Raw genomic sequence first — 46219 nt, forward strand, 5'->3', positions numbered from 1 at the left:
AATCCATCCACAGGATTCGATGTTGCCTTTACGCTCTTGGAAATGCTCACTTCCAAAGATAATTGTAAACATGTGAAGGAATTGATGGGCTTCCATTAGGAATGTCTTCGAAACCCACATGATATTTAAATGTTGATTTCCGCTCAAGAAACTCGCTTTCCGCGGGCGGTAGGGGAGCCTCCTCGCTTGCGCCTGCGGGGTCTCCCCTAGACGCGCTTTTCCCGCAGGAGTCTCGAACACCCGCTCCAATCAACTTAAAATTTAGATAAAAATCATACCCGAGGAGTTGTAGGTGTTTCTTTGGGTCAGTTGGTTCGGGAACATTCCCCCTTTCTCCTACAGTGTTGAAGAAACCAAAGCAATTAAAGAAAGTACCACGTATCGTGGGGTGCGGAATTTTTAAATTCTGCACCCCTTTTTGTCTACAAACTGAGGTTTCGATAGAGGATTTTTCAAAAAAGGAGCAAAATTAAGTAAGCATAACAATTTCGCTATGCTTACAGCATTACTATTTATCAGGTGTTTCCAATGTGCCTTCCTCACTGTTTTTGAGGTAAACTTCAGAAATTCCATTCATGCCTTCCAATAGTTGTTCTTTAGTATAGTCCATACTGCCAACCAGTTTATTTTGCCTCTTATCATTATTCTCTTCTACAAATTTTGATTCTGAATCCGCCACATTTTTCACCTCCATCAATTTAGGATGGCGAATAAAGATGGAAATATGTATGATGATGATAGATACGAACTCTGGGATAAAATATAGATTTTCGTAAAGTATTTCAGATCAAACATAGACCATTCATTAAATTGGTCTATCAAATATGCAGGAAAAGCGCATTTTATGTATATTTTTAAAAAATCAGCTGTTTTCATGAAGCTAAAGGGATATACTATAGGATAGCTTTCATTACATTTTTAAAAGTAATTTTTGTCACACTTTGTGTAATTATTTACAAGTTTTTCTAATTACATCAACAAAATGCTTATTGCAAAGGAGAATTGGATATGTCAGAAACGATTACCCAATCACAAACTGAACAAATTAATGCCCGCCAAAAACAATTAGATGTACTGGACCAATTATTAAAGCCTGAGGTTCAGGAATCATTGAACACTTTAGTTGAGCAGTTACCAAAACTGACTGAATTAGTGAATATTTTAACAAAGTCTTATGATTTCGCTCAATCGGTTGCGACTGATGATGTTTTGAAAAATGATACGGTCAGCGCCATTTCGGAGATCGCGACACCTGTAGTCCATTCAGTGAAAGGGCTAGCGGCTAATGCCATCGAAGCTAAGGATCGTGCTGAAGTGAATAATGATGTGATCGGTCTTTTTGGTCTGTTAAGGATGATGAAAGATCCGCAAGCACAAAAACTTTTCCGTTTCGCCCAAGCTTTTCTTGAAGTCTCTTCAGAACGTAAAAACCAAAAATAATTTCATAAACTTTCAATCAGTAAGGACGGGGGATTAACTATGTCAAAACAAATCGTCATCTTAGGTGCAGGTTACGCAGGATTACTATCTGCCTTATCCGTACGTGAATATTACAGTAAAGATGAAGTGCAGGTTACAGTGGTGAACCAATTTCCAACGCACCAAATCATCACCGAATTGCACCGCCTTGCAGGCGGATCTATTTCTGAACAAGCCGTTTCGATTCCTTTGGAAAAACTTTTTAAAGGAAAAGATATCGACCTTACCATTTCAAAAGTGGAGTCTTTCTCAGTCGATAAAAAAGAAGTGAAACTTGCCAATGGTTCCACTTTATCTTATGATGCCCTAGTTGTTGCTTTGGGAAGCCAAACAGGATTCTTCGGCATTCCGGGACTTGAGGAAAACAGCATGGTCTTGAAATCCGTTAATGATGCAAACAAAATTTACAAACATATCGAAGATCGCATCCGTGAATATGCACAAACGAATAACGAAGCGGACGCTACAATCGTAATCGGCGGCGGCGGATTGACTGGTGTCGAGTTAATCGGTGAAATCGTGGATCATTTCCCTAAAATCGCCAAAAAATTCGGAGTGGACTTCAAGGACTTGAAAATCAAGCTTGTGGAAGCTGGTCCAAAAATCCTTCCAGTCCTGCCTGATCACTTAATTGAACGTGCCATGTCCAGCTTGGAAGCACGCGGCGTTGAATTCTTGACAGGTCTGCCTGTAACGGGTGTTAAAGGAAATCAAATCGAATTGAAAGATGGACAAACGATCGAAGCCAATACGCTTGTTTGGACAGGCGGAGTCGCAGCACTTCCTATCGTAGGCGAATCAGGCCTTGAAGTGGATCGCGGCAAAGCAACCGTTAATGAGTATTTGCAATCCAAATCCCATAATGACGTATTCGTTGTCGGAGACAGTGCCGTTGCTTTCCCTCCAGAAGGCGGCCGTCCATACGCTCCTACTGCACAAAATGCTTGGCAAATGGGTGAGCTTGTTGGCTACAACCTATATGCAGCCTTTGAAGGCAAGAAACTAGAAGAATTTTCACCTATCAACTCAGGTACACTTGCGAGCCTTGGCCGTAAGGATGCAGTGGCAACCGTTGGGGCCAATAACACTTCCCTTAAAGGTCTGCCGGCTACATTGATGAAAGAAGCAAGTAATGTTCGCTATCTATCACACATCAAAGCCCTATTCAGCCTGGCTTATTAATTTATTATAGCCGTGACGTGACATCTAGTTCATTTACATGTCCGCGGTACATGCCCTTTCTTCCCGATCATCGGGATTAAAGGGCATTTTTTTCATAAATTTATTAAAATGCCTGATCATGATGCAATGATTGACGAAAGATGTTAGCAATGGACAGTACTCCATTTTGTTGCTTTTCCATTCTATAAATCTTCTAGGATTAGGCAACTCTCCTAAATCCTCTCCGTTAATTTTTATTAGCCCGTTTGTCGTTAACTAACGCTCAAGTTTGTACCATTGCGCATATCATAAAATTAACCTTATTAAAGGAGGGGTCTGTATGCCGAAAGGGAAAAAAGGAAAAGCAGCTTCATCTGGCAGTTCATCTACCGGTAGCACTTCTACTGGCAGCAAGTCCACTGGCAGTAAATCCACTGGCAGTAAGTCCACTGGCAGTAAGTCCACTGGCAGTAAATCCACTGGACAAAAATCTACTGGTAACACAACTACTGATTGACGAAAGATGTTAACAATGGACATACTCCATTTTGTTGCTTATCCATTCTATAAATCTTCTAGGATTAGGCAACTCTCCTAAATCCTCTCCGTTAATTTTTATTAGCCCGTTTGTCGTTAACTTACGCTCAAGTATGTACCATTGCGCATATCATAAAATTAACCTTATTAAAGGAGGGGTCTGTATGCCGAAAGGGAAAAAAGGAAAAGCAGCTTCATCTAGCAGTTCATCTACCGGTAGCACTTCTACTGGCAGCAAGTCTACTGGCAGCACATCTACCGGTAGTACTTCTACTGGCAGCAAGTCTACTGGCAGCACATCTACCGGTAGCACTTCTACCGGTAGTTCTACTGGTAGCACATCTACCGGTAGCACTTCTACCGGTAGCACATCTACTGGTAGCACATCTACTGGCAGCACATCTACTGGCAGCACATCTACTGGCAGCACATCTACTGGCAGCACATCTACTGGCAGCACATCTACTGGCAGCATAACTACTGGCTGCACAACTACTGATATCTCAACTACTGATATCTCAACTACTGGCACAACTACTGGTATCACAATTATTGGAATCACAGCTACTGGCGACACAACTACTGGCTGCACATCTACTGGCAGCACAACTACTGGCGACACAACTACAACAACTTCAACTTCAAGTTCAACTTCAAGTTCAAGTTCAAGCTCAAGCTCAAGTTCAAGCTCAAGTTCAAGCTCAACTTCAAGTTCAAGTTCAAGTTCAAGCTCATGCTCAAGCTCGTCCACTGGACGTAGCAAAAAAAGAAGAAGAAGATAGATAGTTAAATGTAAAATGCTTCAGCTTGATTAATCCCTGATTGATCAAGTGGAAGTATTTTATGATATTACGGCTTCATTAAGGTCAAGACTGTCCATAAAACATCTTTTACAAGAAAGGAAGGTGAGTGTATGTCTTATCATATTCCATCTTATTTCTTAATGATAGAAGAAGAAGATCTAGAAGATTTACGTGCGGACATATGGAGCGATGACCCCATTCCCGCCTATTTGAAAGTAGAAAACGACATTTATGATATCGATATTGCCTATCGGGGCTCTTATACCCGCAAATTCCGAAAAAGATCCTATTGGATTGATTTCATCGAGCCAGATCGATTCTTTGACGCCCACAAAATCCATCTCAATGCCGAATACAGAGATCCTTCCCTCATTCGCAATAAACTCTCACTCGATTTCTTTCAAGACCTTGGTGTCCTATCCCCTCAAAGCCAACACATCAACCTAATCCGAAATGACACGTTTAAAGGTGTGTATTTACAATTGGATTCCGTCGATGAGTTTTTTTTAGAAAAAAGAGGACTTCCTGCCGGTCCGATTTATTATGCTGTCAACAATAATGCCAACTTTTCATTGGAAAGGGATGGGAAAGCGAAAGATTCCCTTACGTCAGGCTATAAACAAGCGTTTGGCAAACCCGCAGATGATGAATATCTAATCGAATTCATCAAAGAAATCAACACCACCCCACTTGCAAAGTTTCCTGAAGTAGTCTCGCAGCATCTTGATATCCATAAATACTTACGCTGGCTGGTTGGAGTCATTTGCACCATGAATAACGACGGTTTCACTCATAACTATGCACTATATCGCAATAATAAAACGAAGTTATTTGAAATCATTCCTTGGGATTACGATGCCACTTGGGGACGCAAGGTCAGTGGCGGGATCATGGAGCACACATATGTCCCTATCGGAGGGAAAAAGACAAACCACCTTATCCATCTGCTCTTGCAGGTTCCAGAATACCGTAAGTTCTACAAAGACCTCTTGGTTGAAACATTGGAAACCACATTTACTGTGAAGCATATGGAAAATAAAGTATTACAACTGCACCAGGGCATACGCCCCCACATCCTTCTTGATCCATATAAAAAGAATAAGATTGATCTATTCGACAATGAACCTGAATTCATCTTCGAATTCATTCGCAAACGCAGTGATTACTTAAATAATCACCTTGGTGACCTAGATGAAAAAAATGCGACAACACAACTGAAAGCCAAACAGGACCAAAAAAAAGGCGTTGCTGCCGTGTCACCAATCTGCATTAAAAATACGGGAAAGTATGGCAGGGGAGTATATGCTACAAGGGATATTAAAAAAGGTGAACTCATTGAGGTATCACCTGTCATCATTTCACCCAAACATGAATGGAAATATCTAAAGAAAACCGCACTCTTTCATCACTGTTTCTATTGGGGAGATGACGATGAAACTGTCACTGCCTTAGGAAATGGATCACTATTCAATCATTCATACACTCCAAATGCGACATTCGATAATAATTTAGAAGATTTAACGATAGACTTTTATGCACATAAAGATATAAAGGCTGGCGAGGAAATCACGATCAATTACAATGGTGAACCTGATGATAAATCCCCGTTATGGTTCGATGTCATCGAGTAGGCTTTTTCGCTTCCATTTCATTTTGAAAGAATCCATTTTGAAGGAAAATTGATCAAAATGGATTCTTTTTTTTATGGCTCTTTTCGTAAAGATTGTTGTTTTTAAAACGAAACTATTTAAGGTTGATTGGAGCGGAAGTGCGAGACTCCTGCGGGAGCAGCGGGACAGGTGAGACCCCACAGGCGTTTACGCCGAGGAGGCTCACCGCCCGCCCCGCGGAAAGCGAGCATCTGGAGGGGAAATCAACCACACCGCACTACTTGGTAAATAGCAACAAAGTATGCGAAAACAGCCTTTTTTATTCAGTTTTCTTCGCAAATGCAAAGACGCTTTACCTTTACATTTTAGTCGGCGCTGAAATTCCCAATAAACTTAGCGCATCCTTTAATACAATGGCTACGGAAAAAGAGAATGAGAGCTTCATTTGTTTCCATTCATCTTCAACTAAAATTTTTGAATGTGCATAATACTTATTGAATGCGCGTGATAACTGCAAGCTGAATTTCGCGACTTGTGATGGGTCTGCTTGTTCAAATGATTTTTGGACAATGACCGGGTACTGCTCAAGCAGTTGGATGACTGACCAAGCATATTCTCCTAAAGCGTCAAAATGGATAACCTGCTCTTTAAATTCACCTTTTTCCAACAATGATGAAATACGCGCAAATGTGTACTGTACATATGGACCCGTTTCTCCCTCAAAATTCATCATTTGCTCTAATGAAAAGTAAATATCATTCATGCGATTATTTTTTAAATCATTAAAGATTACCGCTCCGACACCGACCTGTCTTGCAACCAGTTCTTTCTGTTCAAGCGCTTGATTTTTTTCTTCAATATTGCGCTTCGCAGTTTCGATTGCCTCTGCCAAAACATCCGCAAGCAGCACGACTTTCCCTTTACGTGTCGACATTTTCTTACCGTCTTTTAACATCATGCCAAATGCTACGTGCTGTAAATCATTTGACCAATCGTACCCCATTTTTCCAATGACGTTAAAGAGTTGTTTAAAGTGCAGGGATTGTTCATTTCCTACAACATAAAATGTTTTCTTCGCCTCATACTTTTCTTTACGATACAATGCTGCGGCTAGATCACGCGTGGCATAAAGTGTCGCACCGTCCGTTTTCGTAATCAAACAAGGCGGCATATCTTCCAATTGCACGACATAGGCACCTTCTGATAGGGTAAGTAAACCTTTTTCATTTAGTTTCTCAACAACAACATCCATTTTGTCATTGTAAAACGCTTCGCCGGAATAGGAATCAAAACGGATGCCTAATAAATCATAAATTGTATCAAATTCTTTTAGAGACGCATCCCTGAACCATTTCCATAGCGCCAGTGCCTCCTCGTCCCCATCTTCAAGCGACTTGAAGCTAGCGCGTGCTTGTTCATTCAACGATTCATCCATTTCAGCTCTTTCATGGAACTTCACATAGATTTTCAATAATTCCTGAATCGGGGAAGCTTCGATTGCCACCTTGTCTCCCCACAGCTTATACGCGACAATCAATTTGCCGAATTGCGTGCCCCAATCCCCTAAATGATTAATACGCACGGCATTGTAGCCATTTTTTTCAGCAATGTTAGCCAGTGCATTTCCTATGACTGTTGAGCGTAAGTGCCCCATGGAAAAAGGCTTGGCAATATTCGGGGATGAATAATCAATCACGACATTTTCCTGTACAGACTGCTTTCCGCCATACTTATCCTTTTCATTTAATATCGTTTGCAACACATTTTCCGTCACCATCTGTTGATTGACGAAGATGTTCAGATAACCACCCACTACGTTCACTTCTTGGATCAACTTACTGTTTAATTGTTCAGCTATTTCAGACGCAATCACTTGAGGTGACTTTTTTAACTTTTTTGCAAGAGTAAAGCATGGAAAGGCGACATCACCTAACTCCATCAATTTAGGCTTTTCCATTAATTTTTCTATTTCACTTGTTGGCATTTCATTGTTCAAAGCAGTTGAAATTAAGGCTGCAATTGGTTTATTCATCGTCATTTTTCCCTCCTAAACAAAAAAGCCCCCGTCTCTAAATAAGAGACGAGAGCATAGTTTCCCGTGGTACCACTCTAGTTGCCACAAATTGTGACCACTTTCAATTGTTAACGAGGTGACTCCCCGATGTTCTCTACTGGACGTTTCAAGAAATTTCTCCAAAGTGCGCTTCATTCATCCGTCCTGCATTAGGCTCACACCATCCCTAACTCGCTTTCCATTTCAAAATGAACTACTCTCTTTATCATAGAATTTTCAATATTATAATTTAATCCATCGTACACAATTAAAAAAAACGTGTCAACAGGATTTAGGAAACAAATCCTAACCAGCCGGTAACTTCATTTTATCCTTGATGGTCGAAAAATATTTCCTTACGGTCCCTATTGTGTCGCTTTGCTTATTAGACGCTTCCATTTTTGATTGACCATCGGCTAACAGGCCTAACACACCCATTTCCCGGGCATTATTGTTGGAAGACTCATCCATAAGTTCAGGGGAGTATATTCGCTTGCCATCCATTATGCTGCGAATCGAGCAGGCTAACTCTTCACTCGGGCTATCCTTCAATAAATAACCATCTACATTAGCTTTTAAAGCAAGTTGAAAATAACCGGTCCTTCGAAATGTCGTTAAAATAATCACTTTACATTCAAATGACTTTAAAGCTTCAGCTGCCTCAAGCCCGCTCTTTACAGGCATCTCCATATCCATGATACAAACATCCGGCTTTAATTGGTGCACAAGAGTAATCGCTTCTTCTCCGTTACTGGCTTGCCCGGCAATTTCTATATCTTCTTCAAGATTGAGTAGAGAACTAATTGCCTCTAACAGCATTTGCTGATTCTCTGCAATGACAATTCGGATCATTTAAGTTCTCTCCTTTATTGAGTCGTTATATGAACCAAAGACTCCCCCAAATCCAAGGATTATTAAGGGAGTCTGGAATGATTCATGAACGTTACAATTCAGATTTCACTTGAACGGAAACACTTTTTTTCGTTAAATATTTTATGTCCTTAAAGCCAACAAAACTCTTGTTTTTCTCATCCCATAAACGGAAACGGAGTGAGCGCAAGCTTGTCGCAAGAGTGATCGTTGGAACGTTCTCTAAAGGCTGCGTATTATTGTGCGCCATTTCCAATCTATAGTTAGGTACCCTTGGACTTAAATGGTGAACATGATGGTAACCGATATTACCAGTAAGGAACTGCATCAGTTTTGGAAGCTTATAAAAAGAACTTCCTTCCACTGCTGCCAATACATATTCCCACTCCTCATTTTCTTCAAAATAAGAGTCCTCAAATGTATGCTGGACGTAAAACAGCCAAATGCCCACTGAACCAGAAATCATGAAGATGGAACCTTGTACCAGAAGGAACGACTGCCAGCCTACTGCCAAGCAAAGCAATGCCACTAAAGCGACGATTATTACATTCGTCAAATACGTATTCATTTTTTCCTTCTTTCTAGCACCTTTACGGTTAAATCTGTTTTTAAGAAGGAAAACATAAATTGGTCCCAAACCAAACATAACCAATGGATTGCGATAAAAACGATAGGCAAAACGAAGTTTAAGCGGTGCAGCCAAATACTCATCCACCGTAAGGGTCCAAATATCCCCAGTACCCCGCTTATCTAAATTACCGCTTGTTGCATGATGAACAGAATGCTCATGTCCCCATTGATCAAACGGGAATAAAGTCAAAACACCCATGATCGTACCGACTATTCTATTCGCACGGCGGCTTTTGAAAAATGAATGATGCGTACAATCATGAAAAATTATGAATATTCTTGTCAAAAAGCCAGCAGCCAACACAGCTGGAATTAAAGTTAACCAATAAGAAACGGAAAGACTTATATATGCTAGGTACCATAAAATGATGAACGGCCCTAACGTATTGATGATCTGCCATATACTTTCCTTTGTCGTTGATTTTTCAAAAGGAGCAATTTGTTTTCTCAAGTTTTTAGTATTTTGTATGGTCATTAATCAATTGCACTTCCCTTTATTTGTCGTTATTTCTTATTATAAAGAAATCAACCTGATTTTATTAGTACCAGGTGTCATGACTAGAAGATGACAAATGTCATGTACAAGATATTTTCGACGGAAAACAAAAAAAACTGTCAAAAACCCCTTATTTGACAATACAACAGTAAAATGATTTTAGGGAGATGTTAATTCTCGACTAATGCTACTTATGATAGGCCTAGACTATAAGGATTTACCAATTGAAAAACTGTAAAGGGGGATTAGATTGGATAAGGAAATGGAGAGAATAATTGTAAAATCATTTTTCACCAAAAGGCTCCAAGATAGAGTTCTGTTCGAATTGTCTTCAGCCAAGAAGCGCAAAGATGCCTTAAGTCGTCTTTGTCATACTTACAGAACAACTCTTCGTGAAGAGTATATCATTGATATTCCAAAACCGAATTCAGATCCAGTAGATATAGCTAAGTTACTGAAACAGAATGGTGCTGAGCACTCTTGTTATATAATATCCTGGGATGAAGATATTGATGGTAAGGAGCTACCCTTATTATCCGCCTAGAAAAAGCTGTTGGGATGGGAATGCCTTCAATCATATCCTGTATACCAAATAAACTCGCTTATTTTGAAGCTGAACAAGAAGTCCTTCCATCTCCAAGATTTTTACTTAAAAGAAACCATATATAATTGCATACACAAATAGATAAACATTAATCTTTAGTTACTCTCCTTTTAAAAATAAATAAAGACCATAATCCGTCGAAATGGAAGCATAACCCATTTTACGTAACATGGCTGTGATATTGCCACGGTAATATGTTCCATGATTCACGACATGTGGCACCAGATTAAGCTACACTTGTTTTCATCAGGCCGCCAGATGGATGGGACGTGTCCATGTTTTCTTTTTGTCGGAATAATTCGTCCTACATGCAAATAATTCGTCCTACATCGAAATAATTCGACCTGCCAAAGTGTGGGGCTACAACAGCAGAATCGTAATCCTATTTAGATGATTCCCTATTTTCTTCTATTATAATAGGGCCTTTCCACAATGTACCTCTATTTTATAGCTATTCCCCATAGTAAACTAGTGAAGTTAAATTTTACAAAGGGGAATAAAATAATCGTGAAAAAATTCTTTGGATGTTTTATTATGTTAAGTCTTCTTTGTATGTGTCTCTTTCCAACCAGTGGTAATTCGTCAAGTAAAACCCAATACATAGGTTCTGTTAAAGTGGACAATACAAAAGTTTTTAGTTCTCCTAAATTAGGTTCTACTCTATTAAAGACCTTAAAGAAGGGCGAGGAGTTTCCCATCATTTCCTCTGCCGTTGGGGATTCCGCGGGCCCTATTATTCATAAAGTAAAGACTGGAAACACATTATGGAAAGTGGCCAATCAATATGGAGTTTCAGTAAGTGAGCTGCAAAAAGAAAACAAATTAACTTCTTCCGAAATTACTGTTGGCCAAAACCTGAAGATTCCCCAGAAATATAAGATCCATAAGGTTGTATCAGGAGATACTTTGTGGAAGATTTCTTCAAAATATAAGGTAACCACCAGTGATTTGACGAAATTAAATAACTTACATGCGGTTACCATTGAAGTTGGCCAAAAATTGAAGATTCCGGATTATTACTACCAGGTTCAATTGCTTGATGGTAAAAAGGGATGGATAAAGAAATCCCAGCTTCAAAAAAAGGCGCAAAAACCTATCGTCATGGGCTGGACGCATAATGTATCGAAAGAAAACTACACCCAACAAATTAAACAACCCAATTTACATGTAGTTTCTCCTCGTTCCTATACGCTGACGAATTCCGGTAATTTCGTTTCCGTTTCTGTGGATGCAAAATTCGTCCAAAACGCTCATAAACAAGGAAAACAAGTTTGGCAACTTATCGGTAATCAATTTGACCCTGTTTTAACTGATTCCATACTGGGCAATACAAAAAAACGCCAGAAATTAGTTTTAGCTTTACGGGATTCACTTGTTGAAACTAAAAGCGATGGAATAAATGTAGACTTTGAAAACATCGACCCAAAAAACAAGAAGGACTTTGTACTTTTCATAGGCGAACTAAAAAAGGCACTAAAACCACATGGAATTAAAGTATCTGTGGATGTCACCCGAGAAAACGATGACCCTTTTTGGTCAAAAAGTCTGGATAGGAAAGCACTTGGCAAAGTAGCAGACTATATAATCATAATGGGTTATGACGAGCATTGGGGAGGAAGCCCAGTAGCCGGGTCCGTATCCTCGTTACCTTGGATTAAAGAAGGAACTAAGCTTTTAATGAAAGAAGTACCTGCCCAGAAGATCATATTGGCCGTACCATTTTATACGAGAGAATGGGTAACCGATTTATCGACCAAAAAGGTGAAAAGTCATGACCGTACCATGGCTGAAGTCAACAAAATCATTTCAACTCATAAACTTAAAAAGGTATGGGATAAAACGACTCAACAAAATTACGTGGAATATACTTCCGAAGGGAAAAAGCATCAAATTTGGATAGAGGATAAAAAATCGATGAAGCTCCGTATTGACCTGGTAAAACAAAATCATCTAGGCGGTGTATCTGCTTGGTACATTGGATCAGAAACCCCTGACATTTGGGATGTCTATCATTTTAATCAATAGTTTAAAAGAAAAACCCTAAAGGAAAAAGGCCTCACATTGTGTGTGGCCTTTTCAGCTTGACATCATTTTTAGGGGATTTAGAAGCCTTAAGTGAATAGATCACCCCAATAAATATTAATGATATACCTAAGATTTGGAACCCGTCCGGTTGAAACCCTGAAATCAGGATATCTAGAAGGATGGCCACTGCCGGATCTACAAAAATCATAAAAGATACTACATTTGTAGGCAAATGACGAATACTATTAAAAAATAAAAGATACACAACGCCTGTATGGATGATGCCAGTAAGTATCGTATAAAGCCATTCGGAAGAATGTAGTGTTGTGTAAACTGAAAAATCAACAAAAGGAATCAGTAATATAAATCCAATGAACATTTGCAGAAAAGTGGTCGCATATACACTGGTCTTTGTAATGCTCTTTCCTAAAAGCATGGTAGCCGCATAGAAAAATGCAGCAATAATCCCATAAATGATGCCTTCCCAATCAGGAGATGATGATCGAAATCCATCTGTTCCCATAATAAATAATGTGCCAATGAAACATAGTGAAATTGCCAGGATAGAGAATATGGTCATTTTCTCCCTAAAGATGAAGCTCCCAATAATAAGTACAATGATTGGGGCTAAATGATAGAGCGAAATGGCAATTGTCACGGAAATCTGTTCAAATGATTTAAAGAGGAATATCCAGTTTAATAAGTTTGCCACTGCGCAGAAGATGATTAGCATCACTTCTCTAAAATTCCATACTTCGTTCTTGAAATGCCCTGTAATTATCCAGGCTGTACATAAGAATATGGCAGCACAAATGCAGCGAACAAATACCAATTCCAATGCTGGGAGTCCTGATAGTTCCGAAAAGAAACCGACAGAACCAAAGATTGTCATCGCTAGTGAAAGTTGAAGAAGTGCAATTTTATTCATTTCATTTCTCCTTATGAAATCACACATTATTTTATATTCATATAGCTAATACTGAAAAGTAATCCATCCGGGAATGGGCAGTAAGACCTTCATGCATATGAAGAAAAATCAAGAATCCCCTTTGAAAAAGGAGATTCTTTTTGTGCAGCTTACTAGCCCAAGAATAGATCCAGCAGATTACTGCCTGCAGATGATTGCTTATTATAAAACTCAGAATAACCGCAATTCTTGCAATACACAACCGTAAATTGATTATTCTGGACATCGAACATTTTTGACAATCCTGTTCCAGTCATTGCTACGTCCTTCTTGGCAGCATCATTGCTTCCGCATTTCATACATCCCTTTTCATTCATGATTCTTCATCTCCTAATTTATCCTAAATTCATTTTAAGTAACTATTTTATTAACAATTCTTCCTAGTAAAATCAATATATCTTGTTCCTTGAAAGGTTAAAGTGCCGACATCCCCTTCTGCAAGAGTACCAAACTCCTTTCCTGAAATATGGAATTCTGATCGGTCGCCACTATCAAATTCAAATGTAATATAATATGTCGTAGAGGAGCCTTGAGAGTGGACATTGTGATTGTGATCGTATGAATGACCATTCCTTATGATATTTGTTCGTTTGACTTTCACCATTGCAGGAACAGATAAACGAGGAGATTCCTCGTTCTTCTTCCATTGACTAAGACCCGAGGATATATTAACCATGATCATTATAATAATAATAACAAAAATAATTCCGATAAATACCGGAGCACCTGTGAAAATCCAATCCCCGCTTCCACCAACATCGTACATTTGATATTCCTCCTACCATGATGACATAATTTACGAATAAAATGGAAATAAGTTTCAGTTCGCGTTCAAAAAAATGGTAAATTAACGCAGATCAATCTATCACCATCTAAGAAATTGGAAGTACAGTTCAATAGAATGGGACCTTTTTATAACTCTCGCTTTCGGATTGGCTCCCTTTTTTATTTCCAATAGATTTTAAAGTAGGCAAAGTATTTGAAAAATAATAGATTAGATGACGATAAGATTCTAATCATTCCTTCCCGGTAAAAAAAACATTAAATAACATCTGCATGATCTAATCTTATTTCTGCAACCCTTCCACCTTGAACACACCAAAATTCTAAAGTAATATTCAGTTTATGGTCAATGTAACCGATAATATCTGCTCCCTGTTCATAACTTTTATAATAATGATCCCCGTACTTTGAAAGAACTTCTGCTTTCTTACTTCCTAATTTAATTCCTTTGCTTGTTTGAAGGGAACTTTCGAAGAAATCATCATCCGTACTTGAAATGATTAACCGCATAATTTTCCCTTTATCTTCGTCTGAATTGAAAGTGGCCGTTTCTAACCCGCCTTTCCAATAATAATAATCATATGAATAGTGATTATCTTGGTCGATGGGTTTTCCATATTCTCTAATAAATTCTGGACTCGATATGTTATCCCAGACTTTATATCCCCCGATAGATTCATCAGACAAATCTGTTGATTTTGTCAATTTCTCAGAGAATGCCGAGTACACATAGAAACCTAATGTTGTTCCAATAATAATGAGTACAATTACTAACTTACGTTTATAATGCATTTTTCCCATCTCTAAAATCTACTCCATCCATATCGGAAATGAAAATATTGACAATACCGATTTCCTTTTTAAACTTTAACCTGACTTGAATAGGCCGAATATTTGGGCGTGAAGTCATTTTCAATTATCGTCCCTGCTGTAAAACTCAAAAGGAGGTACTAACTAGAAAACAGGAAGGAACTGATCCCCATTATGAATCCTCCGCCAATCCCGATTGCTACGCCACAAACCGTCCATTGTGATATGTAAATACCTATTAGAAATAAAATGAATCCTATAAGTCCAATTAACAGAACCCTTTTTTTATTCATTTTGCACCCCTATGGCCAATTAAAATATCCTTATACTATCTTATACGGATAAAATTGGATAAAGGTTTCATTCTATTACCAGATTCGATGATTCATTGAAAGAAAGTCGAGTAAATAAAGTAGGTTCGAATACCCAGCGTTTTTTTGCCCATGATAAAAAGGCTGCCGCAGCAACCTTTATCTTTAAGAGATATTCAATTTATTATATTTCTCGGCGGCTTCAAAAAGAAAAACCGAAATCAGCCACTGATTTCGGTCGTTCTCTTTATTTAATTAGTGATATCTTTTTTCTGGAAGAAGAAGAAAGTTAGCGCTAAAAAGATAAGATAATAGATGCCCAGTACACTCATTGAAAATCCAAGTGTTGCTCCATCAAACATTTCCATGGTTCCGGTAATATAGCCCCTTAAATCAAGATGGGGGAATAAGACGAATTTTAACCACTCGTATTTATCGATAAATGATTGAATGACCATATTTAACATCGAAGAAGAAAATAGGATGAAAATGGATATTCCTACTGCAAGTGCTTGGTTTTTAAATAATGTGCTAAGCATGAATGCGATGGTCGTGATGACCAAGAATCCTGGTATCCAGTAAACGATCATGTCAACGAAATAACTGCCGACTACCACCGGACTGAATTCACCGTAAGATAAAGGATCTAGAATTTTGTCTGAATACGAGCCATTGCCAAAGAATATGATTCCGATCAGATAGCTGAATATAAGTAGGCACGCAAGTAATAACGCTGCAAATAACAGGGAAGTAATATATTTGGAAAGTAGAATCTTCCAACGTTTATAAGGCCTGATCAACAGTTGTTTAATGGTACCATCCGAAAACTCCGAGGAAACTAGCGAGCTGCAAACAATAACCACGAATAAAGTGACAAATGATGTTAATGACGTAGTCCATTCCGCCATATATGTCCAATTAGTGTTTAATTCAGGGTTTATATTATCAGCTAAAAGATGCTTATTTAGATCAATGTCATCCATGATCATGGCTTTTTCATCGTCACTGATATCCTTAGCTTCCAATGCCTTTTGCTGTTCTTTTATATCTGCCTTTAACTCTTGCTTCCAATCTTTACTTGTTTCGTCGGGACTTAATTGATAATCGATGACTGCAGCCCCTATTGCTGCCAATAAAAGAAAAACGATGAATATATAAGTTGATACTTTTGAAAAGATTTTCATCCATTCATTTTTTACTAAGGACATCATACTGACTCCCTCATTTCCTGCTCAGTGATTTCAAAGAATTTATCTTCCAGAGATTTTCTGGTAATGCCAATTTCATAGACATCCAGTTTATTTCCATTAAAGCTCCTGTTTATATCTGCCGTTTGTTCTCGAGTGGCCGATACGGAGATTGTCTTCGCATCATATTTTAGAATCGAAATGTCCACAAACTGTTCTTGAAGGATTTTTTTAGCTAGCTCCCCATCACTGACAGTAAATGAAACTTCATTGATCGTTTCGGTTTTTTCATCTAATATATTTTCTTTCGTATGTATCAGTTTTCCCTTTTCGATAACGGCAAAACTATCACACATCAATTGCATTTCCGATAGTAAATGGGAAGAAATCAATATCCCGACGCCTTCACTTGCCAATACTTTCAAATAATCACGAAACTCACGAATCCCTTGTGGATCCAAGCCATTCGTCGGTTCATCAAAAATCAATAACGACGGCTTATGTAAAATGGCCTGTGCCACGCCAAGGCGCTGACGCATCCCTAATGAATATGTTTTAACCTTCTTATCGATGGCATGATCCAGTTTGACAAGCTTTATGACCTCTTCTATTCTCTCATTGGATATGTCATTGGATGACATTCGGGCATAATGCAGGATATTCTTTCTGCCTGTCATGTACTTATAAAACTCCGGGTTTTCAACAATGGCCCCCAATTGATTCATCGCACCTTCGAAATCTTTATCGAGGTCACTGCCATTTATCATGACAGTACCGCCCGTACGGTTGATAAGACCAGTGATCATACGGATGATTGTGGTCTTACCAGCCCCATTCGGACCAAGCAAACCAAATATTTCATTACTTTTTATTTCAAAGCTAACATTGTCTACAATGGTTGCTTTTCCAATTTTTTTAGTTAAGGATTGAACCTTAAGAACCGATTCAGACATATAATACCTTCCTTTTTTTATATTTTCCAAAATCACACAAATTCAATTTTACCATATTATGCATATTACTACTATACTGTTATTCTTCCATTTGGATAAAAGCACCCATTGAATCAGCTGCAATCAATAGATTTGAATTTAACCGTTCTTACCGATAAATTCCAAGGTGATGGCAGCCTCTCCGACATACCCTTTTACAAAATGCCCAATGATGGTTTCCGTATGCCGCTTCCCTTCTCTATCCTTATAGTGCAATAACATTGAACTCACATTAAAGTCTTCAGTCGGCGTCATCCTCCTCCCCCATAATTCCCATTATCGATAACTCTGCACTGACTTTTTTAGTCGAAATAGCTATGTATCGTTTCTTTTTAATACGTTTCCGAATGAATAAAGTTACAGGATTTTTTTATATTAAAAGGAAAATTTATGTTATTCATAAATAAAGCAACATATAGGTACAGCCGATAGAAATGGCCATACCCAATGCAAAAAGAAAGATTCTTCTAATAATAGAAGGGAAAATTCTATAAACCATCATTACAATAAAATCGATGATATTCGTTGGTGTTCCTGAGCCGAACTCTTTGACTACTTTCTTATCACCAAAAACGGCGAACCACATTACAAAAAGACCACATAAAATGAAAATGAAGGAAAAAATCTTAAACCACATTCGATGTCACCCGTTTCCTTATAGGTTAACGATATTGTTTTAGTCTTATCTTAACTGGGTTTTAGGATTCAAGTTTCAAAAGAAATTCTTCAACCACTATACCTCTTGCATGGGAATCCCCTTTGTCCCTACCTAATCCTTCAAATTTGCATTTTCGAGCACCCGGAAAGATATTAGAGGACGAACCTTTATTTTCATCAAAAAATTGAGCAATATGCTTCCCAATCCAGAACTCACTTCTGGGTTAATGAATTAGCAGATTACTAGTGGAACTTGTCCTTGAAGTAAACGGCAATGAGGCAGCCATTTGTCTATTGATGAACTTGCGGCCAATATAGTTTAGTCTCGTACTCTAGCAAAAAAAATCACAACGCTCAAACAATATAGCCGCCCTTTAGTTCAATAAGGAAATCCAAAATCAAATATTGATTTCGGTTTATGACGATTAAACTTTATTGTACAACTTTATTATAAAGCTAAACGAACCAGCGAAGATAGAAGATTATAAACAAATAGAAACTACTGATATTGTTAAAGACCTTTTCGGTTAGGGTAATTTTTGAAATAAAAACGAATATTATTTTCATTTTTTTTACTGCGATAGGCTATATAAAGTTACTAAAATTGAATGGAATAATAAAATAAAAAAAGCGCATTCTTCTTCTGATTTTCTCTTAAAAAAAGCTTTTTTCATATATTTGAAACGGGGTGAACATAGTTGGCTTTAATCAAACCTTTTGTAGCTACTATAAGAATAAAATGACACATGGAATAATAGAAATATTGATACCTCGCCCTAATACAGCCACGGTAACTAAATTAGGAAATGATTCTACAGGTTCTATTGGTGGATCGCCTTTTAAAACGATTAATGGGGCTATATCTGCAATTAACAGGGTAGGGGCTACTGGAATGACCATCCTTGTATATCCAGGAGTTTATGATGAAACCGTAGTAATGCCTCCAGGTAATTCATTAAGAGGTATTGACCCATTAACTGTAACAATCCGACAACAAAATGTAACATCAAGCACTACCCTATTAACTATGGGAGAGGGTACAAGAGTAGAAGATCTTAATCTTATGCTAACCTCAACAAATCATGTAAATTTAATTGGGGTTGCTTTTCCCGGAACCACTTCACAAACAGCCAAGTTAAGAAGTACAACAATAATAGTCGATAATTCAACTGCATCAACAACTGGAACCTCTAATGTTTACGGTATTCATTCATTTGGGACAGGAAACCCGGACGGGAGTATAAGTGCGGTAAAATCTGTAAACACTGTAGTTAAGTCAACTGGTTTAGGAAATAAAAGAGCATTATTGGTTAATACAAATGCACATACTATTCATTGTCGAGATATAAATTTAATAGTAACCCGTGTCTCAGGGGCTGGTTCATATATTGGAGCTGAAGTTAATCAAGCAGGAGCACAGCTAGACTTATTCTTAGCGTTTGTTCAAGGTGTTACAGCAGATATATCTCAAATAGCAGGAACTATAACTCTTGGTTCTACTAATCTGCAAAATTCAAATGCCAACAACTTAGGATTTACTGCACTTTTACAACCTTCCACAATTATTTGGGCAGATCAAGGTCGTTTACCCAATAATGCAACCCGTTTCTATCGACCTGGGACAGCTCCTGTTTCTACTACAGAAGTTTTTATCCGGCTAAGTCAAAAAGCCATTATAAAATCATTAAGTGTACGATTATTAACAGGACCTGGCACTTCAAGTACAGATACTTGGACAGTTAGAAAAAATGGTGTTAATACACCTCTTACACTTTCAATAACTGGTACACAAACTGCTGGTATAAATAATAATGTTTCTGTTACATTCCAAGCAGGTGATAGTCTTTCATTAGAAGTCACGACAGGAGGGGTTACAAATACAACCGATTCGGTAATCCAAGTTGATATTTTCTAAAATAAATATGAGAAATCAAAATCCACTTATTTATCAGATCATTTACCGTTCCCAAAACAGAATAAAATAATAGACTAGAAAAGGACAAGTAGTTTTTTAAAAAAAATTGTCCAATATATTTGAGAAGAGGTGAATCTAAATGGCAATTATCAAACCTTTTATGGCTTCCAGAAAATTTAGTAGCACAATAGGTGCTGGTACAGGAACTGGTGCTACATTTGCAATTGCGGCAACAGCCTTTACGGATGATGCTGGTACACCTGCAACAGCCTTCCCAGGGTCATTTGCTTATTATGTTTTATATATAAATGCGCAGCCTCAAACAGCAGATACCTCTACCCTCACGACTACAACTATAACTATTCCAGGTGGGGATGTACTAGATGACGCAACTCCAATTCTTATTGAAATTGTAGTCAACTAATCCTGTTTCATAATCAGAAAGGAATGAATTCTTTTTGAAAATTCGATTCCTTTCTGACTATATTCACCTTTTTTATTCTTACTTAAGAAACCTCGATCCCTCCCGTTTTCACCCATAAAAAATATATACGTACTTATAAAGGATTTAATTGATTAATAATTATAAACTGAAGAATAATCGGTGAACCCTTATGGGGGGATTCATCTAAAATTAATTTTCCTTCTTCAACTGTGTAACAATTTTGGGGTTCAAGAATCCCATTAATAAACAAATTCATATACGAAACTTCGCTTGGTGACAATATCTGAGTTGTTCCGTATTGTGGTAAACCATCAATGTTTGTATATTCAAGTTTTTGTCCATCAGAATAGGTAAAATACATCAGATTAGTAGTTGCTATTGGTCCTTGAATTGGAGGCCCTGCTGGACCTTGTGGACCCGCTGGACCTGTTTGACCATCCGAACCTTGTGGACCCGCTGGACCTGTTTGACCCTCCGGACCTTGTGGACCCGCTGGACCTGTTTGACCCTCCGAACCTTGTGGACCCGCTGGACCTGTTTGACCATCCGAACCTTGTGGACCCGCCGGACCTGTTTGACCATCCGAACCTTGTGGACCCGATGGACCTGTTTGACCCTCCGGACCTTGTGGACCCGCTGGACCTGTTTGACCCACCGGACCTTGTGGACCCGTTCGTCCCACCTGGCCTCGTGGACCATTTTTTCCTTGTGGCCCCTCTGGTCCTTGTCGGCCCCTTTTTCCTTGTGCCCCCTCTGGTCCTTGTCGCCCTCTTTTTCCTTGTGCCCCCTCTGGTCCTTGTCGCCCTCTTTTTCCTTGTGGCCCTCTTTTTCCTTGAGATGAACAACAAGTTTTCAATTTCTTTTTCCTATAACGTATTTTTTTCAAACTAGAAAATTCACATTTCATCTTCATTTCATCATTTCATCCTTTCACCCTTTCATCCGATTCTTTTTTTAATTTATTCGTAAATAAAAGGGAATCTTTGATTAAACCCTTAGAATAAATTATTCCTCAGGGTCTTCCAGGAAGGCTAAAAAGATGGAACCACGGCTAAATCAAGCTAACTACACTATATGTTTCCATTCTCCATGAGTAACTTGCCTAAACTCAATATTTTTCCCATTTTGGCCTACTCAGGATTTCGCCAGCATGACTAGTAAGTTTTATAACATAGTCAAGCTCTTTTCCATCATAGATTAAAGACCTAAAATGATGATTTTCAAAAGCCAAAGTTTCCGTCACGGAACCTGGAACGATGTCCCACTTTAATCGAGCATTTAGCGCCGAATGAAGCCCATTTAATGAATCTTCAAATGCTATAGCTTCTGCGGATTGAATGTTTAAGACTTCAATTTTGCCCTCGATTCGATTTCTTCAATATTGAAAATGATTAATCTGTTCCGATATGCTTAACAGAATGTTCAAGAGGCAAGTCAGATTTACAAAACCCATGTTTCTTTATAAGCCTCATGACAAGACATTTCTGTGTCTAAAATTAAACCACCAAACTTGAAAATAACTGCTTTAATCAAAATAATTTCTTCCTTACAAAACAACATCCAGGTTATTAAGGAGGAACACGATTGCTGATGCTTTTTTTGAACTCTATCTTTTCCTGATCTTTTTAATAGAATCCAGAATTCGCTAATTACTAAGGATATGGTAACCCGTTCTCCGCCTCATTTCTTTTCTTCCTGTTACATGTTTTAACAATTCTTTAGTGCCTTCGCGGTGTTTTTCCCTATCTGCGCCTAAAAGAGTGATCGTTTAACGAATAGTTTAATTGCAGGAAACAACGAGGAGGATAAACATGAAGAAAATTATAATAACGATCCTAACGGCTTCTGTATTCATTCTAGGAGTTTGCATGCCAACTAAAGGCGAAGCCGCTACTTTGGATCGCACACTTTCATTTGGAATGAGTAATAGTGATGTTAAAGACTTACAGGAATTATTAATGACAAAAGGGGTTTTTCCCTATCATGAAGCAACAGGTAACTACGGATCGATTACAAAAGAATCCGTAAAGAAGTTTCAGGAAAAATCAGGACTAAAAGCCGATGGAATAGCAGGAACACAAACGAATCAGAAAATCCAGGTATTGAAAAGCGGGGATATAGGACGACCTGTAGCTGAACTGCAAAGGTTATTGAAAGCCTGGAATGTTTACACATCAACTATTGATGGCATTTATGGTACAGGTACAAAACAAGCCGTCATCAGCTTTCAAAAGCAAAAAGGATTATCCGCTGACGGTATAGCCGGTGCACGGACCTTCAGTAAATTAGAAGAAAGAGCTAGTTTAGCAGGCTCAGCCGTTAAAGAACTGACGGTAACAAGCACCGCATATACAGCCAGCTGCAAGGGATGCTCAGGCACCACAAGAATGGGCGTTGACCTAAAAAAATATGATGATGCCAAACTGATAGCAGTCGATCCGAACGTGATTCCGCTTGGATCCATCGTTGAAGTCGAAGGCTATGGACAAGCCATTGCTGCAGACACGGGCGGAGCGATCAAAGGAAACAGGATCGATGTATTCATCCCAAAAGAATCGGATGCTTTAACGTGGGGAAGAAAGCAAGTTAAGGTGAAAGTAATTAAATGATGCATGACATAAACATCGTTTCAATATAAAAATAGATACATAACCAAACCGAAAGAGCATTGGAATCAATCCATGCTCTTTCGGTCTGGTCAAACCAACTTGTACATGATAATATCATCGACGTATTCATGTTCGCTCATCTTAAATTCCTTGATTTTACGGCCTTCTTCCGTAAACCCCAGACTTTTATACAGTGATATTGCTCGATGATTTGTTGAAAAAACTCCCAAACTCACCTTTTCAATGAACGGGTTGGCTTCTGCCCATTCCAATAATGCTCCAATAAGCTCTTTTCCAATTCCCATTCCTCTGAAATTTTTTCTAATCATGACCCCAAATGAGCCCTTGTGAGACATTCTCTTTCTATTTTCCGTTTGAAATACTATCCATCCAATCACTTCACCATTCATTTCGGCCACGATGATGGTTTCTCGTTCATTTTCCAATAACCTTCGTATCCAATCTCTTTGTTGTTCTAGTGTTTTATCAAACTCCTCCGATACCGCAATAAAATACTCTCCTTCGGAAATAACGGAATTATGAACATCCAAGACGGCTTCTGCATCTTCCAATTCACCGGTCCTAATCATATATGCAAGGCCATTATTTTTCATTTCTGACATTCCAATCCCCCTTATTTTTAAAGACTGCCCCCACTTGGATTCATTGACTGTGAAAACCTTAATAAATAACCATCTGGATCTTGAACTAAAATCTCTTTTTTTACAAAAACCTCCTTATCGCTTTCATAATGGTTTTCCATCATTTCTCTAAATAATTTTATTCCATGCCTTTTTAAAGCAGCCGCCAATTTTTCAATATCATCAATATCAATTTGAAAATTAATTCCTCTGCCTAATGGATATATTAATTCTCCCGTATCCCAGCTTCCATTTATTTCTTCTAGCATAATTTGCGATTCTCCTAAAGAAAGAAAGGCAAATTTATCATCAACACGTTCATATTCTAAATGAAACCCCAAAACTTCAAGGTAAAAATTTTTCGATTCACTTATATTCGATACTGATAGTTCAGGTACTAGGGCATTGAACTTCATAATCAGTTAAAGCCTCCTTGTCAGTGACCCGCTTAAATGTTCAGATACATCAATCTATCAATAAATCAGGTTCGAATTGAATTGAACAATAGGACGGCCTTCGATGATTCTTTTTTCGATTTTTTGAACGGTTTTATATAATTGATCATCCGCATTCTTCAAATCGTACTTTTTATGAAAAAAATTATATAACGTTAGATCCCTCAATTTTAAAAATAAAGGAATCGTTTCGTAATCTGCAGGTGCAAGTTTATTTTCCGTCTCATAACCTTTTATAAATTCCCTCATGAATTTCGCTGCATATCCATCGAGATTTTTTACACCTTCACGTTCTAAACTCCACATAAGATAATACAGAGGTATGGCCAAGTCGCTAGCTAACCAGTGATAAGAACAGTCATCAAAATCAAAAACATGAATCTTGCCTTCATGAAAATGGAAATTGCCATTATGTATATCAGAATGGATCAATCCAAAATTATCTTGATGAATTGGAAGTGCATTTAACTTATTCATGATTAATTCTTGCTGGTGCATCACTTGCTCTGGAACATCAGATTGATAGAGCTCGGCATCCAATAATTCTTCTTCATGCCAATCGAGCCTTTTATATTCTGTTTCAGGCTTGTAACTTTTTGTTTTTTTATGCAGGTGGCCTATTGTTCTTCCCCACTCAAAAAATAAATGTCCGTCGAAATTTTCATCGGTGACTTCCATCCTTACACCAGGGGCTTTTTCAAATAGGCAACAATAAAATTCCGTGCCATCCAGACCCTTTACAATTTCAACTAAGTTATTTTCTATCGAAGGGATAACTTTCGGTATTTCACTTCCATTATTCTGTAAATGCTCTATCCACTTTAACTCAGCAAGCACTTGGTCTTTTGAGCGATGTGATTGGTGCGTCATTCTTAAAATGTATGGTGTTCCATCCCTGTGAACCTCAAATACGTAGTTCTCTGCATCTCCAAGTTTTACTGAACTCTCTGAACTTACTAGAAAAAAATGCCCAGCCAATTCCACCAATGCATTAGAAAAAATCCGCTCTACCGATGCTTCCATTATCTTCACTCCCATAAATGATTAATCTTACTTATGCTTTATACGATATCAAGATGCCTTTTCCCTTTATTTGTATATCAGGTATATTTTAAATTCTTATGGCAACAAGGCGAAAGATATGTTTATAGTGTCGAAGCGATTACAGATTATCGCCTTTTATCAATGGAACATTGCATGTACCGCGTAAACGGTTCAATAATATCTCATCTGTAAGGTCCAATAGTGATAAAATCAAACAAATAGAGCTATGAAACCTCATATATAAAATATGGAATGGGCTAATAACAGGCATCTTAAAAAAGTCATTAGAATAAAGGGGAAAGATATGAATGACAGAATTAATCGATTGGAAAAATAGTGCTCGCGGGCATAAATTTATAGCTTCTTTTAGCGGTGGAAAGGATAGTGTCTTAGCCTTATATAAAGCAGTGAAGGTTGGCGAAGCTGTTGGACTGATTGTCATGATGGAGGAAGAAGGGAAACGTTCCAGATCCCATGGAATGCCTCCGGAACTCATTCATGCCCAAGCTAAATCAATAGGTTTGCCCGTTTATACTGCAGCTGCAAGTTGGACAGATTATGAAAAAGTATTTATGTGCCTTTTAGAAAAAGCTAAAAATCAAGGAGCAGAAGTGTTAGTAACCGGGGACTTGGATATGCCTGCTCATGGCTGTTGGCACGAAAAGGTTACGAAGAATGCTGGGTTAAAGCTTGGGATGCCTTTATGGGAAATGAACCATCGTGAAGCTGTCGAAGAGTTCATAAATCTAGGATTTGTAACGATCATTGTAACTGTTAATTTATCACTTGGAATGCAAGAGGACGATTTAGGGCGAACGTTAACCCATGAATACGTGAAGGAGCTTGAAGCTCGTGGTATTGACCCTTGCGGAGAAGGTGGAGAGTTCCATACCACGGTAATAGATGGGCCCATTTTTAGACATCCTATTTCAGTTCGTAAATGTGAGATCATTAAGGACGGAGAATATGCTTTTTTACCTTTGGAGCTAGATCAGAAATTAACATAAAAAAGCGACAGTTTTCACCCAGGATTACATGGCCTTGCCACTCAATTTTCAGGGTTAAAACTACTACGGTTGTGAGGATACCCCTCACAATCTTTTTCTGTTAATTTGCTATTTAGCGGAAAAGCTAATATGAATTTTCTCCATATCGATCAAGGATTTGGCATGATTCTTCTGCTTCAAAAAAAACGCCCTATGGGGCGTTTAAATCAAGATTCCTTTTCTTCTTCATTCGCTATTTTATTGAATTTCAAGATGGATTCTTGGATTACTGGATTATTGAATTCTTCTTGGATGGCTGATTGTACAAATGAATCTTCAACATTCGTTTCGTCCCACGCATTAGCCATGTAATCTGGATCATTGTTCGAATGCTCTTTGCTATATTCTGAACCTTGCCGACTATTTGATTTACCGTTTTGTTTCTCATTATTTGACAACTATTTTCACCTCATATTAGAGTTCGTAATATTTAAAGTCCCAAGACTGCTAAAAGCCTTTCACTATTTCTAAAGATCCTGGTCCCTCATTGAAATGGGTGATCCAGTAGAAGTATGCTGATTTACCCAGTCCAGCGACACTTTTGAAACGGCGGGCCACTCAGGTATTTGGGTTTTATGTTGTTCCACCCAGCTCATGCAATATTGCGGGTCTATATTGCTTTCTTCGGATTTTGCCAAGAATGACTGAATTGTAGTTTCCGTACAGTTTTCCCATGATCCACATGTATCCTGCCAAATGTTTTCCATTTTCATTTGAATATTTTCGTTAGACATACGGGTTCCTCCTTAAGATAAATGGCTCTTTTATATATCTTAATTAAGTATGTCCAAGGCTAAATAAATCATTACAAAAATTTTAAATAAGGCTTTTCAGCGAAAGAATGAATTTACAGTTGAATAAACTGATTCCGATGAACCCAATAACTGCTTATGAAAGGAAAATTATTGCCTTCTTCAATCTCTTTTACACCCTTATACAGCCAATTGTATTGAAACAAACCAAAATATGGAAAAACGACTCCCGTTATAAAAAACAAACTAGCTTTTCCAACTTGCAATAATCGTGCGAATTTCTATATGTTGTTGAATTTGATGGGTCTCGATCATTTATATTCAAATTTTAATCGTTTACTCGTGAGTTTCAGCAATTTACTCATGATTTTTAGCGATTTACTCGTGAGTTTTAGCGATTTACTCGTGAGTTTCACGCTTTTACTCGTGAATTTATTTTAAATGATCTAATTACTAAAGATGTTTATAATCCAATACATAGTGGGTGGACAACGTGCCTTACATTCACTCCATTTCCTCCATCAATGCAAAAAAAAGCTGATTACTCAGCTCTTTTCCATCGCTATTTCCACTCACAGCGTTTTTCTAAATGAGAAGCACCATTTATCATAATCTAATTTCTCTTCATAGAAACGGTGGGCATCGTTTCGCTGGATTCCAGATTCCAATGCCACATATGCAGCTCCGTTTTCTTTTGCCCAGTTATGTATATAATTTAATAACTTCTCTCCATATCCAAATGAACGGTGGGCAGAATCTGTTACAAGGTCATAAATAAATACGTGACGTTTATTATAAAAGTTAACTCTCAGGCTTAAACCAGCTAAGGATACAACCTCGTTATCCCTATATAAAGCAAACAAACGGTACCCATCTTTCCTCATTTCTTCAAGTAACTCCAGATATGTTTTTTGAGTTAAGTCAGTACGCAGCTGATTCATGATTGGAAAGGCATCTAACCATTGTTCTTTATAAGTTAATTCTTGTATTGTTTCTATCGAATTCACATTAACACCCCTGATGTTGACTTGGAATAAAGATTGATGAAAAGTATGCTGCAAACGTTGATTTTATATATAGTAAAAACCCACTCATTTTGAAAAAAGATTGATCATTTTGTGAACCTTAATGAACTATCCTGCTTCGTTAGTTCACTAAGAATCGCTATTTACATTGAAGGTAGATATACTCTCCATTCTTTCCAAGCTTTAAGATAGCCACTTAAGTCATGTGGGTGAACCCTAATACAAATGCCTATACGTGTGTATAATTGAAAAATAACTTCCTCCAAAAGCCTTTCTTTATTAAATGGGACATCTTGAGTCAATAATGAGAAAGATGACAACAGCGTCTCTAAATTTAAATCGTCTGGAGAAGAGCAAAAAGCATACGTAAAATCATAAATTTTTGGACCGATTAAAGGCATAGGGTCAATAACCCCATTTAATTCGTTGCCCTTATATACAAAATTATGAACACCAGCATCTCCATGAAGGTAATACTTCTCTTCTTGATGTTCGTATGTTTTCAATTTATTAACCAATAACTCTACTTTTTTATGATCATCACTTGGTAATAAATCGCCTATATCCTCTTGGGCGAATTCCAAACTACTTAGATTGTAGTCCGCCCATGAATTTCTATGTATTCCATTTACTCTTCCCCAGTTTTCTTTGTTTACTTTTTTGTATTTATTTAATAGTTCCTTAATTAAAATAGTCATCCATTCTATTTTAGAACCTCGATTAAAATGAGTTTCTCCAGAAATATAAGAGTATACTATAAATTCTTTTTTCTCGTCTGTATAAAGTACATTAGGCAACAAATTTACATCTTTATAAGTAAGGAGAAAAGCCTCTGTTGCAGCTATTAGTTTAGGTTTGTCTATTTTAATTACATATTTCGGTATTTCATTAATATGTAGAGTATATAGAATTCCATTTGTAGTACCACTTTTTAATTTCTTTATGTCTATATCATCATTTTTTATTAAGCCTTGGTTTATAAGACCATAAATAATTTCATTTATTTTCTCCATTTATTTAGTCCTCTCGATTAATTTTGGTAAGTCTTTATACTATGTAAGTTCGCTCTTCTTATGGCACTAACCTGCCCCGTTAGTTTAAGTACATTTCTTCACAATCTTTATAGTGATATTAGCATAAATATCCAATAAAAAATCATCTCACCTCTAAGAAACCTATAGAGGTGAGATGATTTTAATCAAACTTTATTACAAATTATCAATCTTTATTATAAATAATCAAACTTTTTTACAAAGCTACCCCTGAAAGTTTTATTAATATTAAATTCAACTTCTCTCACCTTAATTCCTTCCTTACTGAATTGCTTAATATTGTTGTAATCGCTCGCAGAAGTAATCTTATGGGAATCATGATGTTTAACCGTACTTTGTAACGGCTAAAGTATGACTAGATCAATAGTTTAAGAGGAGGAGATTTTCTTTGAATATATATGAACAGCAAAAAAACGGACAGCCCGGACAAACACAGGAAAGACAGCCTGGCATTGAATCTGAGATGAATCCACTTCCGATTCAGCCAAAGGATTACATAGGAAGCGGTAAGCTAAAGGACCGCGTTGCCTTGATTACAGGCGGAGATAGCGGCATCGGACGTGCGGTTGCCATTGCTTATGCAAAGGAAGGCGCCCATGTGATTGTGAATTATTTAGATGAGCACAGTGATGCCGAGGAAACAAAACAGCTGATTGAAGCGGAAGGCGTTCGCTGCCTCTTGCTTCCAAGTGACGTTTCCGTGGAGGCGAATTGTAAGGAATTGATTACGAAGACGTTGGACGAGTTTGGAAAGCTGGACATCCTCGTCAATAATGCAGCGGTGCAATACCCGACGGAAAACATTGAGGATATCACGGATGAGCAATGGGACAAAACGTTCCACACCAATATTTATTCAGTTTTTTACATGAGCAAGCATGCGGTTCCACATATGAAACAAGGCAACTCGGTCATCAACACAACATCGATCAACCCATATAGAGGACATGCAACTTTGATGGATTATACAGCGACAAAAGGGGCAATCGTCGGATTCACACGCAGCCTTGCACAGAATGTGGCTAGAAAAGGGATCCGGGTCAATATGGTAGCACCAGGCCCGATTTGGACTCCGCTCATCCCGGCGACGTTCGACGAACAATCCGTTGCCGAGTTCGGTACCGAGGCACCACTTGGCCGCCCTGGGCAGCCGGCAGATCATGCAGGCGCCTATGTGCTGCTGGCATCTGATGAAGGTGCTTATATAACGGGACAGTGCATTCACATCAATGGCGGAATCACGATGTCTTCATAAAACCCAAAACGACCGAAAAGCACCATGCTTTTCGGTCGTTTTCATTTCCATTGCTAATTCGAAATTTAATTTCCTATGCCGGGCGAATTCATTAAAACTATTCTCCAGCCATCCGGATCTTCAATGGTAACACCGGATTTTTCCCAATATGGATTTTCCGGAGAAACCGGTTCATACCCCATACCCTTCAATCTATTCATTATATCCTCAATGGTTTTACGTTCAGGAATGTAGAAGACAAGCAGATTATCTTTTGATGGGGCAGGACAAGGACTGCCATCCTTATGCTGGGTAAACTCCAGATGATAGCTGAAATCAGGAAGCCCGATCATGATGCCGTCATATCCCTCATGCCCTTCAAAAGAACCGATTTTTTTCAAGCCTAATCCTTCACAATAGAAGTTTACAACCTTTTTTAGTTGATCAGTAGGACGTGCAACCCGGATTTGTGCTACTTTCATTTCATTTGGCCATTTACTTTCCATTGTCCCATCCCTCTCTGTATTGAATTACGGCGGAAACCCTTATTTGTTAATCGAATTTTCTTCTTTCAAGTTAATTTTACCAATATTCGTGCCTAATCCTAATGCAATGGCAGCACCTAAACAACTGAAAAGACAGCCAGCAGCCAAGTAAATGGATGGATCTGATTCACCAATCATTACTGAAGCCACACCTCCAATTGCTGGAAATAGGGCAACCATGTATCCACTTTTCGCCCCGCCTATTTTCTCTACAAGCTTGAGGTAAAATAGCCAAGCTCCAAAGGAGGCGAATATAGTTAAATAGAACAAAGCAGATAAATATGAAATAGATGTCGGTATACTGACTGCTTGTCCTTTTATGAACACAATTGCCCCTAAAAGAATTCCTCCTGCTGCAAATCCAAGTACATTAGCATAGATTGGGTTTACTTTCTTCTTAGCATTTCTAGCTGAGCATGCATCGCCCATTGCAGTAAGAATGGTACCAAGAACGGCTATCATGATTCCTTTTATATCATTAAATCCATGAATGTCATTCAAACTTGGGTAAATAACAATACAAACAGCCAGTACACCAATTACCCCTCCAATTAAGATACGCGAATGTAATTGTTCTTTCAAAAAAAGACGAAGGGCTATAGGTGTTAAAATAACTTTCAATGAAAATATCAATGTAACCATGGCCGCTGAACTTAAGATAGTCGCGTAATAAAGACATAAATAGCTTAAGGCAAAATTACATATTCCAAACACAATAATAAATGGAATATCCTTTTTCATGGGTTTTCCTTTAGGTCTGAGAATGCATAAAAGAATGAAAAATAGGATTGCCGTCATACTTAAACGATATGTTAAAGATAACTCTAAACTCACAGGTGTACCTTGAATCTTTACTGCAATAAAATTAAGCCCCCATACCAATAAACAAAATATGTACATAAAGTTTGTCATAATATAATGACCATTTTGCGATATTGCCCACTTTCTATCAGGTTATTAAACTCGTCGTAAATGATTTTCCCATCCATAATTTAGCCGCCTTATATTAAAAATCACATTAATGTAACAATAAAGTAAATATTACCAATTCAAAGAGAATTGTCAATATATAAAAATACCTTCCGAAAAAACCCTCCAGTTAAAATCCCCTTTAAATCCACACAAAAAAAAGGCTGCCGCAGCAACCCCTTTTATTGAAGCTTTTCCAATGCCATATTAACAGTATCAACGGCATGGATTACGGCCGTATCAAATAATGGCACTTCTGAATCCTCTTGTTTTACCAATAATCCAATTTCGGTGCAGCCTAATATTATTCCTTCCGCTCCATCATCAATCAACCCCTTGATGACCTTTTTGTAATAATCTCTTGATGATTGTTGGATTTCCCCTAAACATAATTCTTCATAAATTACTTGATTGATCACTTTTCTATCCTCTTCATTTGGTATCAAAACCTTGATACCATTAGCCTCAATTCGTGTTTTATAAAAGTCTTGCTCCATCGTATATTTAGTGCCAAGTAAACCAACCGTGCTGATTTTGAACTTTTTAATTTGTTTTGCGGTTGAATCAGCAATGTGTAAAATCGGTAAACTGACTTTTTCTTCAATATATCCGACCACTTTATGCATCGTATTTGTACAGATGACAATCATTTCGGCACCTGCCTTTTCCAAAGACAGAGCTACATCGGCTAATAATTTACCGGAACTTTCCCAATCCCCTTCAGCTTGATAGCGTTCGATCTCTTCAAAATCCACGCTATATAAAATGCACTTGGCTGAATGCAATCCTCCCAATTTGGCTTTTACTTCTTCATTAATGATTCGATAATATTCCAGCGACGATTCCCAGCTCATTCCGCCAATAAGGCCAATAGTTTTCACAAATATTCCCCTTTTCATCGTTTAATTATCAGTCGAAAAACTCCATATGTGCTTTTTCTTGTTTGTAGTAATCTATTCTGTTTTGTAAAGTACCTGTATGAAACTCGAACTTATGACCATCTGGATCAGTGAAATAAATGGACTTCTTATCTTTTTCATTCCTTGGACGTCCTGACAGGATGCTTACATTCAATTCCTTTAGTTTCTCGTACATGTTCATAAAGTCAGCTTCTTCTATGGAAAATGCTATATGTGTGTACGATTGGCTTATTTCATTACGGGGTATATCCTTTTCTGCATTCAGGGCAAGCCACATTCCATTCAAGTCAAAATAGGCAATGTTTCTCCCCTTAACTAACAATTTTGCATCAAAAACATTTTGATAAAACTCTATGGATCTCTCTAAATTAGAAACTGAAAATAAAAAGTGATTCAAACCTTTTATAGACACTCTACCACCTCATATTATGGTTGCTTTTTTTTTCGCCATTAGACGCTTATAAAGAGAATCCTGAAAATGACAGCAGGATTAAGGATAAACCGGTCATTGTGAGGATACTGTATCTATACCAATCGCCAAAGAAGGTTCCACCATGCAAAGTGATGAGGAACGTCGAGTAATCTGGATTTGTGGATAACACTTTTCCCGTACTCACATCTATTTAAACACCTTGACCGTTATTAAAGCGAACCTGGTCCACATTTGCACTTGGTCTATATTCAATTCTAAATACCGAATTCGCACCATTTTTCAGCTTAATTCATACAGCTTTAAAGATTTCGACAATGTTCCATCACATCCCTTGACTATTTCCCAAAATGGTAATATTCATACAATTATAAATTTTTCTTCATAACCACCCGATCTTCATTTACAACATAATCATTTTTCAAATAAAAAGTATAGTAGACTTTTTCAGGATAAAAAAATCCTCTTTCATTTTCTAATTGAAAGAGGTTTTTTTAAAATATTAGGACAAATCGGAGACTACTTTTTCTGTTTTGAATGCGTTTTGAAGATTGCCAATCTCTTTAATTTCACATTCCATTCGGTCACTCCGTTTTCAGCTCCTATAGGGCTTTCTGTCAAATAGCATTTCCCGCTTTCAGTTTCATCACATTTGAAAGATATGAAATCATTTTACGTAACGAGATAATCATTAGCTCTGTTCCGCTGTATTGCTTCTCTTTTCCATTCAATCTAGCATTAATCCGAACTTTAAAAGGATCTAGTTCTGTTTCAAGGACTTCCCTAAGGGGTAATTTTATTTTTCCATTTCTGCCCCTTCAACTGGTTGATTATTACGAAACTTTATCAGTTACTTGTCCAGGTATATCAACAATTACGCTGGATTCGTTTTTAGTTTTCGCGACTATTAGCCCAATCAAAAAGCCCACTAATCCTGTGCTAATCCATCCAACGCCATGCTCGAAAAATGGAATGAATCCAAATGTATTGTTAATTGCATTTGTTAAGATATGAGCTTCTTTTAAAGCATCAAGCAGAGCAACCATTCCTACTCCTGCTACTGTACTCACATACACAGACTGATAGCCTTTAAACATGTTATTGGTAAATATTAAAGCAATCAAAGCAATTGCCAATGGATAAAGCAGTAGCAATATTGGAGAAGCAAGTGTTAAAACAGTATTCAATCCAAAGTTTGTAATAATTGTTCCTATGATTGCAAAAGCTATAATCCATTTTTTATAGCTAACAGACGGAACAATTCGTTCAAAGTATTCAGAAACTGCTGCCAGACATGCTACATTTGTTGTAATTCCTGTGAGGAAAATAATTGTTCCTATGATATAAATTCCATAATTCCCAAACAGAGCAATAGCACTCTCAGCTAAAACTTCTCCCCCGTTTTCTTTTAACCCAATTGCATCTACACTGGAAGCACCCATCCAAGCCATTGAAACTTGTAAAGCAATTAACCCAATTATTGTTATGATTCCTGCTTTGATAAATAGCTTGGAAACTTCTTTTTCAGATTTTCCTAACGAACTAATTGACTTAATGAAAATGCCGCCAAATATAAAAGCAGCTAGTACATCCATTGTATAGTAGCCTTGCGTAAACCCTTTTAAGAAAACGCCATCTATGTATTCTTCTCCAGGAGCCCCTATTTTGCCCATCGGTGTTATAAATGATTTTATAATCAATACTGCTAGCAATATTGAAAAGATGGGGGTAATAATTTTACCCAGGTTATCTACCAACTTTTTTGTATCCCAGGTAAGCAGGATCGTTAATAGAATAAATAACACTGAAAATACAAGCAGATACAGCCTTTCATTTGCTACATTTTGAATTAAGGGATTTAAACCGATTTCATAAACAACAGAGGTTGTTCTGGGAATAACATAAATAGGTCCCAAAGTTAGAAAAAGTAACATTGAAAAAAATGTTGCAAAGCGTGGGTGGACCCTTCCTGCAAGTTTTTCTACAGTACCACCACCACGAGTTAGAGCAATGATAGCTAGTAAAACTAGCCCAACGCCTGTTATCAAAAAACCTCCCATGGCAAGCCAGGTGTTTGTTCCCGCCTGTTGACCTAACATCGGAGCAAATATAACGTTCCCCGCTCCTAAAAACATGGCAAAGAGCATTAAACCAATAGACAGCACTTGTGAAAAGGACACTTTCTTATCCATTGTTATTCCCCCTTAATACTTATTAAAGCTGCGGGAACGGCTGAAAGAGCCCTTCCTAAAATATCCTGTGAATAGATGGCTGTTTATTTCTTTATACTTTAGTTGGTTTCTTCTTGCTTAATCTTCCTAATAGAAAGGCACCCGCTCCGATCCCGATTAGGGTGTTCGTTTTTTTGTTGAATGTCTGTTTGGCTACTAAGTTAAGGTTTTGGGGACGCTCCGCCAAACGGCGCATAAAGTATCCATACCAATCCACTCCAAACGGAACGTAAGTACAAAAATTGTATCCTTCCTTGGCTAAACTCAACTGCATATCTTTTCGGAATCCGTAAAGCATTTGGAATTCATATTTCTCTGTTGGTATGTTATTCTCTTTCGCGAACTTTTTCACATGATTAATTATTTGGTGATCATGTGTAGCAATGGATGTAAATTTACCATGCAGGAGATGGTACTCGATTAACTCAATGAAATTTTTATCGATATCTTTTTTGTCTTGATAAGCGACATTTTCAGACTCTTTATAAGCGCCTTTTACGATTCTTAACCGGTAATTTTTATATTTTGTAATCATATCTTTCGCATTATAAAAATAAGCCTGAATAACCGTTCCAATATTACTATAGTCTTTGGAGAGTTCATCAATTAAATCAAATGATGACTGAAGATGCCCATGGTCTTCCATATCAAAATTGATAAATACATTATATTTGTACGCGTTTTCAACAATTTCCGATAGATTTTCAAGGCAGAAACTATAATCAATATCCTGGCCCAGTTGAGTAGGCTTTAAGGAAATATGGGCATCTAATTGATGCTGATAAATAGCTTCAATAACGGCAAGAATCTTTTTTTTCGCCTGCAAGGCTTCTTTCTTTTCAAATACAAACTCACCAAGGTTATCGATTGTTGCCGAAATTCCATTTGCATTCAATTCTTTAACACTCTTCACCATTTCTTCAATATTCGTCCCTGCTACGACAGACTGGGCACCAAGTTTAAGCCCCCATCGTTTTGCACCGCTATTAAGTATCTTATTTTGTGAAAGCATAATAAAAAAATCTTTTGTTATTGTCAAAATAGTGACCTCCATCATTTTGAACTGGACTTTTTACCAATTCAGTTATATTTAGCGTTAATCCCAGAATTTCAAAGTTCTAATATTGTAATCTGTTGCTTCTAGTGCTTGAAACAAATTCTCCTAAATAATCCATTGTACAGACCATGCCTTTTTCATCTAAAGTTTGAGATGTTTTAATAGCACTTTCGATAGTCTCTCCTGCAACCACATGAGAAGCCCCCTTATTGGCTTAGAGAACTTTCGAAACGGTTGCTAACATCCTTTATCCTATAAAAGGCAGCATAAAAGCTGCCTTATTTCTTAAATTGTTTCACTAATCGTTTTTGCCTGCATGTGTAAAATAAGATAGTCAGGGCCTCCTGCCTTCGAATCTGTTCCTGACATGTTAAAACCACCAAATGGCTGGTAGCCAACAATTGCTCCTGTGCAGCCACGGTTAAAATAAAGATTTCCTACATGAAATTCTTCTTTTGCTCGCTTAATATGATCAGGATTATTTGAGAGTAACGCTCCAGTTAGCCCATAATCCGTATTGTTCGCTATTTCCATCATGTGATCAAAATCGCGGGCTTTACAGAAAGCCAAAACAGGACCAAAAATTTCTTCCTGCATAATGCGCGCTTTTTCATCTACATCAGCAAAAATTGTCGGCTGAATAAAGTAGCCTTTAGAGTCGTCCCTTTCACCGCCTGTTATCAACTTGCCTTCTTCTTTTCCAATTTCAATATATTTTGTAATCTTGTTAAAAGAAGCTTGATCAATAACTGGCCCCATGTAGTTATTCATGTCTTCTGGATTACCGATTGATAACGTGTTTGTTAAAGCAGCTGCTTTCTCTAAAACTTCGTCATAGACATCTTGGTGTACAACCGCACGTGAACCAGCCGAACATTTTTGCCCCGAGAATCCAAATGCTGAGTACACAATCGAGGATGCTGCTAAATCTAAATCAGTATCTTTATCTACTACAACAGTATCTTTTCCACCCATTTCAGCAATCACACGCTTCAACCAGATTTGGCCTGGCTGTACTTTTGCGGCACGTTCATAAATACGGCAGCCAACCTCACGTGAACCAGTGAAAGATACAAAGCGGGTTTTAGGATGATCAACAAGGTAATCACCTACTTCTGCACCACTTCCTGGAATGTAATTGATTACTCCTTCAGGAAGGCCAGCTTCTTGTAATAGTTCCACAAATTTAGCTGCTATTACAGGTGTATTATTCGACGGCTTTAAAAGAATGGTATTCCCTGCTACGATAGCTGCTGCCGCAGTTCCAGCCATAATCGCCAATGGAAAGTTAAATGGGGAAATAATGATCCCTACACCAAGTGGAATATAATTAAAAGTATTTGCTTCTCCTTCTCTACTTTCTACAGGAGCCCCCCCTTTTAATTGCATCATTTGGCGTCCATAAAAAGTCAGAAAATCAATCGCTTCTGCCGTGTCTGCATCCGCTTCTTTCCATGGCTTTCCGGCTTCCTTCACTAGATAAGCAGAAAATTCATGTTTTCGTTCACGGAGAATCTTTGCTGCACTAAATAAAATATTCGCCCGTACTTCAGGATCTTCTTTTTTCCAAGTATCGAAAGCAACTAGCGCAGCATGCATCGCCTTTTCAGCCAACTCTTTATTTGCTTTGGAAACACTTCCAATTACTTCTTCCTTATTAGCTGGGTTAATCGAAATGATTTGTTCATCTGTTGTAATCGACTCGCCCCCGATAATTAGGGGGTAGCCTTTACCCATCTCTGATTGAACAACTTTTAATGCTTGATTAAATGCATTTTTTTTTTCTTCAATCGTAAAATCAGTGAATGGCTCGTGCTTATATTTTTCTTGTAATGTAGTATTCATAGTCATGTAGTTTTCTCCTTTTATAATAAGTTCGTAAACAGGCTTAATAAATAATGTGGAAACCTCATCAAATTTTGGTCAAGTGAAGCAAGCCATATAGGTATACTTCACTGTCATCGGCTTCCTGTGCATTAAGCATTTTCCAATACAAACTGTTGATTTAAGGTAAAGCCTTGTTGATATGGATCGGTTTCTTCTAAAGCAAATCGATGTAATCCGGTAACCCAGGCTGCCCCTGTAATCTCAGGAATAATGGCATCGAAACCTGATACTGTCGTTTTCCCAACTACTTTACCTATAAACCTGGAATCGATAATACTTTCTTGAATAATACTTTCACCAACATGAAGATCCAGGGTTGCTAATTTGGCTGAAGTACCTGTACCGCATGGGGAACGGTCAATTTGTCCATTCCCAAAAACAACAACATTACGATAATGATTCTTCTCCTTTTTTAAGCTGAACTCTATAAGATCCACCGTGCAAATATTGGGGTTTTGAGGATGCTCAAAATAAAATTGCTCATTAAGTATTTGTTTTATTCTCATACCAAGTTTAGATAAGACAAGAGTTTCGCTTGTTTCTAATTTCAAATTAAATTGTGACGCGTCTACAATAGCAAATATGCTGCCGCCAAATACAATATCTAATTTGATGCTTCCATAGCCTTCAATAAAAACATTCACATTTTTTTCAAGAACAAAAGATGGCACATTCCGGAACGACACTTGACTAACTTTCTGATCTTTATATTTAACTGTGCATTCTACCTTGCCTGACGGTGTATCAAGAAAAAACAATTCCTTTTGAGGTAACAAGCCAAACTGTATACCTGCAGTAATGGTACCGATTGTGCCATGACCGCACATATTAAGGTAATCACCGCTGTCCATAAATATTAAGCCCGCATCACAACCTTCTTGAGAAGGTTCACAAAGAATAGCCCCAAACATATCCTGATGACCGCGTGGTTCGTTCATTAATAAATTTCTTAACCAAGGTATTTCTTTTTTTAAATTATTTTTTTTTCTAACATTGTATCTCCTGAAATTTTTGGAACCCCACTTACAATAATTCTTGTTGGCTGGCCCATTGTGTGGGTATCGATTGTTTCAATAAACTTAGAAAAATTGATCATCACTACACCTTCTCTTTTTTCACAAAGATTTGCGTTCTATTAGACATAATGCAATTTGCATGCCAAAAACTTTTTTCAGCTTTACTGCGATCAAAAAAAACAAAATTAACAATAAGTCATTCTCTTTTATATAACGTGTTTGTTCCTTATTCTGAACGGATAGAGCTGAGTTAAAGGGATAGTACAATGGCAAGATTAATACGTAATAATAAAAAAAAAATCAAACTCTAAATATAAATATTGAATAGACTTCATTTTTAAAATATTATAAAAAGTGTAAATATTTTTTACATATTGTAAACCTGTAAACTTACAAAAAAGAGCTGTAAAAGGAGGCAGATCAAAATAGCGGATTTTAGTAGAGATAATATCCTTTTTTATTTAGAAGCTATTTTAAAAACCAGTAAAGATGCAGTCACGGCTGTTGATAAAACGGGGCGGGTTGTTTACTGGAATGAAGCAGCAGAAAATACTTATCAAATTAAATCAAATGAAATAATAGGGAAAAACATAGAGAACTATTTTCAAATGAAGGATATTAAATTGTACGAAATCTTAAAAAGCAAACAGCCAATATTTGATGTTTATCATCAACCGCGGCCTGATAAGCATATTTTAATCAGTTCTTCTCCTGTTTTTAACCATGGTGGCAACCTGATTGGCGCTATATCGGTAGATCGTGATATTACAGCTACCGTAAAACTAAATGATAAGCTTTCCGTTACAAACTCAAAGCTACAAGATTTAAAACAGCAAATCATTAATCAGGCTAAAAACTTACCGTTCTCTAGCATAAAAGGCAGCAGCAAAATTATTAATCAGATAAAGGCATCCGCTATTAAAGTAGCAACAACGGATGCAACAGTTCTGATATTAGGAGAAAGCGGTGTAGGGAAGGAACTTTTTGCACAGGCCATTCATGAGTCAAGTTCTAGAAAAAGAAAACCATTTATTCCTATTAATTGTGGTGCAATCCCTTCCCCTTTATTTGAAAGCGAATTCTTCGGCTATGAAAAAGGTTCGTTTACAGGAGCTGAAAAAGGTGGCAAAGCGGGAAAATTAGAAGAAGCAAATGGTGGTACACTTTTTTTAGATGAATTAGGAACAATGCCTTTAGATATCCAGGTTAAATTCTTGAGAACTCTTCAAGAAGGAGAAATATATAGAGTAGGTGGCACAAAAGCAATCAAGGTAGACATAAGGGTAATAGCAGCTACAAACAGCATGCTAGAGGAGATGGTGGAAAAAGGGGAATTCAGAGAAGACTTATATTATCGTCTAAATGTGGTTCCACTTCATATTCCTTCACTTCGAGAGAGATTAGAAGATGTTCCAGAGCTGGTAAATTTATTTATAGAAGAATTCTCTATTAAATATCAAAAAGAAGTACAATTTCTATCTAATGATATCATGGAGTTATTTTCCTCATACCACTGGCCTGGTAACATAAGAGAATTAAGAAATTTTGTAGAAAGACTTGTGGTCATGACTGATGACGCTGTATTACAAGCCAGTGATATATTGAATATTCTTCCGCAAAGGTCAAAAAAAATAACGTTTGAAAATGCTACTATCACATTTCAAGATGAGATAAGCTTAATAGAAAAAGAACGAATAAAAAATGCATTAGAAAAAACGCACGGTAATAAGACATTGGCAGCTAAGGAATTAGGCTTTTCAAGAGTTACTCTATACAAAAAAATAACAAAGTATGGACTTTAATATTTACTTTCCTTTTCACCTTTAAAAACACAAAAATCATTTAAGGCCAACGCAAACATTAATAATAATGTTTCTCATACCTTTTCCAATAATGCTTTCAGAATTAATACTCGCCTATTTCAAGGAAAAAAAGATATGTACCGTAAAGAGGAATTCCCTTCTGTATTTATACTCGAACTCATGTCTAAAGATCTAGGACTGGTAATAGCTGAGACTGATTGCCTGGAAACCATATTATCACTTGCTGAAGTAGCAAATACTACCTATCGTTCTGCAAAAGAAAATGGAAAAACAAAATAAAGTTGAAGGATAAAAATAATTTGTAATATTAGGGCATCCCCTTGGGTGCTCTTTATTATGCAATCAAAAGAACAATGATACTTATAGTATTCAAATTTTTACTTTTGTAGTTATTGAAGTAAACTGCCCCTTAGCTCCATAAGAAAAAGAGCTGCCAAAGTGAACTGCACCCCAATTGTTAGACAACATCTAACAATTGGGGTGCAGTTCATAAAAGGCAGTTCCGATTTAGCTAACGCAGCCGTTAGTGAAGGAAGACTTTATTTCTCAACTTTCACTAACGTTTTTACCTGAACAATGTCAAAGCCATTGATTCTAAGAGTTATCTCGCCTTCTCGCTTCTCAATTTCTTCACCTACCCAAGAGCTATACAATTCAAAAAAAGTCTTCAAGATGACCATTCAAACCCCTTTAACTTATGACTTTCAACAATGGGGCAAGGATAGCAGGTCCTTGCTACTTGTATCATTGCTTTTCCCAATACTTCTGATGTAATGATGCTGTTAACGTATCATCAAAATGTTGGTGGTACCTGCCGAATGCTTGACTTTTCGGTTTGAGCTTTAACCCATTCTTCCTGTCGGAACTCTTTTTCCCACTTTGAAACCACAATACAAGCGAGAACATGCCCAGGAGTATTACAAGCAGTACGTGCCATATCCAGCACACGGTCAATGCCTGCTATAATTGCGACGCCTTCTGCAGGAAGCCCTACCGCTGAGGCTGTGGCTAAAAGGACAACCAGCGAACCGGATGGAACTGCCGCAATTCCTTTTGAAGTTGCAACAAGAACCCCCATTATAATCAACTGTTGGCCAAAATCCATCGGGATGCCATATGCCTGCGCTAAGAAAATGGAGCAAACAGAAAGATACAATGTGGAACCATCACAATTCAATGATAGCCCAGAAGGAATAACGAACGAAACAACACGTTTCGAACAACCGTATGCTTCCATTCGATCCATTAACTGGGGCAGAATCGTTTCCGTACTTGTGGTAGAAAATGCGATGAGGAACAGATCCCATACCATTCGAAACACTTTAAAGTATGAAATCTTCAAGAACCAAGCAATGACGGGAAACAGACCGAAAATAACAATAGCAAGCCCAAGATACACAACCCCAATCAACTTGCCCATAGGGATTAAAAGAGCGATACCATACTGACCAACAGAGGCTGCCATGAGAGCGAGTACACCAATCGGTGCAGTTACCATCACCATTTGTGTCAGTTTAAACATGATATTTGCAACTGATTCCATAAACTTCATTGCCGGCTCTGCCTGTTTACCAATTGCTCCCGCAGCTGCACCAAATAAAATAGCGAAGAATATAACAGCTAATAAATCACTTTTTGCCATCGCATCAACAATGTTGCTTGGAATAATGTTAACAAGCATCGTTTTAAAATCGATAACTTTGGTAACGCTTTCATTTAATTGTGTGATATCTTTCTGGGCAAGATGGGACAAATTAAGCCCGGCACCAGGCTTTAAAATGTTAACAAGTAAAAGACCAATACCTAGAATCAGGGTGGTAATAAATTCAAACCAAATAATTGTTTTAAGTCCTAATGAACCCATTTTTTTTATGTTTCCGTCGCCTGATGAACCAATGACAATAGTAGTGAAAACAATAGGTACAACAATCATTTTAATGAGATGAATAAAAGCGTCGCCAATCGGTCTTAAGGATTGGCCAAGTTCAGGAAAAAAATGTCCGATAAGTGCCCCAATAAACAATGCAATTAACACTTGAAAAGCAAAAAACTTTTTCATAGGTTGCCCTCCCTGAACGAAAGATTAATAGCACCATCACACAATATTTCAATAAATAGAATAAGCTTTCCCTTTTTATCATTGAATGAGAAAGAAGAAATAGCTTTTATAAACTGTTCCGGATTATTCCGTACATAACCTCCCGTGTATTTTTTTGTAAATATAGTAAATAATGTACCATTTTTCAAAAATTCAGTAAAATATTGAAATACTATAAAGTTATAAGAATAAATTATTAATCCCGTTACGAATAAAAATTGCAGTTCCAACATAGGTCAGCTTTAAACAAAGTTTAATCATATTAATACAAGACCTTTTGATAACTGAACAAAAAGAAAGAGCATGTTTTGAAAAAAGATTAATCAAAACATGCTCTAATAATATTTAGTTGGATCCATTAACCTATCTCCCCTTTAGTTCCATAAGAAGTAATCTTCCTTATTGGAAAGCACCTATTAGCTTAACAAGGCTGGTTTTAATTATCTATCAATCAATTTTCTAATACTTTTCTATTTCAGAAACAGACATGAAAACTTTATGAGTAGCAGCAATTTTCTTAAAATCATCTAAGTGTTTGTTTCTTCTGAATTAATTGCCTCAAGAAATAATGTGAATTCCATAAGCAAAACTCCTTAAATATAATAAAAAAACTGCCTTAAAGACAGCTCCGACCTTTAGCTATGCACCCGTTAGTTAAGTACATTTCTTCACCAATCTACCTAGTGATATTAGCATAAATATCCATAAAAAAATCACCTCACCTTAAGAACTAGGAGTTAGATGAGATGAATTCAATCAAGATTTACATAATCCCCTTCTTTGATTTGATTCTTTTCAAACCATCCAAGATTCACTTCAATTGCATAATGATAAGAAAGCTCTGGTTCATAGGTAGGACATTCATCCTCTTTACAAGGTTCCATATCAAGTATTTTTAAAATTTCCCCATCTGAATCAAGAAAAGCAATAGATAAAGGAATTAATGTATTTTTCATCCAAAAGCCACCATATATTTTTTCTGAAAACACAAATAACATCCCCTCATTTTCGGGTAACTTTCCAACAAACATTAAGCCCTTTTCTCTTTTTCTTTGAGTATCTGCAACTTGAACGATTAATCTATTTTCCCTGTTTCCACTGAGTATTTTTATCATTTTTGTTTTTATTCTATTTTTCATGTTCACTCACCTTCGATTATTATTTAAGCAGGAAAGAAACTTGATGTCTTTTTATAAGAAATTCATGATATAAAGGAAGAAAGTTGGAGATAAAACGAAAACTAGAAGAAAGCTCCTTTTCACTTCTAATACTTATTCTATGGTTTTAAATTTAATACTTTCAAAATCAGTGAAAGGTTAGGGATTAGTAATCATACTGTTAAAAAACACTTTAATAATATCTTTGGAAAGATTGAAGCTACGAATAAACTGGAATTGATAAAGTTTCTGATAAAAGAAGGTTTTGAGATATAGAGTTATTTGGCATGTTAAGAAGGTTTGGCGAGGATTTTATTCAGCAATGGTGGAAAAAGATGTGTAAGTAATTAACGATTATTTTTAGTGATCCTTAACAAATTTTGTTTCAAATAAGAAAAAAGTTCCCAAAGTTTCTCTCAACAAGCTAGTGAATCTTCTGCTCGTTTACTATTTTTTATACCATTTATCTGTTTTAAATTCCTCTGGAATCGATTGCTCAACTGGGTCATCAAATCCTAATTGATCAAGGATTTCAAACCATAAATCTCTTTTAGAATCAGGTAATTTCGAGCCACACCAGGGACAATATGTTATCTCTATACTTGAACTGCCTCCATCGTGGATTATTAACCCATATTCATCAAACTTTTTATTATAGGTAATCAAAATGTCTGGACAATCAAATGAGCTAACGTGAATTTTGCACTTAATATTAACTTGGTCTTTCATAGTTTCGCAGCAGTGATTATTCATAAAAATCTCCTTGGATTAGAACCTTTATTGTTTCTATGTACATTGTTTATTGTAATTTTATCATAGTTCCTTCTTAAGCTAACCTCCCCCTCATAAGGAAAAAGCTGTCTTAAAGACAGCTCCAATCTTCAGCCTGTTAATTCTATAAGAAAAGCGAACCTTATTCAAGAATCGCGCCCGATTACTGAAGAACGAATATAAAACCTTGGTACCAAATGGCCTTGTTATTTATTTATGATACGGTTCACCGCACCTATTCAATCAGTGATTTTTTAAAAACTGTCAGCCTTTTAATTCTACACTTCTACTTTAATTCGATGCTGAGGAAGCTGCTGCTTGATCAGCCTTCACACAATCAATTGCAACAACGAGTGCAATAATAATGGTTTCCATCTCTTCATCTATTATTTGAACCTTGTAGCTATCGCCCCAAGTGAACCACTCCTTGCCCACTTTACCTACGATTTTACCATGCTGTAAAACTTGAAAATCCATATCCCACCAATTACCATGTACTTCAATGCCTGCCGCATCAATTGTATATCGTGCTTTTAAGAAGGATAATTCCTTCTTTATTGTTAATACCTCTCGACCATTCACCTCAACCAAAAACTTTGGTAAAAAGCTGAACACCTTTTTCGTAATGAGTGCTACTTCATCTCTTGCTGTATTCATAATGGAGAAAGTCTTTGGAACCTGCATAAAACTTCCCTCCACGTAATATATATCCTTCTCCTGCTGATCCTTTACTGTAAATTTCCCGCTAAGACTGAATACCTTTTGCTTTATATAAAGCTGCCTCATACTTTTGCCTCCCAACCTTAAGTCTTTTACATTACTTACGTTTGAAATGAGCATTGGTTCCAAATCTTATGCATTAAATTCCAAATAATAGCCCCACTCAAATGCGCCTTCTTTTCGGTTCACCACTATTTATCCTTAACTAATTTACCTTTTGTAAAGTCAGCAATTCTTCCTTCGCAACCTGGCCCAATTGTTGAACAGCTCCTTATGGACTCTTGAACTATCCTGCCCCGATAGTTGCCAATCGAGTAGAGGGAAAATAAATGTATTATTTTCGCCCCTCTCACAACACCGTACGTACGGTTCGCGTATACGGCGTTTCAATTTATATCACAG

Annotated in this window: 51 protein-coding genes, 3 pseudogenes and 1 other annotated feature (1 of these 55 cut by a window edge); of the genes and pseudogenes, 17 read left to right on the forward strand and 37 right to left on the reverse strand. The window is 37.3% G+C overall.

Features of this window, described 5'->3' with window-relative positions; genetic code table 11:
* A protein-coding gene (locus ACQKKK_RS09260; protein ID WP_427615749.1) for a DJ-1/PfpI family protein crosses the window boundary here: on the forward strand, positions 1–99 show its 3' end. It extends 486 nt beyond the left edge of the window; 99 of the gene's 585 nt are visible here — the last part of the coding sequence; its start codon lies beyond the left edge, outside the window; the stop codon is at positions 97–99.
* Positions 100–508: 409 nt separating this feature from the next.
* On the opposite strand, the gene ACQKKK_RS09265 is transcribed toward ACQKKK_RS09260, so the two are convergent.
* Positions 509–679 carry a hypothetical protein gene (locus tag ACQKKK_RS09265; RefSeq protein WP_155727412.1) on the reverse strand — a complete coding sequence of 57 codons (171 nt, stop codon included), beginning with the start codon at positions 677–679 and terminating at the stop codon, positions 509–511.
* Between the two features lie 329 nt (positions 680–1008).
* Here ACQKKK_RS09265 and ACQKKK_RS09270 point away from each other — a divergent pair, with 329 nt between their 5' ends.
* The 3 genes from ACQKKK_RS09270 to ACQKKK_RS09280 all read left to right on the forward strand — a co-directional run bounded on the left by ACQKKK_RS09270 (position 1009) and on the right by ACQKKK_RS09280 (position 3157).
* Positions 1009–1440: a DUF1641 domain-containing protein gene (locus tag ACQKKK_RS09270; protein ID WP_427615751.1), complete on the forward strand. Its 432-nt coding sequence runs from the start codon at positions 1009–1011 to the stop codon at positions 1438–1440.
* Between the two features lie 39 nt (positions 1441–1479).
* Positions 1480–2661 carry an NAD(P)/FAD-dependent oxidoreductase gene (locus ACQKKK_RS09275; protein ID WP_427615753.1) on the forward strand — a complete coding sequence of 394 codons (1182 nt, stop codon included), beginning with the start codon at positions 1480–1482 and terminating at the stop codon, positions 2659–2661.
* Between the two features lie 319 nt (positions 2662–2980).
* Positions 2981–3157, forward strand: a complete 177-nt coding sequence (locus ACQKKK_RS09280) for a hypothetical protein (RefSeq protein ID WP_427615755.1) — start codon at positions 2981–2983, stop codon at positions 3155–3157.
* 150 nt (positions 3158–3307) lie between these two features.
* Here ACQKKK_RS09280 and ACQKKK_RS09285 read toward each other — a convergent pair whose 3' ends face one another.
* Positions 3308–3799, reverse strand: coding sequence for a hypothetical protein (locus tag ACQKKK_RS09285; RefSeq protein ID WP_427615756.1), 492 nt, complete (start codon positions 3797–3799; stop codon positions 3308–3310).
* Positions 3800–4090: 291 nt separating this feature from the next.
* On the opposite strand from ACQKKK_RS09285, the pseudogene ACQKKK_RS09290 reads away from it, so the two are divergent.
* Both ACQKKK_RS09290 and ACQKKK_RS09295 read left to right on the forward strand, forming a co-directional pair.
* Positions 4091–5170: pseudogene (locus ACQKKK_RS09290) on the forward strand (CotH kinase family protein); the annotation flags it as partial.
* A 63-nt stretch (positions 5171–5233) separates the two neighbouring features.
* On the forward strand, positions 5234–5611 hold the full coding sequence (locus ACQKKK_RS09295) for an SET domain-containing protein (protein WP_427615849.1): 378 nt from the start codon (positions 5234–5236) through the stop codon (positions 5609–5611).
* A 337-nt stretch (positions 5612–5948) separates the two neighbouring features.
* Here the strand turns inward: ACQKKK_RS09295 and argS are convergent, their stop codons facing one another.
* The 3 genes from argS to ACQKKK_RS09310 all read right to left on the reverse strand — a co-directional run bounded on the left by argS (position 5949) and on the right by ACQKKK_RS09310 (position 9618).
* Complete coding sequence (gene argS / locus ACQKKK_RS09300; protein ID WP_427615757.1) at positions 5949–7628, reverse strand: arginine--tRNA ligase; 1680 nt, start codon at positions 7626–7628, stop codon at positions 5949–5951.
* 35 nt (positions 7629–7663) lie between these two features.
* Positions 7664–7882: a binding site (T-box leader), on the reverse strand.
* 67 nt (positions 7883–7949) lie between these two features.
* Positions 7950–8495, reverse strand: coding sequence for a response regulator (locus ACQKKK_RS09305; protein WP_427615759.1), 546 nt, complete (start codon positions 8493–8495; stop codon positions 7950–7952).
* A 91-nt stretch (positions 8496–8586) separates the two neighbouring features.
* Positions 8587–9618: a fatty acid desaturase gene (locus ACQKKK_RS09310; RefSeq protein WP_427615761.1), complete on the reverse strand. Its 1032-nt coding sequence runs from the start codon at positions 9616–9618 to the stop codon at positions 8587–8589.
* A gap of 271 nt (positions 9619–9889) precedes the next feature.
* Between ACQKKK_RS09310 and ACQKKK_RS09315 the strand changes: the two genes are divergently transcribed.
* A complete protein-coding gene (locus tag ACQKKK_RS09315; protein WP_427615763.1) occupies positions 9890–10183 on the forward strand; it encodes a hypothetical protein in 294 nt (97 codons plus the stop codon).
* A 159-nt stretch (positions 10184–10342) separates the two neighbouring features.
* On the opposite strand, the pseudogene ACQKKK_RS09320 reads toward ACQKKK_RS09315, so the two are convergent.
* Positions 10343–10535: pseudogene (locus tag ACQKKK_RS09320) on the reverse strand (DinB family protein); the annotation flags it as partial.
* A 323-nt stretch (positions 10536–10858) separates the two neighbouring features.
* On the opposite strand from ACQKKK_RS09320, the gene ACQKKK_RS09325 reads away from it, so the two are divergent.
* Positions 10859–12268 carry a LysM peptidoglycan-binding domain-containing protein gene (locus ACQKKK_RS09325; protein ID WP_427615764.1) on the forward strand — a complete coding sequence of 470 codons (1410 nt, stop codon included), beginning with the start codon at positions 10859–10861 and terminating at the stop codon, positions 12266–12268.
* Between the two features lie 31 nt (positions 12269–12299).
* Here the strand turns inward: ACQKKK_RS09325 and ACQKKK_RS09330 are convergent, their stop codons facing one another.
* The 9 genes from ACQKKK_RS09330 to ACQKKK_RS09370 all read right to left on the reverse strand — a co-directional run bounded on the left by ACQKKK_RS09330 (position 12300) and on the right by ACQKKK_RS09370 (position 17955).
* Entirely contained in the window at positions 12300–13196 is an 897-nt protein-coding gene (locus ACQKKK_RS09330; protein ID WP_427615765.1) for a DMT family transporter, read from the reverse strand.
* Between the two features lie 152 nt (positions 13197–13348).
* Positions 13349–13552, reverse strand: coding sequence for a zinc ribbon domain-containing protein (locus ACQKKK_RS09335; RefSeq protein WP_061464941.1), 204 nt, complete (start codon positions 13550–13552; stop codon positions 13349–13351).
* A gap of 50 nt (positions 13553–13602) precedes the next feature.
* Positions 13603–14001: a DUF2500 domain-containing protein gene (locus tag ACQKKK_RS09340; protein ID WP_427615767.1), complete on the reverse strand. Its 399-nt coding sequence runs from the start codon at positions 13999–14001 to the stop codon at positions 13603–13605.
* 275 nt (positions 14002–14276) lie between these two features.
* Entirely contained in the window at positions 14277–14819 is a 543-nt protein-coding gene (locus ACQKKK_RS09345) for a hypothetical protein (protein WP_427615768.1), read from the reverse strand.
* Positions 14820–14968: 149 nt separating this feature from the next.
* Entirely contained in the window at positions 14969–15121 is a 153-nt protein-coding gene (locus tag ACQKKK_RS09350; RefSeq protein ID WP_427615769.1) for a hypothetical protein, read from the reverse strand.
* A 269-nt stretch (positions 15122–15390) separates the two neighbouring features.
* Entirely contained in the window at positions 15391–16350 is a 960-nt protein-coding gene (locus ACQKKK_RS09355) for an ABC transporter permease (protein WP_427615770.1), read from the reverse strand.
* On the reverse strand, positions 16347–17279 hold the full coding sequence (locus tag ACQKKK_RS09360; protein WP_427615771.1) for an ABC transporter ATP-binding protein: 933 nt from the start codon (positions 17277–17279) through the stop codon (positions 16347–16349). The genes ACQKKK_RS09355 and ACQKKK_RS09360 overlap by 4 nt, the downstream gene beginning before the upstream one ends.
* A gap of 138 nt (positions 17280–17417) precedes the next feature.
* Positions 17418–17573: a hypothetical protein gene (locus tag ACQKKK_RS09365; RefSeq protein WP_427615773.1), complete on the reverse strand. Its 156-nt coding sequence runs from the start codon at positions 17571–17573 to the stop codon at positions 17418–17420.
* Positions 17574–17715: 142 nt separating this feature from the next.
* The gene (locus tag ACQKKK_RS09370) at positions 17716–17955 is read right to left on the reverse strand and encodes a hypothetical protein (RefSeq protein WP_427615774.1); all 240 of its coding nucleotides are present in this window, start codon (positions 17953–17955) and stop codon (positions 17716–17718) included.
* Positions 17956–18714: 759 nt separating this feature from the next.
* Between ACQKKK_RS09370 and ACQKKK_RS09375 the strand changes: the two genes are divergently transcribed.
* Entirely contained in the window at positions 18715–19890 is a 1176-nt protein-coding gene (locus ACQKKK_RS09375) for a hypothetical protein (protein WP_427615776.1), read from the forward strand.
* Positions 19891–20029: 139 nt separating this feature from the next.
* On the forward strand, positions 20030–20314 hold the full coding sequence (locus ACQKKK_RS09380; protein WP_427615777.1) for a DUF4183 domain-containing protein: 285 nt from the start codon (positions 20030–20032) through the stop codon (positions 20312–20314).
* 133 nt (positions 20315–20447) lie between these two features.
* Here the strand turns inward: ACQKKK_RS09380 and ACQKKK_RS09385 are convergent, their stop codons facing one another.
* The gene (locus ACQKKK_RS09385; protein WP_427615779.1) at positions 20448–21248 is read right to left on the reverse strand and encodes a DUF4183 domain-containing protein; all 801 of its coding nucleotides are present in this window, start codon (positions 21246–21248) and stop codon (positions 20448–20450) included.
* An 898-nt stretch (positions 21249–22146) separates the two neighbouring features.
* Between ACQKKK_RS09385 and ACQKKK_RS09390 the strand changes: the two genes are divergently transcribed.
* Positions 22147–22944 carry a peptidoglycan-binding protein gene (locus ACQKKK_RS09390; RefSeq protein WP_427615781.1) on the forward strand — a complete coding sequence of 266 codons (798 nt, stop codon included), beginning with the start codon at positions 22147–22149 and terminating at the stop codon, positions 22942–22944.
* A gap of 89 nt (positions 22945–23033) precedes the next feature.
* Here ACQKKK_RS09390 and ACQKKK_RS09395 read toward each other — a convergent pair whose 3' ends face one another.
* The 3 genes from ACQKKK_RS09395 to ACQKKK_RS09405 are packed head-to-tail and all read right to left on the reverse strand — an operon-like array spanning position 23034 to position 25063.
* Positions 23034–23567, reverse strand: a complete 534-nt coding sequence (locus ACQKKK_RS09395; protein ID WP_427615782.1) for an N-acetyltransferase family protein — start codon at positions 23565–23567, stop codon at positions 23034–23036.
* A gap of 17 nt (positions 23568–23584) precedes the next feature.
* Positions 23585–24001, reverse strand: a complete 417-nt coding sequence (locus ACQKKK_RS09400) for a bleomycin resistance protein (protein ID WP_427615784.1) — start codon at positions 23999–24001, stop codon at positions 23585–23587.
* A gap of 57 nt (positions 24002–24058) precedes the next feature.
* Positions 24059–25063 (reverse strand): phosphotransferase enzyme family protein, encoded by a 1005-nt coding sequence (locus ACQKKK_RS09405; protein ID WP_427615785.1) that lies wholly within the window; start codon positions 25061–25063, stop codon positions 24059–24061.
* Positions 25064–25392: 329 nt separating this feature from the next.
* Here ACQKKK_RS09405 and ACQKKK_RS09410 point away from each other — a divergent pair, with 329 nt between their 5' ends.
* A complete protein-coding gene (locus tag ACQKKK_RS09410) occupies positions 25393–26091 on the forward strand; it encodes a diphthine--ammonia ligase (protein ID WP_427615786.1) in 699 nt (232 codons plus the stop codon).
* A gap of 206 nt (positions 26092–26297) precedes the next feature.
* Here the strand turns inward: ACQKKK_RS09410 and ACQKKK_RS09415 are convergent, their stop codons facing one another.
* Together ACQKKK_RS09415 and ACQKKK_RS09420 are read right to left on the reverse strand one after the other, a co-directional pair.
* Positions 26298–26528, reverse strand: a complete 231-nt coding sequence (locus ACQKKK_RS09415; RefSeq protein WP_427615788.1) for a hypothetical protein — start codon at positions 26526–26528, stop codon at positions 26298–26300.
* A 69-nt stretch (positions 26529–26597) separates the two neighbouring features.
* The gene (locus ACQKKK_RS09420) at positions 26598–26864 is read right to left on the reverse strand and encodes a hypothetical protein (protein WP_427615790.1); all 267 of its coding nucleotides are present in this window, start codon (positions 26862–26864) and stop codon (positions 26598–26600) included.
* A gap of 303 nt (positions 26865–27167) precedes the next feature.
* On the opposite strand from ACQKKK_RS09420, the gene ACQKKK_RS09425 reads away from it, so the two are divergent.
* Positions 27168–27323, forward strand: coding sequence for a hypothetical protein (locus tag ACQKKK_RS09425; protein ID WP_427615792.1), 156 nt, complete (start codon positions 27168–27170; stop codon positions 27321–27323).
* A gap of 131 nt (positions 27324–27454) precedes the next feature.
* On the opposite strand, the gene ACQKKK_RS09430 is transcribed toward ACQKKK_RS09425, so the two are convergent.
* A complete protein-coding gene (locus ACQKKK_RS09430; protein WP_427615793.1) occupies positions 27455–27889 on the reverse strand; it encodes a GNAT family N-acetyltransferase in 435 nt (144 codons plus the stop codon).
* Between the two features lie 161 nt (positions 27890–28050).
* The gene (locus ACQKKK_RS09435; RefSeq protein WP_427615795.1) at positions 28051–28920 is read right to left on the reverse strand and encodes a phosphotransferase; all 870 of its coding nucleotides are present in this window, start codon (positions 28918–28920) and stop codon (positions 28051–28053) included.
* Positions 28921–29347: 427 nt separating this feature from the next.
* Between ACQKKK_RS09435 and ACQKKK_RS09440 the strand changes: the two genes are divergently transcribed.
* On the forward strand, positions 29348–30214 hold the full coding sequence (locus tag ACQKKK_RS09440) for an SDR family oxidoreductase (RefSeq protein ID WP_427615797.1): 867 nt from the start codon (positions 29348–29350) through the stop codon (positions 30212–30214).
* A 65-nt stretch (positions 30215–30279) separates the two neighbouring features.
* Here the strand turns inward: ACQKKK_RS09440 and ACQKKK_RS09445 are convergent, their stop codons facing one another.
* The 10 genes and pseudogenes from ACQKKK_RS09445 to ACQKKK_RS09490 all read right to left on the reverse strand — a co-directional run bounded on the left by ACQKKK_RS09445 (position 30280) and on the right by ACQKKK_RS09490 (position 39328).
* On the reverse strand, positions 30280–30699 hold the full coding sequence (locus ACQKKK_RS09445; RefSeq protein ID WP_427615798.1) for a VOC family protein: 420 nt from the start codon (positions 30697–30699) through the stop codon (positions 30280–30282).
* Positions 30700–30738: 39 nt separating this feature from the next.
* Positions 30739–31650: a DMT family transporter gene (locus ACQKKK_RS09450; RefSeq protein ID WP_427615800.1), complete on the reverse strand. Its 912-nt coding sequence runs from the start codon at positions 31648–31650 to the stop codon at positions 30739–30741.
* A gap of 239 nt (positions 31651–31889) precedes the next feature.
* Positions 31890–32588: an aspartate/glutamate racemase family protein gene (locus ACQKKK_RS09455; RefSeq protein WP_427615802.1), complete on the reverse strand. Its 699-nt coding sequence runs from the start codon at positions 32586–32588 to the stop codon at positions 31890–31892.
* A 28-nt stretch (positions 32589–32616) separates the two neighbouring features.
* Entirely contained in the window at positions 32617–33039 is a 423-nt protein-coding gene (fosM, locus tag ACQKKK_RS09460; RefSeq protein ID WP_427615803.1) for a FosM family fosfomycin resistance protein, read from the reverse strand.
* Between the two features lie 635 nt (positions 33040–33674).
* Positions 33675–33788: a fumarylacetoacetate hydrolase family protein gene (locus tag ACQKKK_RS09465; protein WP_427615805.1), complete on the reverse strand. Its 114-nt coding sequence runs from the start codon at positions 33786–33788 to the stop codon at positions 33675–33677.
* A gap of 102 nt (positions 33789–33890) precedes the next feature.
* Positions 33891–35249 (reverse strand): branched-chain amino acid transport system II carrier protein, encoded by a 1359-nt coding sequence (gene brnQ / locus ACQKKK_RS09470; protein ID WP_427615807.1) that lies wholly within the window; start codon positions 35247–35249, stop codon positions 33891–33893.
* 91 nt (positions 35250–35340) lie between these two features.
* Positions 35341–36300 carry a proline dehydrogenase family protein gene (locus ACQKKK_RS09475; RefSeq protein ID WP_427615850.1) on the reverse strand — a complete coding sequence of 320 codons (960 nt, stop codon included), beginning with the start codon at positions 36298–36300 and terminating at the stop codon, positions 35341–35343.
* A gap of 106 nt (positions 36301–36406) precedes the next feature.
* Complete coding sequence (locus ACQKKK_RS09480) at positions 36407–36538, reverse strand: hypothetical protein (protein WP_427615809.1); 132 nt, start codon at positions 36536–36538, stop codon at positions 36407–36409.
* A gap of 92 nt (positions 36539–36630) precedes the next feature.
* Positions 36631–38190, reverse strand: a complete 1560-nt coding sequence (gene pruA / locus ACQKKK_RS09485; RefSeq protein WP_427615851.1) for an L-glutamate gamma-semialdehyde dehydrogenase — start codon at positions 38188–38190, stop codon at positions 36631–36633.
* Between the two features lie 131 nt (positions 38191–38321).
* Positions 38322–39328: pseudogene (locus ACQKKK_RS09490) on the reverse strand (proline racemase family protein).
* A 345-nt stretch (positions 39329–39673) separates the two neighbouring features.
* Here ACQKKK_RS09490 and ACQKKK_RS09495 point away from each other — a divergent pair.
* Positions 39674–41050 (forward strand): sigma-54 interaction domain-containing protein, encoded by a 1377-nt coding sequence (locus ACQKKK_RS09495; protein WP_427615852.1) that lies wholly within the window; start codon positions 39674–39676, stop codon positions 41048–41050.
* Between the two features lie 135 nt (positions 41051–41185).
* Complete coding sequence (locus ACQKKK_RS09500; protein ID WP_427615811.1) at positions 41186–41350, forward strand: hypothetical protein; 165 nt, start codon at positions 41186–41188, stop codon at positions 41348–41350.
* Positions 41351–41864: 514 nt separating this feature from the next.
* Here the strand turns inward: ACQKKK_RS09500 and ACQKKK_RS09505 are convergent.
* Both ACQKKK_RS09505 and ACQKKK_RS09510 read right to left on the reverse strand, forming a co-directional pair.
* Positions 41865–43130 (reverse strand): dicarboxylate/amino acid:cation symporter, encoded by a 1266-nt coding sequence (locus ACQKKK_RS09505; RefSeq protein ID WP_427615813.1) that lies wholly within the window; start codon positions 43128–43130, stop codon positions 41865–41867.
* A 791-nt stretch (positions 43131–43921) separates the two neighbouring features.
* Entirely contained in the window at positions 43922–44308 is a 387-nt protein-coding gene (locus tag ACQKKK_RS09510; protein ID WP_427615814.1) for a DUF192 domain-containing protein, read from the reverse strand.
* Positions 44309–44473: 165 nt separating this feature from the next.
* Here ACQKKK_RS09510 and ACQKKK_RS09515 point away from each other — a divergent pair, with 165 nt between their 5' ends.
* The gene (locus ACQKKK_RS09515; protein ID WP_427615853.1) at positions 44474–44602 is read left to right on the forward strand and encodes a LuxR C-terminal-related transcriptional regulator; all 129 of its coding nucleotides are present in this window, start codon (positions 44474–44476) and stop codon (positions 44600–44602) included.
* Positions 44603–44773: 171 nt separating this feature from the next.
* Here the strand turns inward: ACQKKK_RS09515 and ACQKKK_RS09520 are convergent, their stop codons facing one another.
* Complete coding sequence (locus ACQKKK_RS09520) at positions 44774–45079, reverse strand: DUF6980 family protein (protein ID WP_427615815.1); 306 nt, start codon at positions 45077–45079, stop codon at positions 44774–44776.
* 309 nt (positions 45080–45388) lie between these two features.
* Positions 45389–45883, reverse strand: a complete 495-nt coding sequence (locus ACQKKK_RS09525; RefSeq protein WP_427615817.1) for an LURP-one-related/scramblase family protein — start codon at positions 45881–45883, stop codon at positions 45389–45391.
* Positions 45884–46219: the final 336 nt, after the last annotated feature.

It is taken from the genome of Peribacillus sp. NPDC006672 (genome assembly GCF_050274955.1).
GTDB lineage: Bacteria > Bacillota > Bacilli > Bacillales > DSM-1321 > Peribacillus.

What these genes read in the sequence shown, in the direction of transcription:
- ACQKKK_RS09270 (WP_427615751.1), top strand. Translation starts at nt 1,009, where the DNA reads ATGTCAGAAACGATTACCCAATCACAAACTGAACAAATTAATGCCCGC.
- ACQKKK_RS09275 (WP_427615753.1), top strand. Translation starts at nt 1,480, where the DNA reads ATGTCAAAACAAATCGTCATCTTAGGTGCAGGTTACGCAGGATTACTA.
- ACQKKK_RS09280 (WP_427615755.1), top strand. Translation starts at nt 2,981, where the DNA reads ATGCCGAAAGGGAAAAAAGGAAAAGCAGCTTCATCTGGCAGTTCATCT.
- argS (WP_427615757.1), bottom strand. Translation starts at nt 7,628, where the DNA reads ATGACGATGAATAAACCAATTGCAGCCTTAATTTCAACTGCTTTGAAC.
- ACQKKK_RS09305 (WP_427615759.1), bottom strand. Translation starts at nt 8,495, where the DNA reads ATGATCCGAATTGTCATTGCAGAGAATCAGCAAATGCTGTTAGAGGCA.
- ACQKKK_RS09310 (WP_427615761.1), bottom strand. Translation starts at nt 9,618, where the DNA reads ATGACCATACAAAATACTAAAAACTTGAGAAAACAAATTGCTCCTTTT.
- ACQKKK_RS09330 (WP_427615765.1), bottom strand. Translation starts at nt 13,196, where the DNA reads ATGAATAAAATTGCACTTCTTCAACTTTCACTAGCGATGACAATCTTT.
- ACQKKK_RS09335 (WP_061464941.1), bottom strand. Translation starts at nt 13,552, where the DNA reads ATGAATGAAAAGGGATGTATGAAATGCGGAAGCAATGATGCTGCCAAG.
- ACQKKK_RS09340 (WP_427615767.1), bottom strand. Translation starts at nt 14,001, where the DNA reads ATGTACGATGTTGGTGGAAGCGGGGATTGGATTTTCACAGGTGCTCCG.
- ACQKKK_RS09345 (WP_427615768.1), bottom strand. Translation starts at nt 14,819, where the DNA reads ATGGGAAAAATGCATTATAAACGTAAGTTAGTAATTGTACTCATTATT.
- ACQKKK_RS09350 (WP_427615769.1), bottom strand. Translation starts at nt 15,121, where the DNA reads ATGAATAAAAAAAGGGTTCTGTTAATTGGACTTATAGGATTCATTTTA.
- ACQKKK_RS09355 (WP_427615770.1), bottom strand. Translation starts at nt 16,350, where the DNA reads ATGATGTCCTTAGTAAAAAATGAATGGATGAAAATCTTTTCAAAAGTA.
- ACQKKK_RS09360 (WP_427615771.1), bottom strand. Translation starts at nt 17,279, where the DNA reads ATGTCTGAATCGGTTCTTAAGGTTCAATCCTTAACTAAAAAAATTGGA.
- ACQKKK_RS09365 (WP_427615773.1), bottom strand. Translation starts at nt 17,573, where the DNA reads ATGACGCCGACTGAAGACTTTAATGTGAGTTCAATGTTATTGCACTAT.
- ACQKKK_RS09370 (WP_427615774.1), bottom strand. Translation starts at nt 17,955, where the DNA reads ATGTGGTTTAAGATTTTTTCCTTCATTTTCATTTTATGTGGTCTTTTT.
- ACQKKK_RS09375 (WP_427615776.1), top strand. Translation starts at nt 18,715, where the DNA reads ATGACACATGGAATAATAGAAATATTGATACCTCGCCCTAATACAGCC.
- ACQKKK_RS09380 (WP_427615777.1), top strand. Translation starts at nt 20,030, where the DNA reads ATGGCAATTATCAAACCTTTTATGGCTTCCAGAAAATTTAGTAGCACA.
- ACQKKK_RS09385 (WP_427615779.1), bottom strand. Translation starts at nt 21,248, where the DNA reads ATGAAGATGAAATGTGAATTTTCTAGTTTGAAAAAAATACGTTATAGG.
- ACQKKK_RS09390 (WP_427615781.1), top strand. Translation starts at nt 22,147, where the DNA reads ATGAAGAAAATTATAATAACGATCCTAACGGCTTCTGTATTCATTCTA.
- ACQKKK_RS09395 (WP_427615782.1), bottom strand. Translation starts at nt 23,567, where the DNA reads ATGTCAGAAATGAAAAATAATGGCCTTGCATATATGATTAGGACCGGT.
- ACQKKK_RS09400 (WP_427615784.1), bottom strand. Translation starts at nt 24,001, where the DNA reads ATGAAGTTCAATGCCCTAGTACCTGAACTATCAGTATCGAATATAAGT.
- ACQKKK_RS09405 (WP_427615785.1), bottom strand. Translation starts at nt 25,063, where the DNA reads ATGGAAGCATCGGTAGAGCGGATTTTTTCTAATGCATTGGTGGAATTG.
- ACQKKK_RS09410 (WP_427615786.1), top strand. Translation starts at nt 25,393, where the DNA reads ATGACAGAATTAATCGATTGGAAAAATAGTGCTCGCGGGCATAAATTT.
- ACQKKK_RS09420 (WP_427615790.1), bottom strand. Translation starts at nt 26,864, where the DNA reads ATGTCTAACGAAAATATTCAAATGAAAATGGAAAACATTTGGCAGGAT.
- ACQKKK_RS09425 (WP_427615792.1), top strand. Translation starts at nt 27,168, where the DNA reads ATGTTGTTGAATTTGATGGGTCTCGATCATTTATATTCAAATTTTAAT.
- ACQKKK_RS09435 (WP_427615795.1), bottom strand. Translation starts at nt 28,920, where the DNA reads ATGGAGAAAATAAATGAAATTATTTATGGTCTTATAAACCAAGGCTTA.
- ACQKKK_RS09445 (WP_427615798.1), bottom strand. Translation starts at nt 30,699, where the DNA reads ATGGAAAGTAAATGGCCAAATGAAATGAAAGTAGCACAAATCCGGGTT.
- ACQKKK_RS09450 (WP_427615800.1), bottom strand. Translation starts at nt 31,650, where the DNA reads ATGACAAACTTTATGTACATATTTTGTTTATTGGTATGGGGGCTTAAT.
- brnQ (WP_427615807.1), bottom strand. Translation starts at nt 35,249, where the DNA reads ATGGATAAGAAAGTGTCCTTTTCACAAGTGCTGTCTATTGGTTTAATG.
- ACQKKK_RS09475 (WP_427615850.1), bottom strand. Translation starts at nt 36,300, where the DNA reads ATGCTTTCACAAAATAAGATACTTAATAGCGGTGCAAAACGATGGGGG.
- pruA (WP_427615851.1), bottom strand. Translation starts at nt 38,190, where the DNA reads ATGAATACTACATTACAAGAAAAATATAAGCACGAGCCATTCACTGAT.
- ACQKKK_RS09500 (WP_427615811.1), top strand. Translation starts at nt 41,186, where the DNA reads ATGTACCGTAAAGAGGAATTCCCTTCTGTATTTATACTCGAACTCATG.
- ACQKKK_RS09505 (WP_427615813.1), bottom strand. Translation starts at nt 43,130, where the DNA reads ATGAAAAAGTTTTTTGCTTTTCAAGTGTTAATTGCATTGTTTATTGGG.
- ACQKKK_RS09510 (WP_427615814.1), bottom strand. Translation starts at nt 44,308, where the DNA reads ATGAAAAATAGAATAAAAACAAAAATGATAAAAATACTCAGTGGAAAC.
- ACQKKK_RS09520 (WP_427615815.1), bottom strand. Translation starts at nt 45,079, where the DNA reads ATGAATAATCACTGCTGCGAAACTATGAAAGACCAAGTTAATATTAAG.
- ACQKKK_RS09525 (WP_427615817.1), bottom strand. Translation starts at nt 45,883, where the DNA reads ATGAGGCAGCTTTATATAAAGCAAAAGGTATTCAGTCTTAGCGGGAAA.